The sequence below is a fragment of the Microbacterium sp. SORGH_AS_0421 genome, from assembly GCF_030818635.1.
In the GTDB taxonomy this organism is placed as follows: domain Bacteria; phylum Actinomycetota; class Actinomycetes; order Actinomycetales; family Microbacteriaceae; genus Microbacterium.
The window spans coordinates 3,369,854-3,425,524 of sequence record NZ_JAUTAO010000001.1 but is presented as its reverse complement, the minus strand read 5'-3'; the positions used below and the strand labels follow the sequence as shown (position 1 = coordinate 3,425,524).

54 protein-coding genes, 1 tRNA gene and 1 pseudogene (2 of these 56 only partly in view) are annotated in these 55,671 nt (G+C 69.1%); 30 read left to right on the top strand and 26 right to left on the bottom strand.

Annotation, left to right across the window (positions count from 1 at the left end):
- The 8 genes from paaK to QE416_RS16315 form a co-directional block, all read left to right on the top strand.
- Positions 1–279 carry the 3' portion of a phenylacetate--CoA ligase PaaK gene (gene paaK / locus QE416_RS16350; RefSeq protein ID WP_210073862.1) on the top strand. 1,032 nt of this gene lie to the left of the window's left edge, so the window shows 279 of its 1,311 coding nt (coding positions 1,033–1,311); the start codon falls outside the window, past its left edge; its stop codon occupies positions 277–279.
- Between the two features lie 204 nt (positions 280–483).
- Entirely contained in the window at positions 484–1,443 is a 960-nt protein-coding gene (gene paaA, locus QE416_RS16345; protein WP_307317778.1) for a 1,2-phenylacetyl-CoA epoxidase subunit PaaA, read from the top strand.
- The gene (gene paaB / locus QE416_RS16340) at positions 1,443–1,748 is read left to right on the top strand and encodes a 1,2-phenylacetyl-CoA epoxidase subunit PaaB (protein ID WP_307317776.1); all 306 of its coding nucleotides are present in this window, start codon (positions 1,443–1,445) and stop codon (positions 1,746–1,748) included. Before paaA ends, paaB begins: the two co-directional genes overlap by 1 nt.
- Entirely contained in the window at positions 1,745–2,578 is an 834-nt protein-coding gene (paaC, locus tag QE416_RS16335; RefSeq protein ID WP_307317774.1) for a 1,2-phenylacetyl-CoA epoxidase subunit PaaC, read from the top strand. The genes paaB and paaC overlap by 4 nt, the downstream gene beginning before the upstream one ends.
- The gene (gene paaD / locus QE416_RS16330; RefSeq protein ID WP_267787577.1) at positions 2,575–3,057 is read left to right on the top strand and encodes a 1,2-phenylacetyl-CoA epoxidase subunit PaaD; all 483 of its coding nucleotides are present in this window, start codon (positions 2,575–2,577) and stop codon (positions 3,055–3,057) included. The genes paaC and paaD overlap by 4 nt, the downstream gene beginning before the upstream one ends.
- On the top strand, positions 3,057–4,181 hold the full coding sequence (gene paaE, locus QE416_RS16325) for a 1,2-phenylacetyl-CoA epoxidase subunit PaaE (RefSeq protein ID WP_307317770.1): 1,125 nt from the start codon (positions 3,057–3,059) through the stop codon (positions 4,179–4,181). The genes paaD and paaE overlap by 1 nt, the downstream gene beginning before the upstream one ends.
- A gap of 5 nt (positions 4,182–4,186) precedes the next feature.
- Complete coding sequence (locus tag QE416_RS16320) at positions 4,187–4,957, top strand: enoyl-CoA hydratase/isomerase family protein (RefSeq protein ID WP_307317988.1); 771 nt, start codon at positions 4,187–4,189, stop codon at positions 4,955–4,957.
- 171 nt (positions 4,958–5,128) lie between these two features.
- Positions 5,129–5,848, top strand: a complete 720-nt coding sequence (locus QE416_RS16315; RefSeq protein ID WP_307317768.1) for a hypothetical protein — start codon at positions 5,129–5,131, stop codon at positions 5,846–5,848.
- A 147-nt stretch (positions 5,849–5,995) separates the two neighbouring features.
- On the opposite strand, the gene QE416_RS16310 is transcribed toward QE416_RS16315, so the two are convergent.
- Both QE416_RS16310 and QE416_RS16305 read right to left on the bottom strand, forming a co-directional pair.
- Complete coding sequence (locus tag QE416_RS16310; protein ID WP_103206273.1) at positions 5,996–6,280, bottom strand: Fe-S cluster assembly protein HesB; 285 nt, start codon at positions 6,278–6,280, stop codon at positions 5,996–5,998.
- 115 nt (positions 6,281–6,395) lie between these two features.
- A complete protein-coding gene (locus QE416_RS16305; protein WP_307317767.1) occupies positions 6,396–7,247 on the bottom strand; it encodes a LuxR C-terminal-related transcriptional regulator in 852 nt (283 codons plus the stop codon).
- A gap of 140 nt (positions 7,248–7,387) precedes the next feature.
- On the opposite strand from QE416_RS16305, the gene QE416_RS16300 reads away from it, so the two are divergent.
- Positions 7,388–7,741 carry a DUF485 domain-containing protein gene (locus QE416_RS16300; protein WP_307317765.1) on the top strand — a complete coding sequence of 118 codons (354 nt, stop codon included), beginning with the start codon at positions 7,388–7,390 and terminating at the stop codon, positions 7,739–7,741.
- Positions 7,738–9,354: a cation acetate symporter gene (locus tag QE416_RS16295; RefSeq protein ID WP_307317763.1), complete on the top strand. Its 1,617-nt coding sequence runs from the start codon at positions 7,738–7,740 to the stop codon at positions 9,352–9,354. The genes QE416_RS16300 and QE416_RS16295 overlap by 4 nt, the downstream gene beginning before the upstream one ends.
- A gap of 71 nt (positions 9,355–9,425) precedes the next feature.
- On the opposite strand, the gene QE416_RS16290 is transcribed toward QE416_RS16295, so the two are convergent.
- The gene (locus tag QE416_RS16290) at positions 9,426–9,959 is read right to left on the bottom strand and encodes a methylated-DNA--[protein]-cysteine S-methyltransferase (protein WP_307317762.1); all 534 of its coding nucleotides are present in this window, start codon (positions 9,957–9,959) and stop codon (positions 9,426–9,428) included.
- Between the two features lie 202 nt (positions 9,960–10,161).
- On the opposite strand from QE416_RS16290, the gene QE416_RS16285 reads away from it, so the two are divergent.
- A complete protein-coding gene (locus tag QE416_RS16285) occupies positions 10,162–13,866 on the top strand; it encodes an AAA family ATPase (protein ID WP_307317760.1) in 3,705 nt (1,234 codons plus the stop codon).
- A gap of 7 nt (positions 13,867–13,873) precedes the next feature.
- Positions 13,874–14,110 (top strand): hypothetical protein, encoded by a 237-nt coding sequence (locus QE416_RS16280; RefSeq protein ID WP_210073889.1) that lies wholly within the window; start codon positions 13,874–13,876, stop codon positions 14,108–14,110.
- An 82-nt stretch (positions 14,111–14,192) separates the two neighbouring features.
- Here QE416_RS16280 and mscL read toward each other — a convergent pair whose 3' ends face one another.
- Genes mscL through QE416_RS16265 form a run of 3 tightly spaced genes read right to left on the bottom strand, consistent with a single transcriptional unit; the run spans position 14,193 to position 15,530 of the window.
- The gene (gene mscL / locus QE416_RS16275; protein ID WP_210073891.1) at positions 14,193–14,612 is read right to left on the bottom strand and encodes a large conductance mechanosensitive channel protein MscL; all 420 of its coding nucleotides are present in this window, start codon (positions 14,610–14,612) and stop codon (positions 14,193–14,195) included.
- 34 nt (positions 14,613–14,646) lie between these two features.
- The gene (locus tag QE416_RS16270) at positions 14,647–14,916 is read right to left on the bottom strand and encodes an FmdB family zinc ribbon protein (protein ID WP_210073893.1); all 270 of its coding nucleotides are present in this window, start codon (positions 14,914–14,916) and stop codon (positions 14,647–14,649) included.
- A 17-nt stretch (positions 14,917–14,933) separates the two neighbouring features.
- On the bottom strand, positions 14,934–15,530 hold the full coding sequence (locus QE416_RS16265) for a 5-formyltetrahydrofolate cyclo-ligase (protein ID WP_210073895.1): 597 nt from the start codon (positions 15,528–15,530) through the stop codon (positions 14,934–14,936).
- 62 nt (positions 15,531–15,592) lie between these two features.
- On the opposite strand from QE416_RS16265, the gene galU reads away from it, so the two are divergent.
- The 5 genes from galU to QE416_RS16240 all read left to right on the top strand — a co-directional run bounded on the left by galU (position 15,593) and on the right by QE416_RS16240 (position 18,950).
- The gene (gene galU, locus QE416_RS16260; RefSeq protein WP_210073896.1) at positions 15,593–16,486 is read left to right on the top strand and encodes a UTP--glucose-1-phosphate uridylyltransferase GalU; all 894 of its coding nucleotides are present in this window, start codon (positions 15,593–15,595) and stop codon (positions 16,484–16,486) included.
- 14 nt (positions 16,487–16,500) lie between these two features.
- Positions 16,501–17,124: a GNAT family N-acetyltransferase gene (locus QE416_RS16255; RefSeq protein ID WP_210073898.1), complete on the top strand. Its 624-nt coding sequence runs from the start codon at positions 16,501–16,503 to the stop codon at positions 17,122–17,124.
- Positions 17,125–17,224: 100 nt separating this feature from the next.
- Positions 17,225–18,286, top strand: a complete 1,062-nt coding sequence (locus QE416_RS16250) for a large exoprotein (RefSeq protein ID WP_307317754.1) — start codon at positions 17,225–17,227, stop codon at positions 18,284–18,286.
- Positions 18,287–18,446: 160 nt separating this feature from the next.
- Positions 18,447–18,522: transfer RNA gene (locus QE416_RS16245), tRNA-Ala, on the top strand.
- Positions 18,523–18,677: 155 nt separating this feature from the next.
- On the top strand, positions 18,678–18,950 hold the full coding sequence (locus QE416_RS16240) for a hypothetical protein (protein ID WP_307317752.1): 273 nt from the start codon (positions 18,678–18,680) through the stop codon (positions 18,948–18,950).
- A 34-nt stretch (positions 18,951–18,984) separates the two neighbouring features.
- Here the strand turns inward: QE416_RS16240 and QE416_RS16235 are convergent, their stop codons facing one another.
- From QE416_RS16235 to QE416_RS16205, 7 genes and pseudogenes are all read right to left on the bottom strand, one after another.
- Entirely contained in the window at positions 18,985–20,508 is a 1,524-nt protein-coding gene (locus QE416_RS16235; RefSeq protein WP_307317749.1) for a hypothetical protein, read from the bottom strand.
- 44 nt (positions 20,509–20,552) lie between these two features.
- On the bottom strand, positions 20,553–21,296 hold the full coding sequence (locus tag QE416_RS16230; RefSeq protein ID WP_307317987.1) for an ABC transporter ATP-binding protein: 744 nt from the start codon (positions 21,294–21,296) through the stop codon (positions 20,553–20,555).
- Positions 21,297–21,443: 147 nt separating this feature from the next.
- Positions 21,444–22,736, bottom strand: a complete 1,293-nt coding sequence (locus tag QE416_RS16225; RefSeq protein ID WP_210073906.1) for an ABC transporter permease — start codon at positions 22,734–22,736, stop codon at positions 21,444–21,446.
- On the bottom strand, positions 22,736–23,536 hold the full coding sequence (locus QE416_RS16220) for an ABC transporter ATP-binding protein (protein ID WP_307317747.1): 801 nt from the start codon (positions 23,534–23,536) through the stop codon (positions 22,736–22,738). Before QE416_RS16220 ends, QE416_RS16225 begins: the two co-directional genes overlap by 1 nt.
- Positions 23,533–24,582: a hypothetical protein gene (locus QE416_RS16215; RefSeq protein WP_115920970.1), complete on the bottom strand. Its 1,050-nt coding sequence runs from the start codon at positions 24,580–24,582 to the stop codon at positions 23,533–23,535. Before QE416_RS16215 ends, QE416_RS16220 begins: the two co-directional genes overlap by 4 nt.
- A gap of 83 nt (positions 24,583–24,665) precedes the next feature.
- Entirely contained in the window at positions 24,666–25,421 is a 756-nt protein-coding gene (locus tag QE416_RS16210; protein ID WP_307317743.1) for an SDR family oxidoreductase, read from the bottom strand.
- 130 nt (positions 25,422–25,551) lie between these two features.
- A pseudogene (locus QE416_RS16205) lies at positions 25,552–27,052 on the bottom strand (amino acid permease).
- Between the two features lie 169 nt (positions 27,053–27,221).
- On the opposite strand from QE416_RS16205, the gene QE416_RS16200 reads away from it, so the two are divergent.
- Complete coding sequence (locus QE416_RS16200) at positions 27,222–27,569, top strand: Lsr2 family protein (RefSeq protein ID WP_144785634.1); 348 nt, start codon at positions 27,222–27,224, stop codon at positions 27,567–27,569.
- Between the two features lie 210 nt (positions 27,570–27,779).
- Positions 27,780–28,118, top strand: coding sequence for an Lsr2 family protein (locus QE416_RS16195; RefSeq protein ID WP_210073916.1), 339 nt, complete (start codon positions 27,780–27,782; stop codon positions 28,116–28,118).
- Positions 28,119–28,185: 67 nt separating this feature from the next.
- Here QE416_RS16195 and QE416_RS16190 read toward each other — a convergent pair whose 3' ends face one another.
- Positions 28,186–29,259 (bottom strand): Glu/Leu/Phe/Val dehydrogenase family protein, encoded by a 1,074-nt coding sequence (locus QE416_RS16190; RefSeq protein ID WP_307317740.1) that lies wholly within the window; start codon positions 29,257–29,259, stop codon positions 28,186–28,188.
- Positions 29,260–29,466: 207 nt separating this feature from the next.
- Here QE416_RS16190 and QE416_RS16185 point away from each other — a divergent pair, with 207 nt between their 5' ends.
- The gene (locus tag QE416_RS16185) at positions 29,467–29,943 is read left to right on the top strand and encodes a YbaK/EbsC family protein (protein WP_267787555.1); all 477 of its coding nucleotides are present in this window, start codon (positions 29,467–29,469) and stop codon (positions 29,941–29,943) included.
- 202 nt (positions 29,944–30,145) lie between these two features.
- Here the strand turns inward: QE416_RS16185 and QE416_RS16180 are convergent, their stop codons facing one another.
- The 4 genes from QE416_RS16180 to QE416_RS16165 all read right to left on the bottom strand — a co-directional run bounded on the left by QE416_RS16180 (position 30,146) and on the right by QE416_RS16165 (position 35,368).
- Positions 30,146–32,101 (bottom strand): glycogen debranching N-terminal domain-containing protein, encoded by a 1,956-nt coding sequence (locus QE416_RS16180; RefSeq protein WP_307317737.1) that lies wholly within the window; start codon positions 32,099–32,101, stop codon positions 30,146–30,148.
- Positions 32,098–32,931, bottom strand: a complete 834-nt coding sequence (locus QE416_RS16175) for a carbohydrate ABC transporter permease (protein WP_246078022.1) — start codon at positions 32,929–32,931, stop codon at positions 32,098–32,100. The genes QE416_RS16180 and QE416_RS16175 overlap by 4 nt, the downstream gene beginning before the upstream one ends.
- A gap of 77 nt (positions 32,932–33,008) precedes the next feature.
- Entirely contained in the window at positions 33,009–34,115 is a 1,107-nt protein-coding gene (locus QE416_RS16170) for a carbohydrate ABC transporter permease (protein ID WP_307317735.1), read from the bottom strand.
- A gap of 2 nt (positions 34,116–34,117) precedes the next feature.
- Positions 34,118–35,368 (bottom strand): extracellular solute-binding protein, encoded by a 1,251-nt coding sequence (locus QE416_RS16165; protein WP_103206298.1) that lies wholly within the window; start codon positions 35,366–35,368, stop codon positions 34,118–34,120.
- A 205-nt stretch (positions 35,369–35,573) separates the two neighbouring features.
- Between QE416_RS16165 and QE416_RS16160 the strand changes: the two genes are divergently transcribed.
- Positions 35,574–36,572 carry a LacI family DNA-binding transcriptional regulator gene (locus QE416_RS16160; RefSeq protein ID WP_307317732.1) on the top strand — a complete coding sequence of 333 codons (999 nt, stop codon included), beginning with the start codon at positions 35,574–35,576 and terminating at the stop codon, positions 36,570–36,572.
- A gap of 37 nt (positions 36,573–36,609) precedes the next feature.
- On the opposite strand, the gene QE416_RS16155 is transcribed toward QE416_RS16160, so the two are convergent.
- On the bottom strand, positions 36,610–37,383 hold the full coding sequence (locus tag QE416_RS16155) for an IclR family transcriptional regulator (RefSeq protein WP_307317730.1): 774 nt from the start codon (positions 37,381–37,383) through the stop codon (positions 36,610–36,612).
- 61 nt (positions 37,384–37,444) lie between these two features.
- On the opposite strand from QE416_RS16155, the gene hutH reads away from it, so the two are divergent.
- Genes hutH through hutI form a run of 3 tightly spaced genes read left to right on the top strand, consistent with a single transcriptional unit; the run spans position 37,445 to position 42,006 of the window.
- Complete coding sequence (gene hutH / locus QE416_RS16150; RefSeq protein ID WP_307317728.1) at positions 37,445–38,983, top strand: histidine ammonia-lyase; 1,539 nt, start codon at positions 37,445–37,447, stop codon at positions 38,981–38,983.
- A 39-nt stretch (positions 38,984–39,022) separates the two neighbouring features.
- The gene (locus QE416_RS16145) at positions 39,023–40,792 is read left to right on the top strand and encodes a urocanate hydratase (RefSeq protein WP_267787550.1); all 1,770 of its coding nucleotides are present in this window, start codon (positions 39,023–39,025) and stop codon (positions 40,790–40,792) included.
- On the top strand, positions 40,789–42,006 hold the full coding sequence (gene hutI / locus QE416_RS16140) for an imidazolonepropionase (RefSeq protein ID WP_307317726.1): 1,218 nt from the start codon (positions 40,789–40,791) through the stop codon (positions 42,004–42,006). The genes QE416_RS16145 and hutI overlap by 4 nt, the downstream gene beginning before the upstream one ends.
- On the opposite strand, the gene QE416_RS16135 is transcribed toward hutI, so the two are convergent.
- The 6 genes from QE416_RS16135 to QE416_RS16110 all read right to left on the bottom strand — a co-directional run bounded on the left by QE416_RS16135 (position 41,937) and on the right by QE416_RS16110 (position 47,148).
- Positions 41,937–42,461 carry a histidine phosphatase family protein gene (locus QE416_RS16135; RefSeq protein ID WP_307317723.1) on the bottom strand — a complete coding sequence of 175 codons (525 nt, stop codon included), beginning with the start codon at positions 42,459–42,461 and terminating at the stop codon, positions 41,937–41,939. The genes hutI and QE416_RS16135 overlap by 70 nt on opposite strands.
- Positions 42,458–43,462, bottom strand: a complete 1,005-nt coding sequence (locus QE416_RS16130; RefSeq protein WP_307317722.1) for an arginase family protein — start codon at positions 43,460–43,462, stop codon at positions 42,458–42,460. Before QE416_RS16130 ends, QE416_RS16135 begins: the two co-directional genes overlap by 4 nt.
- Complete coding sequence (locus QE416_RS16125; RefSeq protein ID WP_307317720.1) at positions 43,459–43,809, bottom strand: gamma-glutamylcyclotransferase family protein; 351 nt, start codon at positions 43,807–43,809, stop codon at positions 43,459–43,461. Before QE416_RS16125 ends, QE416_RS16130 begins: the two co-directional genes overlap by 4 nt.
- A 76-nt stretch (positions 43,810–43,885) precedes the next feature.
- A complete protein-coding gene (locus QE416_RS16120) occupies positions 43,886–45,160 on the bottom strand; it encodes a DUF445 domain-containing protein (protein WP_307317719.1) in 1,275 nt (424 codons plus the stop codon).
- Positions 45,160–46,320 (bottom strand): acyl-CoA dehydrogenase family protein, encoded by a 1,161-nt coding sequence (locus QE416_RS16115; protein ID WP_307317717.1) that lies wholly within the window; start codon positions 46,318–46,320, stop codon positions 45,160–45,162. Before QE416_RS16115 ends, QE416_RS16120 begins: the two co-directional genes overlap by 1 nt.
- A 75-nt stretch (positions 46,321–46,395) precedes the next feature.
- The gene (locus QE416_RS16110; RefSeq protein WP_307317714.1) at positions 46,396–47,148 is read right to left on the bottom strand and encodes an alpha/beta fold hydrolase; all 753 of its coding nucleotides are present in this window, start codon (positions 47,146–47,148) and stop codon (positions 46,396–46,398) included.
- A gap of 72 nt (positions 47,149–47,220) precedes the next feature.
- Between QE416_RS16110 and QE416_RS16105 the strand changes: the two genes are divergently transcribed.
- A complete protein-coding gene (locus tag QE416_RS16105) occupies positions 47,221–47,625 on the top strand; it encodes a pilus assembly protein CpaE (RefSeq protein ID WP_307317713.1) in 405 nt (134 codons plus the stop codon).
- 51 nt (positions 47,626–47,676) lie between these two features.
- Here the strand turns inward: QE416_RS16105 and QE416_RS16100 are convergent, their stop codons facing one another.
- Positions 47,677–48,882: an MFS transporter gene (locus QE416_RS16100; protein WP_307317710.1), complete on the bottom strand. Its 1,206-nt coding sequence runs from the start codon at positions 48,880–48,882 to the stop codon at positions 47,677–47,679.
- Positions 48,883–49,268: 386 nt separating this feature from the next.
- Between QE416_RS16100 and nrdH the strand changes: the two genes are divergently transcribed.
- The 5 genes from nrdH to QE416_RS16075 all read left to right on the top strand — a co-directional run.
- Positions 49,269–49,502, top strand: a complete 234-nt coding sequence (gene nrdH, locus QE416_RS16095) for a glutaredoxin-like protein NrdH (RefSeq protein ID WP_058625194.1) — start codon at positions 49,269–49,271, stop codon at positions 49,500–49,502.
- Between the two features lie 28 nt (positions 49,503–49,530).
- Positions 49,531–49,971 (top strand): class Ib ribonucleoside-diphosphate reductase assembly flavoprotein NrdI, encoded by a 441-nt coding sequence (gene nrdI / locus QE416_RS16090; RefSeq protein WP_150958895.1) that lies wholly within the window; start codon positions 49,531–49,533, stop codon positions 49,969–49,971.
- On the top strand, positions 49,953–52,109 hold the full coding sequence (gene nrdE, locus QE416_RS16085) for a class 1b ribonucleoside-diphosphate reductase subunit alpha (RefSeq protein ID WP_307317707.1): 2,157 nt from the start codon (positions 49,953–49,955) through the stop codon (positions 52,107–52,109). The genes nrdI and nrdE overlap by 19 nt, the downstream gene beginning before the upstream one ends.
- Positions 52,110–52,543: 434 nt before the next feature.
- Positions 52,544–53,518 carry a class 1b ribonucleoside-diphosphate reductase subunit beta gene (gene nrdF / locus QE416_RS16080; protein ID WP_074696716.1) on the top strand — a complete coding sequence of 325 codons (975 nt, stop codon included), beginning with the start codon at positions 52,544–52,546 and terminating at the stop codon, positions 53,516–53,518.
- Positions 53,519–53,547: 29 nt separating this feature from the next.
- Positions 53,548–55,671: the 5' portion of an ATP-binding protein gene (locus QE416_RS16075; RefSeq protein ID WP_307317704.1), read on the top strand. It continues 633 nt past the right edge of the window; 2,124 of the gene's 2,757 nt are visible here — the first part of the coding sequence; the start codon lies at positions 53,548–53,550; the stop codon falls past the right edge of the window.

Sequence of the window (55,671 nt, the reverse complement as noted above, 5' to 3'; positions counted from 1 at the left end):
AATCTCTTCCCGACGCAGATCGAGGAGATCGTGCTCGGCATCGAGAAGCTCACCCCGCATTTCGTGCTCGAGCTGCGCCGCGAGGGGCGGATGGATGCCATGACCGTCCGCATCGAGAGGCACCCGGCCCTGGAGCGCGAGGTGTGCGAGGCGGCGGGCGTCGTGCTGCGGCAGCGCATCAAGGTTCTCATCGGCACGAGCGTCGACGTCTGTGTCGAGGAGCCCGGTGTCCTCCCGCGCAGCGAGGGGAAGTACAAGCGGGTGTACGACCTGCGCTGAGGGCGACGACCGCCGAAGACGTGGCGCATCGTGCGGGACCGCACCCGGTCGATCTCGTGCGGGCCCGACGAACACGCGCGCCCGGTCCTAGGCTCGCGCGCGCATGGCGCCGCCGAGATCGGGGTTCGGGGTCACGCCCGTTGCGGTCCGCGACCCCCTCGGCTACAGTTTTACTGAACGGTCGGTCTGTAAAAGGAGTCGACGATGACGATGACCGCACCCCCCACGGATGCTCTGGACGGCGAGGCGATGTTCGACGCCCTCATCGAGGCCGACGGCCGGATCGAACCGAGGGACTGGATGCCGGACGGCTACCGTCGCACGCTCATCCGGCAGATCTCGCAGCACGCGCACTCCGAGATCATCGGGATGCAGCCGGAGGGGGCGTGGATCACCCGCGCCCCGAGCCTCAAGCGCAAGTCGATCCTGCTCGCGAAGGTGCAGGACGAGGCGGGGCACGGCCTCTACCTCTACTCCGCCGCGCAGACCCTCGGCATCACGCGCGACGAGATGACGCAGCAGCTCGTCGACGGCAAGGCTCGCTACTCCTCGATCTTCAACTACCCGACCCCGACCTGGGCGGACATGGGAGCGATCGGCTGGCTCGTCGACGGCGCCGCGATCTGCAACCAGGTGCCCCTGTGCCGCGCCTCGTACGGTCCGTACGGCCGCGCCATGGTGCGCATCTGCAAGGAGGAGTCGTTCCACCAGCGCCAGGGGTTCGAGATCCTGCTCACCCTCATGCAGGGCACCGACGAGCAGCGTCGGATGGCGCAGGATGCCGTCGACCGCTGGTACTGGCCGAGCCTGATGATGTTCGGGCCCCCGGACGACGATTCGCCCAACTCGGCGCAGTCGATGGCGTGGAACATCAAGCGGTTCAGCAACGACGTCCTGCGCCAGCGGTTCGTCTCGATGCTGGTGCCGCAGGCGGCGGTGCTGGGTGTGACCCTGCCCGACCCCGAGCTGCGGTTCAACGACGAGACGGGCGAGTACGACATGGGCGAGATCGACTGGACCGAGTTCCACGAGGTGCTCGCGGGCCGCGGCCCCCTCAACACGATGCGTCGCCAGCACCGACGCGATGCCCACGAAGAGGGCGCGTGGGTGCGCGAGGCGGCCGCGGTGTACGCGGCGAAGAAGAACGCGAAGGCGGCCGCCTGATGGCCACCCCCGGCGGGACCCCCGCTGAGACCTGGCCGCTCTGGGAGGTCTTCGTGCGCGCGAACCGCGGCCTCAGCCACGTGCACGTCGGCTCGCTCCACGCACCCGATGCAGAACTCGCCGTCCGCAACGCCCGCGACCTGTACACCCGTCGCGGTGAGGGGGTGTCGGTCTGGGTCGTGCCCTCGGATGCCGTGACCACCAGCGACCCCGGAGCCAAGGGCGCGTTCTTCGAGTCGCCGGCCGGGAAGAACTACCGGCACGCGGTCTACTACACCGCGTCCGAGGGGGTGCCGCACCTGTGAGCACTTCGACGGATGCCGACCCGCACGGCGACGTCGCCCTCGACGCCCGCGAGCTCTCCGCCGAGTTCGCCGGGGGAGAGGCCCGCGCCACCGACCCCGACGTGGCGGCGTACGCCCTGACCCTCGGCGACGACGCGCTGATCCTCGCGCAGAATCTCTGCGGGTGGGTCGCCCGGGCCCCCGAGCTCGAAGAAGACGTGGCCCTCGGCAACATCGCCCTCGACCTGCTCGGTCACGCGCGTTCGCTCCTGCGCTACGCGGGATCGTACGACGGTCGCAGCGAAGACGATCTCGCCTATTGGCGCGACGAGTCGGAGTTCCGCAGCGCCTGGCTGTTCGAGCTCCCCAACGGCGACTTCGCGCACACGATCGCCCGCCAGCTGCTGGCATCCACCTATCTTCTCGAGCTGTACCGAGAGCTCGCGGCATCCGCGGATCCCGTTCTCGCCGCCGTCGCGGCGAAGGCCGAGAAAGAGGTCGACTACCACCGCGACCACGCCGTGCAGTGGACGCTGCGCCTGGCCGGGGGCACCGAGGAGTCTCGGCGCCGGTTCCTCGTCGGCCTCGACGACGCGTGGCCGTACCTCGACGAGCTGTTCCGCGACCAGCCCGTGCACGACCGCCTCGACGGCGTCGCCGTGCGTCCCTCGACCCTGCGCGCTCGTGTCGACGACGTCCTCGCCGCCGTGCTGGCGGAAGAGGACGTGGCCGTGCCGACGGTTCCCGGCTCCTCCGCCGGCGGTCGTCGCGGCCTCCACCATCCCGCGTTCGGTCCGCTCCTCGCCGAGATGCAGGTGCTCGCTCGCCGCCACCCGGGAGCGACGTGGTGACCGCGACGCTCGAGCACGCCCGCGAGGTGGTCGCCGCCGTCGTCGATCCCGAAGTGCCGGTGCTGACGATCGACGACCTCGGCGTGCTCCGCGACGTGCGTCTCGACGGCGGCACCGTCACCGTCACGATCACGCCGACCTACTCGGGCTGCCCCGCGGTCGACGCGATCCGCGACGACATCGTGCTGGCCCTCACCTCGGCCGGCTTCGACCGTGCTGTCGTGCAGACGACGCTCAGCCCCGCATGGACGACCGACTGGATGAGCGACGCCGGAAAGCGCAAGCTCACCGAGTACGGCATCGCCCCGCCCACCGGGCGCGCGCCGGCCGGACCCATCCGGCTCACGCTCAGCGTCGCCTGCCCCCGTTGCGGCTCGCTCGATACGCGGGAAGTCTCGCGCTTCGGCTCCACCTCGTGCAAGGCGCTGTGGGAATGCCGAGCCTGCCTCGAACCCTTCGACCACTTCAAGGCCCTCTGATGACGATGACGGATGCCGAGACCCCGGCCGCCGCGCGCACCCGCGCACGCTTTCACACCTTGCGTGTCGCGGCCGTGCGGCCCCTCACCCCCACGGCGATCGAGGTGACCTTCGCCGTCCCCGCTGAGCTCGCCGCGGCGTTCGACTACGCACCCGGGCAGTACGTGGCGCTGCGCGCCGTCGTCGACGGAGAGGAACTGCGCCGTTCGTACTCGATCTGCCGGCCGCCGGCGCAGGGGAGCGTCAGCGTCGGTATCAAGCGCGACCCCGACGGGCGCTTCTCGACCTGGGCGCACGAGCGCCTGCGCCCCGGCGACGAGATCGAGGTCATGAGCCCGTCGGGCACTTTCGTCTCGAAGGCGTCGACCTCGATGGGGCACGTGGTCGCGATCGCCGCCGGCTCCGGAATCACCCCGATCATGGCGCTCGCGGCCAGCGTGCTCGAGCGTTCCGCCGACGCGCGCATGACGATCGTGTACGCCAACCGGTCCTCGACCGACGTCATGTTCGTCGACGAGCTCGCCGACCTCAAAGACCGCTACCCCTCGCGTCTCACGCTGCATCACGTGCTCTCGCGCGAGCAGCGCGCGGCGCCCGTGTTCTCGGGGCGCATCGACCAGGAGCGGCTGCGCTTGATCCTGTCGCGGCTGATCGATCCGGCATCCGTCGACGAGTGGTTCCTGTGCGGACCCTTCGCGCTCGTCGAACTCTGCCGCGACACGCTCGCCGAGGTCGGTGTCGCGCGCGAGCGCGTGCGATTCGAGCTGTTCACCGCGGGAGACGCAGACGCCCCCGCCCAGACCGGCGGAGCTCGCCCCGTGCGGGTCCGCGACGACGAGCCGGTGCGCTCGATCGACTTCACCCTCGACGGCCAGTCGGCCCGTGTCGACAGCCCCGTCGCGGCGAACGAGACGATCCTGGCCGCGGCCCTGCGCGTGCGCCCCGACGTGCCCTTCGCCTGCGCCGGCGGGGTGTGCGGCACCTGCCGCGCGCGGGTGATCGAGGGTGCGGTCACGATGACCGAGAACTACGCGCTCGAGCCCGATGAGATCGAGCGCGGCTACGTCCTCACCTGCCAGTCGCACCCGACCTCCGACGCCGTCCGCGTGGACTACGACGGGTGAGCGCGGTGATCGACTACGTGTTCGACGCCGGCGTGGCCGAGATCGTCCTGAACGCCCCGGCCCGTCGCAACGCTCTGGGCCTCGACGACCTGCGCGCGCTCGGCGAGGCCTACGACCGAGCCGAGGTCGACGGCGCCCGCGCCCTCCTGCTGCGCGGCGAGGGTCCGTCGTTCTGCGCCGGGCGCGACATCTCGGGGGTCGATCCCCGCACCGACGACGTCGCGGGCTACCTCGATGACACGCTGGCGCCCCTGCTGCGGCGCATGGCGGCCTTTCCCGCGCCGACGTTCGCGGCCGCCCACGGGGCCTGCCTGGGTGTGGGCCTGGGCCTGCTCATCGCCACCGACGTGGTCTACGTCGCCGACGACGCCAAGATCGGCTCGCCCTTCGCCGCCCTCGGCGCGACCCTCGACTCCGGCGGTCACGCGCTCTTCGTCGAGCGTCTCGGCGCCCACGTCACCCTCGATCTCATCTACACGGGCCGACTGATGTCGGGGCTCGAAGCCGTTCGTGCCGGACTCTTCTCTCGCGCCTTCCCGGTGGGGGAGATCCAGGATGCCGCGACCTCCGCGGCCCGCGGGGCCGCTGCCGGTCCCACGCAGGCGTTCCGCGCCAGCAAGCGCATCGTCGGCGCGATCCGCGACGAGCGCCTGGGCCTGCGGGAGGCGATGGCGCTCGAGAACCGCGCCCAGGCGGCGCTCGCCGCCACCGAGGATTACCGCGAGGGCTTCGCCGCGTTCCAGGCGAAGCGTCCGCCGGAGTTCACGGGTCGATGACGGGTTCGACGATGGGCTGAGCGCCGACGAGGCACGGTCCGGCCACGCGGTCGGCGAGCGAGGCGAGGACGACCCCGCGCGAACGGATCCGGCCGCGAAGCGCACTCCGACCAGGATTCGGCGGACGTATCAGCGTGGCCTCGGCGGAGAAGACCCTGATTGAATCGGGGCATGACGAGCATCGACGACGATGACGAACTCGCGACGCTGCGCCGCAGGGCCTACGCGCCCGGAGCCGACATCTCCTCCGACCCCGCCGCCCTGCGCCGCCTGATGGAACTGGAGCAGCGAGAAGCCGTCGTCGAAGACGCCGCTGACCGAGTGCCCGAAACCCCGCACGCCCCTGCCGAAGATGAGCGGGAGCCGCAGGCGCCTCCGAGGCGCCGGATGCCGCGACTGCGTCGATCGAGCGTCATTGTGCTCTCGGCGGCCGTACTCGTTGTCGTATGCGCCGCGACCGCGATCATCGTGGTGCAGCGCACCCAGACCGACCCGCTGCAGGCGGGGGCGACGCAGGTGGCACGTCTTGCGGCGGACCCGTCGTTCGATGTGCCGAGCGTCCTCACCCCGGGAGTGAGCAGCGGCACCACGGGGTATGCCGAGTACGAGGGCTTCCGCGTCGCCACGTACGCGTCGTTCGACACGGGCGACGATGCGGCGAAGTGCATGACGGTCTGGCAACCCGATCTGCTGGACATCTCCGGGGGCGGCTTCTCCTACGACGGCCGGTTCTTCCTGACCTCGTGCGGAGCCGGCGTCTTTCCCGCCAACACCATGCTCCATCTCAGCGAGGACTCGGCGGAGATCCGCGCGACGGATCTGCCCGCGGGCACCTCTTTGCACTTCGTCTACGACAAGACGAACGACGAGATCGTCGTTTTCCGCGGCTGAGGGTGAGCGCGGGGGAGGCCGTGAACCGCGGAAGACCCCTCGTCGAGCTGAGACCGTTTCGCAGGCGGGAGCCCCCCGCGGAGGCCGCCGCCGGACGCGACGATGCCCCGGCACGAGGCCGGGGCATCGTTCACACGATGAAGCGCCTCAGGCGGCGCTGGTGACGGCGAACTGAACCGACCCCTGCGGGTCGATCTGCGCGTCGAGCACGCGGTCGTCGAGCACGGCCGCAGCATCGCTGTCGAGGAAGACGCGCGCTCCGGCGTTCTCGACGACGGCGTCGTCCGGCTGGGGGCCGTCGACGACCGACAGCGCGAACTGCGACTCGGGGGAGCCCGCACCTTCGATGCGGACGCCGCCCTGGGCGGCATCCGGGAACTGGGCGGTGATGGTCTTCACGGCGGTCGTGGCCTCTTCGGTGAGCGTCAGCATGGTGACTCTCCTTCTCTGATCGACGACAGGAATCAGCCACGATGCCGAGAATCCCGGTCGTCCTCAAGCTCACGCGACCATTGCCAGGGTTTTCCCACCGGCCCCTCGACGGCTCTCAGGGGAGGAGCCCGGCGCGCCGCGCGCGGGTCACCGCGGCGTGGCGGGTGGACGCGTCGAGCTTCGCCATCGCCGAGGCCAGGTACGACTTCACGGTGGTCTCCCGCAGGTGCAGCGACGCGGCGATCTCGCCGTTCGTCGACCCCACCGCGGCACAGGCGAGCACGTCGATCTCTCGCCGCGAGAGGTGGATATCGGGATCGGATGCCGTCTCACCGGCGTCCCCGGTCAGGGCGGCGAGACGCGCCTCGACGTCCTCGAGTCGGCGCCGTACCTCGTCGTCGTTGACCGTCGCCGCGATGCTGCGCAGCTGGGCATAGCTCTCGCGGATCTCTTCGCGGGCGCCGGCTCCGAGACCGCCCTCGGGACCGGGGGTCGAGGCGAGGCGCCGGTCGACCTCGGCACGCACCCGCAGCTCGGTGCCGAGCTCGCCGGCCACATCGAACGCGGGGCGCGCCTCGACATCGCCGACCGGCGATTGCGCCCACGACCCGCAGTAGAGGACGCCGCGCGCAGCCCCGCTGACGAGCACGGGAACCGCGAACAGGGTCGCGATCCCCTCGCCCAGGATGGCGCGGTCGTAATCATGGGTGATGGAGCGCGACGTGCGGTAGTCGAGGGTCATGCGCGGGCGTCGTTCGACGAGCGCGCGACCGCCGAGTCCGCGCGATGCGTGCACGACGAGCCCTTCGATGCTGCGCGTGCGCGCGCCGACGATGGTGGTGACGTGGACGGCGCCGTCGTGCTCCAGGCCGCCGAAAGCGACGGGAAAATGCGTGCGACGGGCGAGCTCGGTGACGGCGTGCGACACGAGCGTCGCATCGTCTCGAAGTGTGGAGGGTGCAGTCACGCACTACCTACTTCCGGGGGTGACGGCTTCGTCGCCGCGTTTCGTAGCGTCGACCCTATCACCGGGGAAGCAGCGGCCGACCCGGACTTTTCCGCCGTTCGGCGCAGCGTTGCGCCGTACTCATGAGGCAAGGAGGCCACATGACGGACCGTCGCATCGACGAAGCCCACCAGGGCGGCGTCGACTACATCGCGGTCGAGGAGTCCGCCCCGTTCCGGGAGTTGAAGAAGCGCCAGCGCAGCTTCGTCTTCCCGCTCGCGGTGGCGTTCCTCGTCTGGTACTTCGTCTACGTTCTGCTGTCGTCGTTCGCGCCGGAGTTCATGGCGCAGCCGGTCTCGGGTGCCATCACCGTGGGGCTCGTGCTGGGCCTCGCGCAGTTCGTCACCACGTTCGCCATCACCATGGGCTACGTGGCCTACGCCAACCGGCGCCTCGACCCGCGCGCCGAGGCGCTGCGCGTCGAGCTCGAGCGCGCGGACGGGGGTCGTTCATGAACGACATCCTCGCGAGCGTCGAGGCGGCCGTGCAGACCGTCGAGAACAATCCCGTGCTGAACATCTCGATCTTCGGCGCCTTCGTGGCCGTGACGTTGTTCATCGTCATCCGGGCCAGTCGCAACAGCAAGACGGCGGCCGACTATTACGCGGCGGGCCGCTCGTTCACCGGTCCGCAGAACGGCTTCGCGATCGCCGGTGACTACCTTTCGGCGGCGTCGTTCCTCGGGATCGTCGGGGCCATCGCGATCAACGGCTACGACGGCTTCCTCTACTCGATCGGGTTCCTCGTCGCGTGGCTGGTCGCGCTTCTGCTGGTCGCCGAGCTCATGCGCAACACCGGCAAGTTCACGATGGCCGACGTGCTGTCGTTCCGCCTCAAGGAGCGGCCGGTCCGGATGGCCGCGGCCATCACCACGCTCGCGGTCTGCTTCTTCTACCTCCTCGCGCAGATGGCCGGAGCCGGTGGCCTCGTGTCGCTGTTGCTGGGCATCACGGAGCGCGTCGGCCAGTCGATCGTCGTCGCCGTGGTCGGCATCCTGATGATCGTGTACGTCCTCATCGGCGGCATGAAGGGAACCACCTGGGTGCAGATCGTCAAGGCGTTCCTGCTCATCGGCGGCGCGATCGTCATGACGGTCTGGGTGCTCGCGATCAACGGCTTCAACCTGAACACGCTGCTCGAAAGCGCCGTCGCGGCCTCTCCCAAGGGCGATGCGATCCTGGCGCCGGGCCTGCAATACGGCAAGAACCCGTGGGACTTCATCTCGCTCGCCCTCGCCCTCGTGCTGGGTACCGCGGGTCTTCCCCACGTGCTGATGCGCTTCTACACGGTGCCGACCGCCAAAGAGGCGCGTCGCTCGGTCGTGTGGGCCATCTGGCTGATCGGGCTGTTCTACAACCTCACCCTGGTGCTCGGCTACGGCGCCGGCGCGATGGTCGGAGCCGAGACGATCCTCGGCGCCCCCGGCGGCGTCAACGCCGCAGCTCCGCTGCTCGCCCTGGCCCTCGGCGGACCGCTGCTTCTCGGCTTCATCTCGGCGGTGGCGTTCGCGACAATCCTCGCGGTGGTGGCGGGTCTGACGATCACCGCTGCCGCCTCGTTCGCTCACGACATCTACGCGAACGTCGTGAAGAAGGGGAACGTGCCCCCGGACGGCGAGGTCAAGGTCGCGCGGCGCACGGTCATCGTGATCGGTGTGCTCGCGATCCTCGGTGGCATCGGCGTGCAGGGGCAGAACGTCGCGTTCCTCGTCGCCCTGGCCTTCGCCGTGGCGGCGTCGGCCAACCTGCCGACGATCCTCTTCTCGCTGTTCTGGCGCCGCTTCACCACCCGCGGTGCGGTCTGGAGCATGTACGGCGGTCTCGGTTCGGCGCTCGTGCTGATCTTCCTCTCGCCGGTGTTCTGGGGAACCCCCACGAGCGTGTTCGCCGACACGGGCGTGGCGATCTGGCCGCTGAACAACCCCGGAATCGTGTCGATCCCGCTCGGGTTCTTCCTCGGCTGGCTCGGTTCGGTCACCTCCCGGACGCCGGAAGACCCGCGTAAAGCCGCGGAGATGGACGTCCGCTCCCTCACGGGCTACGGCGCCGAGAAGGCGTCGAGCCACTGACCGACCGATGCCCGGTCTCGCTGCGGCGGGGCCGGGCATCGTCGTGCCCGGGCACCGACGTCCACTCGAGCTCAGGTCGAGGTGAGCAGTGTCTCGGCGAGCATCGCGTCGCTCTCGAGCGAGAGCAGGTACTCCTTGACCTCGGGGTGTCCGCCGTACTCGCCGATCGAGCCATCCGCCCGCACGACGCGGTGCACCGGCACGACGATCGAGAAGGGCGTCGAGGCGCAGGCCGTTCCCACCGCCCGCGCCGCCCGCGGGGCTCCGGCCATCATCGACACCTCCCCGTACGACGCCACCTCCCCGTAGGGGATCTGCAGGGTCGCTTCGAGCGCCGCACGGGTGAAGCCGCGGACGAAGCGCCAGTCGAGGGAGACGTCGAACGCCCGCCGCGCGCCGTCGAAGTACTCGTCGAGCTGCGCGACGAGCCCCCGGCCGACCGAGGCATCGGGCTCGGGCACGATCCCCAGGCGCTGCGCGATCTCTGCGCGCGCGAGGTCGATGCCGTCGTGGCACACGTGCAGCCGAACGAGGGCGTCATCGACGAAGGTCAGCAGGATCGGCCCGACGGGGCTGTCGTATTCGGTGCTGGTGACTCTGTTCATGCGCCCATCCTCGTGACCGTGCCGCGGCCGTGCTGACGGATCGAACGCGAAGGGGGAGGATGCCGCGAAGTCTCGTCCTGGGGAGGAAGAGCCGATGACGCGGCGTGTCGCTGATTCCCGCGAAACTCGGGCCCGCTGCGCACGATCCCGCACTGCCCGGCTTAGTCTGACAGGTGTGTGGCGAGCTGAGGACGGTGCCGTGATGGGCGCTGACGGAGACGAGACGGTGTCGTCCGTCGATCCCGGCGAGCTGCGATTGTCGGAACCCGGCATCGTGGTTCGCCACGTGGCCGACCCCGAACGCGATCGCATCCGCGCCGAGGCGGCGGCCCTGGGCGGGCGCTCGACCCTGTTGCGTTTCGACGATGCGCGCGACGCGGGCATCGACATCACCAAGGCCCACCCCGGTTCCCTCCCGCAGTTCATCACGGGCCGCGCGACCATGCTCTCCAATCTCTTCCGCGACGAGGTGGCTCTGCGCACCGCGCGCATGGCCGCCGAGCGCATCACGGCCAAGAACGTCGAGCTCCGCACCGCCCGCGGCCTCGAGCCCGTGCACCTCGCCGTGGGTCTTTCGGCGTGGAAGATCGGGGGAGTGGAGTGGTCCGCCCCGGTGCTCCTCCGCCCGCTGGCGATCCGCCGCCACCACGGCGACTTCGAGCTGAAGCTGCACGGCGCGTTCGTGATGAACCCCGAGCTCGCCCGCGCGTTCCGCACCCACCTCGGCATCCAGATCGACTCCGCCGCCCTCGCGGGCCTCGCCTACGACCAGGGCGTGTTCAAACCGCAGCCGGTCATCGATCACATCCGACGTCTCACTTCGCACGTGCCGACCTTCGTCGTGCACCCCCGCCTGGTGATCTCGTCGTTCGCCGACGTCGGCTCGGGCATGGCCCGCGACACCCACGACCTCGATCACACGCTGCTGAACGCGCTCGCCGGCCACCCCGACGATCGCGCGCGCATCACGGTCCGCCGCGACGACCCGCAGGTGGTCAGCCCCGACGAGCGCACCCCCGCCGCCGACACCCTCCTGCTCGATGCGGATGCCGAGCAGGAGCGGGTCCTCGCGCGCATCGCCGCCGGTCACTCGCTCGCTGTGCACACGCTCCCGGGAACCGGTGGCACGCAGACGGTCATCAACGCGATCGGTCAGCTCGTCCACGACAACAAGCGCGTGCTGGTCGTGAGTGCTCGTCGGTCGACGCTCGACGGCATCCGTCACCGTCTCGCCGGGGTCGGTCTCACCGGGCTGGCCGTCTCGCCGAACCACGTCCGCCGCGACCTCATTCGCGCGATCGGCCGCAACGAGAAGGCCGAGCAGCCCAAGGTCGCCGAGATCGACGACGCGCTCGTGCGCCTGCGTACGGTCCTGCGCGACTATCGCTCCGCCGTGACCGAGCCGCATCTGGCCCTGGGCGTCTCGGCGCTCGACATCCTCCGCGCGCTCACGTCGTTGGCATCCACCTCTCCGGCTCCCTCGACCGAGGCCCGTTTCGATCTGGCGACCCTCGAGCGTCTGGCCGGGCGACGGGATGCCGCGGCCCGGGCTCTCGCGATGGCAGCACGCCTCGGCGAGTTCCGCTTCGGCCCCGACGACTCGCCCTGGTACGGCGTCAGCTTCTCGCGCACCGAAGACGCCCGCGCGGCGCACGACCTCGCCGGCAAGCTCCACACCAGCGATGTGCCGCGCCTGCTCGAGCGCGGCTACGAGCTCATCGCGCAGACGCGCATGCGACCGTTCCAGACGGTGTCGGAGCTCGGGTCGTATCTGAAGCTTCTGCAGGGCATCCGCGAGTCCCTCGACCGCTTCAGCCCGAGTGTCTTCGAGCGCCCCCTCGGCGAGCTGATCGACGCGCACTCGCCGCGCCGCGACGCGTCCGCGATGAGCGGTCCGAACCGTCGCCGACTCAAGCGTCTGTCGAAGGAGTACGTGCGCCCGGGCGTCCACGTGCCCGACATGTACGAGGCGCTCGTGCGCATCCAGCAGCAGCGCACCGAGTGGCAACGCGTGGTCGACGCCGGCGTGACCCCCGAGGTACCTCTCGGCCTCGCCGATGTGAACGTCGCGTGGCAGCGCACCGATGCCCTGCTCGGCGAACTCGACCGGATCCTCGGCCGCCAGGGCTCGGAACGCCTGGCCACCCTCCCCGTGCAGCGTCTGGTGCGCACGCTCGCGGGCCTCGCGGCAGAATCCACCTTCTTCGACAACCTCGTCGAGCGCGCCCAGCTGCGCTCCGAGCTCGCCCGTCTGGGTCTCGAGCAGCTGCTCGTCGAGCTCTCGGTGCGCCACGTCCCCGAAGAGCGCGTCGGCGCCGAGCTCGAGTTCGCCTGGTGGCAGTCGGCCCTCGAGCACCTGCTTCGCACCGACCGTGCCCTGCTCGGGGCCAACACGAGCGTCGTCGACCGTCTCGAGCGCGACTTCCGGCTCGTCGACGAGGCGCACGCCGCCGCCGCGGGGCCGCTCCTGGCCGCGCAGCTCGCGACGCAGTGGCGTATCGGCATCGTCGACCACGCCGACGAAGCGGCCGCCCTCAAACGCGTCCTGAAAGACGGCCTGCACACGGCGCAGGAGATGTCGGATGCCGCGCCCACCCTGCTGCGCACGCTCGCGCCGGTGTGGCTCGCGTCGCCGTACGAGGTCCCCGACGTTCCGACCGACCTGGCGTTCGATGTCGTGATCATCGCGGATGCCGCGGCCCTGTGCCTCGCGGAGGCGGCCCCGGCGCTGCGCCGCGCTCGCCAGGTCGTGCTGTTCGGCGACCCCGTGGTGCAGAAGCCCACCCCCTTCCGGGTCAGTGCCTCGATCATCGGCGCGCCCGACGAGGCCGACGAAGTGCCCTTCGACGGCACCTCGGTCTTCGAGCGCATCGCGGAGCTCCTGCCCGTCGAGACCCTCACGCGCAGCTACCGCGCGGGCGGCGAGGACCTCTCGCAGCTGGTCAACGATGCCTTCTACGGCGGCGAGATCGTCTCGCTCCCGTGGGCAGGGTCGTACCTCGGTCGCGGCAGCCTCAGCGTCGACTACGTCGAGGGCGGCGTCGGCGCCCCCGACCCCGTCAGCGGCGCCGTCGAGAGCCCCGATGCCGAGGTCGCCCGCGTGGTCACCCTCGTGGTCGAGCACGCCGTCAACCGCGCCTCCGAGTCGCTCATGGTCGTCACCGCGAGCCGCAAGCATGCCGAGCGCGTGCGGGCCTCGGTCGTGGCGGCACTGGCCGGCCGGTCCGATGTCGCGGAGTTCATCTCCCGGGATGCCGCGGAGCCCTTCGCCGTCCTGACCCTCGAAGAGTCGGTGGCCGAGAGCCGGGACCGCGTGGTGTTCTCGCTCGGCTTCGGTCTCACGCGCCACGGTCGCGTCCTGAGCGACTTCGGCGACCTGTCGACACCCGACGGCGAGCGGCTGCTCACCGTCGGTATGACGCGCGCGCGGCGCTCGATGGTGATCGTGTCGTCCATTCGTCCCTCGGCGTTCGACGACGGTCGTCTCGAGCACGGTGCCGCCACCCTCATGGGCATCCTCGGCAACGTGGCGTCGCGGAGCCGCGAGATGCGGCTCGAAGACCTCGCCGACCCGCTGACCCGCGCCCTGGCGCGCGAGCTTCGACGCCTCGACGTCGAGGTCGACGTCGACTACCGCGGTCTGCTCCCCATCGTCGCCCGATACCGGGGCAAGGCCGTCGTCGCCGAGAGCGACCCCGAGACCATCGGCGAATCGCTCCGCGAGACCCTTCGCCTCCGCCCGCAGATCCTCCGTCGTCTCGGGTGGCACTACGTGCGGGTGCACGCTTTCGATCTCTACAGCGACCCTGCGGGCGTGGCCTCGCGGATCGGGGAGCTGCTCGGCATCGCGCCCGACGACGCGGCCGCTCCCGACGCGACCACCGAGTCGCTCGACCTCCCTGACTGAGAAGCCGATGAGCGAGACGCCCGAGAGCACCGGGTCGGACGCCGCGGGCGCTCCCGATCCGCGTACGGAGCGGCAGCCGGTCGTTCGCGTGCGCGGCGCGCGGCGCGCGCGTCTGCTCGCCGCCCCGGGCACGACCGCGGAGCCCGCACCCGCGGACGACCCGGCGCGTGGCACGGGCGCTCGGCCCACGGCATCCGGGCCCAACGACGAGCGCATGATGCGCGACGTCCCCCCGCACTACTGACCCGCAGGACGTACGCGAAACGGCGCCCGGTCCGGGACGTGGTCCCGGCGCGGGCGCCGTCTCGTGTGATCCGTCGGTCGGCTCAGAGCTTGTTCTGGCGCTCCAGCAGGTCGCGGATCTGCACGAGCAGTTCCTGCTCGGTCGGCAGCTTGGGCTCGTCCGAGGCGGGCTCGTTCACTCCCGCGCGAGCGGCGGCGATGGCCTTCCACCGGTTCATGGGGTAGACGAACACCAGGTACACCACGAGCGCGACGGCGAAGAAGCTGATGATCGCCGACAACAGGGTGGGCAGGGGGAAGACCACTTCCTGGCCGTAGATGCCGGTGATCGTGGGCCCGATTTCGCCGTTCTCGGCGGGCTTGTAGAACACCGAGATCAGCGGCGTGATCACTGCGGCGACGATGGCATTCACGACCGCGGTGAATGCGGCTCCGATGACCACCGCGACGGCGAGGTCGATGACATTCCCGCGGAGAATGAACTCCTTGAATCCCTTGATCATGCGCTGGTTCCTCTCAGGCCGCGCCGACTCGGGCTCAAGAAGCCGAGGGCGAGGCGGACGACGTCGATTCCGACTTCGATGATGTCGAAGAAGTGGACGAGCCGCCACCGCTTGCGCCCGAGGACGAGCTGCGCGAGTCCGTGCGGTAGAAGCCCGACCCGTTGAAGGTCACACCGATCGACCCGTACTGCTTGCGCACCTCGCCGCCGCATTCGGGGCACTCGGTGAGAGCGGCATCCGAAAACGACTGCTGGGCGTCGAAACGATGGCCGCACTGCTTGCAGGCATAGGAATAGGTGGGCATGAGCGTCCTTCGGGTGTTCAGGAGGTGTGGGCGGCGAGCGGCAGGGTGCGCGTGGGGGTGACCACGCCCGTGACGGGCTGGTCGTGCACGTCGCGCGGCACGTCGTCGATGAGCTCGGTGTCGAAGATGACCGCGTAGACGGGCGGGCACTTCTCCATCGAGCCGAGGGTCTTGTCGAAGTAGCCGCGGCCCCATCCGAGGCGCATGCCGTGATGATCGACGGCGGCCGCGGGGATGATCAGCAGGTCGACGTCGTTGACCGCGATGGGCCCCAGCACGTCGCCGACCGGCTCGGGAACACCGAACAGCCCCTCGGTGATCTCGGTGTCGGCCGTGGCGACGCTCCAGTCGAGCAGGCCGTCCTCGCGGGTGATCGGAAGAAGCACCCGGATGCCGCGATCCACGGCCGCGCGCACGAAGGCGTGGGTCCCGGGTTCGGTTGGCGTCGACAGGAAACACGAGATGCTGCGGGCTCCGAGACGCGCGACGAGGGCGTCGAGTTGCTCTGTGACGCCGGCCTCGGCCACCTCGCGGGCATGCGCGGAGATGGTCTGGCGGCGTTCGCGCAGATCGGCGCGGAGTGCGCGCTTGGCCTGCTCGATACGATCCGGCATGCGATAAGTCTAGGGGCGGGCGCGTTGCCGCCGGTGGCGCGGGACCCCGCTAGGGTATGCCCATGCCTCACAAGCCCTTCAAGGCCGTCATCCCGGCCGCCGGACTCGGTACGCGCTTCCTGCCCGCCACGAAGGCGATGCCCAAAGAGATGTTGCCCGTCGTCGACAAGCCGGCCATCCAGTACGTCGTCGAAGAGGCGACCGGTGCCGGTATCCAAGACGTGCTGATCATCATCGGCCGCAACAAGAACAACATCGCGAACCACTTCGACTCCATGCCCGAGCTCGAAGCGAAGCTGCGCGAGAAGGGCGACGACGACAAGCTGGCCAAGGTCGAGCACTCGTCCGACCTCGCCGACATCCACATGGTCCGTCAGGGTGAGCCCAAGGGCCTCGGCCACGCGGTGCTGCGCGCCCGCAGCCACGTGGGCGATCACCCCTTCGCCGTCCTTCTCGGCGATGACCTCATCGATGAGCGCGACCCGCTGCTCACCAAGATGATGGAGGAGTACGACAAGCGCGGCGGTGCCACCGTCATCGCGCTCATGGAGGTCGACCCCGCGCACATCCACCTCTACGGTGTGGCCGCTGTCGAGGCGACAGACGAAGAAGACGTCGTCAAGGTCACCCAGCTCGTCGAGAAGCCCAAGGCCGAAGACGCACCCTCGAACCTCGCGATCATCGGTCGCTACGTGCTCGGTCCCGACGTGTTCGACATCCTCGAGCGCACCGAGCCCGGCAAGGGCGGCGAGATCCAGCTGACCGATGCCCTCGAAGAGCTCGCTACCGGTGGTGGCGACGGCGGCGGTGTTTACGGCGTCGTGTTCCGCGGCCGCCGTTACGACACGGGCGACCGCGTCGATTACATCAAGGCGATCGTGCAGCTCGCGGCCGACCGCGACGACCTCGGCCCCGCCCTCCGCCCCTGGTTCAAGGAGTTCGCGCAGGGTCTCTGACCCGGCAGGATGCCATGGATCTGTCCGTCCCTCGGCGGCACGGCGACGTGTCGATCCGTCTCATCCGCAACCGCGACGCGCGAGTCCTTCAGCAGCAGCTGATCGACAACCGCTCGTGGCTGAAGCGGTGGGAGGCCACCAGTCCCGACGGCCCCGTGTCATTCGACATGCGCCTCGGCATCCGTCGTCTTCTGCAGCAGTACCGTGACGGCGTCGGCGTCCCCTTCGTGATGGCGTGGGACGACGACGTCGCCGGGCAGCTGAACGTGTGGGGTGTCTCGCGCGGGTCGCTCGCCTCGGCGACGATCGGGTACTGGGTGGCAGAGGAGTTCGCCGGTCGCAACATCACCACGATCGGCGTGGCGATGGCGACCGACGTGTGTTTCACCGAACTGAACCTGCATCGCGTCGAGATCTGCATCCGCCCCGAGAACCATGCCAGTCTGCGCGTCGTCGAGAAGCTCGGCTTCCGGTACGAGGGCCTGCGGCGCAAGTACATCCACATCGACGGCGATTGGCGTGATCACTACGCCTTCGCCCTGGTGCGCGAAGAGGTTCCGTACGGGGTGCTCGACCGGTTCGTGCGGGGACAGGTGCCGCCCGACGCGGCCCGCGTTCCGCCGGCTGACCGGATCTGAGCGACCCGGCTACGGCCTTTCTCGCTCCATCGGTGAAAGTCTCGCCACGACACGCCGGGGGATGCCGAGGTGTGATCTCTCGGTGACCTACCTTTGTGGCATGGGTGGGCAGGTTCTCAGCGGCGGCGTGATCTTCTTCGTCGCGGTCGCGCTCTGGCTCGTGTACCTGCTTCCGTCGTGGCAGAGCCGTCATCGCTTCACCTCCGCCGAACGCAACGCCGTGCGCCTCAACCAGGCCCTCCGCGTGCTCGCCGAGACGGCCGAGACGCCGCGCGAGGTCCGGCTCGAGCTGACGGCACGTACCGCTCACCAGCAGCAGAAGCTCGCCCGCCAGATCCAGGCCCAGAAGGCGCAGATCGAATTGGCCGCGGCGAAGGCACGGCTCGAGGTCGCTCGCGTCGAGAGCGCTCGCGATCGCGACGTCGTAAAGGAAAAGCGCGCCGCCGCGGTCGATCTTGCTCGTGCGGAGCGCGCCGCCGCCGTCGAGGTCGCTCGTGCCGAACGCGCCGCCGCGCTGGAGAAGACCCGCGCCGAGCGTGCCGCCGCCGTCGAGCGCGCACACGCGGAGCGTGCCGCAGCCGTGGCCCGACCCGAGGCGCGTCGCGCGCGTGCCCGTCGTCGTTTCCGTCTCGGCGTCACCACGGTGGGCTTGGTCGGTCTCGCTGCTGCCCTGGTCGGTCTCGGGCCGGTCATCGCCGGGGGAGCACCCGCGCTTCTCCTCGCCGGGGTTGCTGTGGTTCTGGCATCCCTCATCGTTCTCCGCCGTATCTCGGTGGTCGCGGCGCGCACGGCTTCGCCGGCGGTGGTTGCGACCGCGGTGAAGCGCACCGTCGCCGTCGAGGTGCAGGATGTCGCTCTCGTGCCCGAGCCGCGTCCGACCTGGACTCCGCGCGAGCTGCCGCGCCCCCTGGTGGCATCGGCCGGCTCTCGCGCAGCAGCCGTCGTCGACGAGCAGCTCGCTCGCGAGGCGCTGCGTGCCGCCGCTCGCGAAGAGGCCGCTCGCGAGCTCGCCGCCGAGCAGGCGCCCACCCCCATCGAGACGGCTCGTCCGGCCGCTGTCGCCCCCGCTCCGTCGCCGTATGCCGCGATGGGGTACGTGGACGACTCCGAGATCCAGGATCACGTGCAGCGGCTTCTGGCGCGTCGCGCGTCGGGGGAGTAACCGCATCGCTGCGACCCCTGTGGGCCCCGTGCCTGGGGCTCGCCCTCTCCGGCTCTGGCGGCAATCCGTCGGCATACGTCTCGCGGTATACGACGGATGCCAGGTGCCCACCCCGCGTCAAGGTGGGCGCGTGCGACGTGATAGTGTTGTCGTGGTTTCCGGGCCTGTGGCGCAGTTGGTAGCGCGCCTCGTTCGCATCGAGGAGGTCAGGGGTTCGAATCCCCTCAGGTCCACCATAATCAATCATCTTGAGAACAGATGAACTTGTAGGAGCCACTTTGAAGCGGCGCATCCCCGTCAGGGGCTGCGCCGCTTCGTGATTGTGTGACTGCGCAAAGAGAGCTTCTCGATTCGACGCTCAGGCTTCCTGAGGTCGCCAAGATGCTCGGCGATGAACGCCAGCATGCGCTGCTCGTTGACACGGGCGTGCGCGAGTTCGCGGCGGGGAGCCCACTCCTCGGAGGATGGACGCATCGCCACCCACACGCTCGCCCCGGGCGATAGCCCCGAGGCGACCGGCGACCGGTTCTCCATCGGGAACGGTCTCTCGCTCACCACGCTCAACGGCATCCCGGGCAGCACCGCCATCCAACCCGGCCAGGTGTTGGTGCTCGATCCTGCGGCGGTCCCGGGCTTCGTCTTCGACGACCCTTACGACGGCTGAGCCGACGCCGGGACCCGGCACGTGGCATCCGGTCTCAGGCGCCCGTGAAGGTCCGCAGCTGCGCGAGCAGCCTCGGCGCGCTCGCGTCGAAGCGCGCGCCGCCCATGAGTACGCCGCCCGCGAAGACGATGACGCCCCAGACGAGTCCGATCGCGAGGGAGACCCAGCCGGCGTCCGTCACCCCAAAGAAGATCGCCATCACGGCAGGGACGACAGCGGGCAGTGCCAGCACGGCGACGAGGGCCCAGCAGAGGAAGAACGCCAGGAACATCGTGAACGTCGAACCGGGCACCCGCTTGAAGGGCGAGTCGCCCGGGGCGGGTGTGGGTACGACGAGCAGGGCCGAACTGACGGCGCTCACGCCGAGCCCCACGAGCGTGAGTCCCATCGAGCCGCCGACGACGGCGGGAAGGAGCTGCCATTTGTCGGCGATCGCCAGTGTCACCACGTCGGCGAGCAGCACGAGCGGCACGCTCACGGTCGCGGAGCCCAGCATGCGGCCGAGGCGATCGGCACGCCCCCGGATGCCGGTCTGCAGCACCGTGGCGAAGGCGGTGCCGTCGTACGACACGTCGGTGTACGCCAGGATGCCGGCGAAGAAGCCCACCAGCAGGCCCGAGGCTGCGAAGAACGGCCCGTCGAGGTCACCGCGCGAGTAGACCAGCACGAGGACGGGAGCGAAGGGGATCAGCAGCAGCTGCCGCAGATAGCGGAAGTCGCGCGTCCACGAGGTGAGCGATCGCGCCCAGGTCGCGCCGACCGGGTTCGACGGCATGACGCCGAACGACCCGAGCGCCCCGGAACGGCGACGCGTGGTCGCGCGGGCGGGAGGACCGACGACGGATGCCGACAGGCTCCGCTGCCAGAGCCACCACAGCACCGCGAGGGTGACGACGGCGATCACGAGCTTCAGCACCCCCGTGATCCAGGCGCCCGCGGCGAGGTCTCCGGGCACGGCCCACGCGGCGGCGATCGGCGTCCACGACAGACCCGTGACGAGGGCCTGCAGCTGAACCCCCTGCTCGCTCGCCGAGACCAGAGCGCCGGTGATGCCGATGAAGATCGGGCTCGCGAAGATGACGAGGACGAAGCCGACGAGTCCGATGATCTCGCGGGTGCGGCGGCCTCCGCCGATGCCGGCGGCGAGGGCGGCCACCGCGCGCGAGGCGACGACGCAGATCACGACGCCGAGCGGCACGCACACGAGCGCGGCGACAGCCGCGACCGGGTACCGCGCCCACACGAGGAACACGGCGAGCGAACCGACCGCGGTCGTGATGCCCGGCACTCCCGTGAGCCCTCCGGCGGTGATCGCGACCATCATCTGCCGCGTCGTCATCGGGAAGGGCGCGAGCTTGGCGGGGTCGAGGGTCGTATCGAGCCCCGCGGCGAAGATCGGCCCCACCACCCACCCGAGGGTCAGCAGCGCCCCCGCGCCGGTGATCACGGACCGCGCGATGTCGAGGTCGAGCGTGCCGACGAAGAAGAGGCCGACGCCCGCGAGCAGCAGCATCCACAGCGCGCCGATCACCCCGAAGATGAAGCCGACCATCTGCATCGGGCTCCGCATCAGGGTGTTCCCCAGGACGCGGAACCGGATCCTCAGGACTGTCGCAACCACTGCGGCCCCTCCGCGTGGTGACGCCCGCCCACCAGTTCGACGAAGCGGTCCTGCAGCGTCTGTGCGCCGCGCACCTGGTCTACGGTCCCGGATGCCAGCAATCGGCCCTGCGCGATGACCGCGACGTGGTCGCACATGCGCTGCACGAGGTCCATCGAGTGGCTCGAGACGATGACCGTGCCGCCCGAGGCGGTGTAGCCGCGCAGGATGTCTTCGATGTTGGCGGCCGACACCGGGTCGACGGACTCGAAGGGCTCGTCGAGGACGAGCAGACGTGGGGCGTGCACGAGAGCGCAGGCGAGGGCGACCTTCTTGGTCATGCCCGCGGAGTAGTCGACGACGGGGGTGCCTGCGGCCTCGGTGAGGTCCATGATCTGCAGCAGGTCGGCCGTGCGGGCGCCGACCTCCTCACGCGTGAGGCCGAACATCATGCCGGTGTAGGTGACGAGCTGTTCGCCGGTGAGCCGGTCGAACAGACGCACGCCGTCGGCGAGGTTGCCGATGAGCTTCTTCGCCTCGACCGGGTGGGTCCAGACATCGACTCCGTGGATGCCGACCGTGCCGGCATCCGGCCTCAGAAGTCCGGTCGCCATCGACAGCGTGGTGGTCTTGCCCGCGCCGTTGGGACCGACCAGGCCGTAGAACGACCCGGTGGGGACGGTGAGGTCGAGACCGGCGACAGCGACCTTCTGACCGAAGTGCTTCGCCAGGCCCGCCAGCTGCATCGCCGGAAGCGAGTCGCTCGGGGTGGGCGGGGCGACCGCCTCGGGCAGAGCGGACGGCGTGGGGGCGTCACGGGGAATGTCGGTCACGTCCCGAACCTATCGGCGGGCGGCGGGGCATTCCCAGCCCCGCCGCGGAACTCTTCGTTCTCAGTACCGGATGGCGTCGATGACCTTCACCCGCACGGCGACGAGGGCGGGAAGAAGCCCCGCTATCGCTCCGACCGCGGTCGCCGCCACGAGGCCGGTGATCGCCGCGTCGACGGGGAACGGGGGAAAGTCGCTCACCATGCCCTGCCCGATGACCTCGCGCATCGCGGGGGACTGCACGACGAGGATCGAGACGATCACCCCGACCGCTCCGGCCACGACCGTCGCCACCACGCTCTCCATCATCACGGCGAAGAACACCCGGCCCGCCGTGGCGCCGAAACTGCGACGGATGCCGATCTCGCGCACGCGCTGCTTCACGGTGACCAGAGCGATGTTGACCAACCCCAGGGCGCCGAGCAGCAGCACCAGCACGGCGATGCCGGTGACGACCAGCTTCGTCACGAGGAACGGATCGTTCCCGTACGTCGCCCAGTCGTTGCGCGCGACATCGACGGACACGTTGTCGCCCAGGGCCGCCGCGAGGTCGCGTTTGACGACCGCCGTCAGCGCGTCGGAGATCTCGGGCGGCACCCACATCTCGTACTGCGTCTGAGGCGCCCCCTGCCCATACGGATCGGTGGCCGCGGCTCCCGCGCCGCGCTCGCCGGTGGCGGCGTCCTGCAACGCGGTGAGGTGATCCGCGAGCATGAACATCGTCGGCTGGGTCTCCCACGTCGACGCGGGAACCACGCCCACGACGACGGCTGTCGTGCCTCCCGCGGGGATCCCCGACGCCGCGTTCGGCACGCCCTGTCCGCCGAGCGCCACCACCGGGTTGCTCGAGAGGGGCGGATTCCCCATCCGGTCCCAGAACACGCTGTTGACGATGAGGCGCGGGGCGAGCTGCTGGGCATCGAGAGGGGTGAACCACCCGCCCTCGGCCATCTGCACCCGGTGCATCTCGCCGTAGGGCTGGTCGACCGCCTGCGTCATGACCTGCACGGCCCCGTCGGGGAACGGCACCAGCTGCGACACGTTCTGCACGCGGGTGGCGAAAGACACCTGGTACCTGTCGAGGACATCGGCCCAGGCGGCATCCACCGTCTTCGCATCGAGGGTCCCGCCGTCGGTGCGGTGGGCCGAGACGAGCAGAGTCGCGGGTCGGCCGGACGAACGCTCGCTGAGTTCCTGATTGGCCTGCTGCACGATGGCGCCGAGCGCGACCACCGTGGTGAGGGAGCACACGGCGACGGCGACCCCCACGAGCGAGAGGAGGACCCGGGTGCGGTGAACCCGGACCTCTTGCCAGGCCTCGAGCAGGGAGCCGACGAGAGCGGTCAGGGCGCGCATCAGGCGTCGCTCCGTTCGGCGTCGTCGATCCCCAGCTCAGCCAGGACGCCGGTGGGCTCCTGCTCCGGCGGCGCCGCCTCGCGGCGGTCGCGACGCGTGATCGGCTCGAGCGTCGGGTCGTCCACGGCCGTGAGGACCCCGCGATCGAGGCGGAAATGACGGCGGGCGCGGCGGGCGATCGTGGGGTCGTGCGTGATGATCACCTGGGCGGCCCCGGTGCGCTCGGCGACGTCGTCGATGAGTTCCATGACGCTCTGGCCCGTGTCGAGGTCGAGAGCGCCGGTCGGTTCGTCGGCGAGGATGAGCCGAGGGCCGCGGACGAGGGAGCGGGCGATCGCCACGCGCTGCTGCTCACCGCCCGACAGGCGGTCGGGCAGGCTGTTCATCCGATGCTCGAGACCCACGAGGGCGAGCATCTCGGCGGCGATCTTCTTCCGCCGCCAGAAGGTGCGTCCCGTGGCGTACAGCAGGGGCATGGTGACGTTCTCGAGCGCCGTACGCCCGGGCAGCAGGTTGAACTGCTGGAAGACGAAGCCGATCGCCGCGCCGCGCAGCCGGTCGCGCTGGGCCGCGGAGTAGTCCTTCACGGGGCGTTCGTCGAACGTGATCTCCCCGCTCGTGGGCTTGTCGAGCAGGCCGAGCATGTTCAGCAGGGTCGACTTCCCCGACCCCGAGCGACCGACGATGGAGACGTGGTCGCCGGGGTCGATCACGAGCTCCACACCGTTCAGGATCGTCAGGGCGGGCTGGTCCTGCGGGAGCACCGTCCGGGTGACCTCGCGAAGAGCGAGCAGGCTCACGAGGCCGCGGCCGGATCGCAGAACATGGAGCCGTCGGGGTACACGGTGCACCCCTCGTCGACCGTCGCCATCGCCCCGGGCGCGAACTCGAGGATCTCTTCGCCCTCGGCCAGGCCGTCGGTGATCTGCACCTGCGTGCCGTCGGTGAGACCGAGGGCGACCGCGCGCTCGGCGGTGGTGCCGTCGGGGCTCGACACCCACACGGTGCCGCTCTGCGCCGCACCGCGGACGGCGGTGGTCGGGACGAGGAGGACGCCCTCGGCGCGACCGCCCGCGAGGGTCATCTCGGCCGCGAGGCCCGAGAAGACGGTGACATCGCCCGGAACCGTGCAGGTCGCCGTCGTACCGGATGCGGTGGTCCCGGCGCCGCTCGTGCCCGCGCCGCCGCCGGTCGCGGGGGAGTCTCCGCCGGTGCTGCCGGCCAGGGGCGTCGTGATGCGGAGGTTGGTGCAGGTGAAGGCGGCGGGGCCGCCCGTGATGGTGACCGAGGCCTCGGTCGGCCGGTTCAGCAGACGGTACTGCTGCGCCGGCTCGAGAGTGCCGCTCACCGAGAACGTCGGCGGGGCCACGGCGCCGGCGGTGGCTCCGATCGTGACGTCCTGCCCCGCGATCACCGCGAGCGAGCTCAGTGTTCCCGCCGCGGGCGCCGTGACGTCGACGTAGCGGAAGATCGCCGGCTTCGGCTTGCCCTCGGCATCCACGCTGTCGGCGGGATCGCGCTCGATCGGCACCTTGACGTTGAAGACGATGTCGCCCTCGGCGACGCTCGCACCCTCGGCGACGAAGATCTTGTTCACGGTTCCGGCCGCCGTCGACTTCATCGGCAGGGCCGCATCGGCGGTTACCGTCGCCTTGATGACCACGTCGTTCGTGATGGTGCCGAGGGTGGCGACCGTGCGCGGCTCCACGATCGCGCCGGTGGGTTGCGCCGGCGCCGCATCGGCCGGCCGATCCGGGAAGAACGCGAGCTTGATCAGCGCCGCCGCCACGAGGGCGACCAGAAGAATGCGCAGAATCGGAAAGACCCACGTGCGTGCGATCCCCATGAAACCCCCCGGAACAGAATCGTCGTCGAACGTCCTCACCCTAGGGGGTGGGGTGTATCGCCGAGATATCGTCCGGGCGCAGTTCAGTGCGGGTCTGCGGCGTTGAGCTGTCGCACCGTCTCGGCGTAGCGCCCCTCGGCTTCGGCCCGGCGGAGGAACCCGAGACGCTCCACCTGCACCTCGGTCGCGTCGGGCTGATCGCGCAGGATCGACATGACCTCATCCGCGAATTCATCCAAATTCATGGCGAACGAGCTCTCGCGCTGCCCGGGCAGCAGGTCGGTGGCGACCGACGGCGGTTCCAGTTCGAGCACCGAGACGCTCGTCCCCTCGAGCTGCAGTCGGAGCGACTCGCTGAAGAGGTGGATCGCGGCCTTCGTCGCGTTGTAGGTGGGGGTCGCACGCAGCGGCACGAACGCCAGACCCGACGAGACGGTCATGATCGTGGCATCCGGTCGGCTCTGCAGGTGGGGGAGCAGGTGCGCGATCAGCCGCAGGGGACCGAGCACGTTGGTGACGACGGTCTCTTCGGCGGATGCCAGGACCCCGGCGCCCGCGGTCCAGTCCTCGACGCGCATGATCCCCGCCATGGCGATGACCACGTTCAGGTCGGGGTGACGACGAACGACCTCGGCGCTCGCCGCGCGGATGGACTCGGCGTCGGCGGTGTCTATGAGCACGGTGTCGAACCCGCCCGCGGCCGCGACCTCGTCGAGACGCTCCCGGCGCCGCCCGCCCACGATGACGGTATTGCCGGCGTCACGGAGTCGTTCGGCGAGGGCCAGGCCGATCCCGCTCGTGGCGCCGGGGAGGAAGACGGTGTTTCCGGTGATGTTCATGGAGGCCAGTCTCGAACCCCGCGGGCGCGATGACCAGGGCTTCGCCATCGCCGGTACCTGTAGAACGACGGATGCCACGCTCCCGAGCGTTCTGAGAACGACGGGGCGTGGCATCCGGTGACTACTGCGGTTACTCCTTCGGCGGCGAGTCCACTCGAGGCGCGGTCGGGCCGAGCGGGGCGCCCGTGCCGACGCGCGCGTGGCTCCGCGAGTAGGCGAAGTAGATCGCGAAGCCCAGGGCCAGCCAGATGAGGAAGCGCAGCCACGTCTCGACCGACAGGTTGAGCATGAGGTAGGTGCAGATGAGTGCCGAGAGGATCGGCAGCACCGGGCTCCACGGCACGCGGAAACCGCGCTTGAGGTCGGGGCGCTTCCGGCGGAGCACGATCACGCCGATCGAAACCAGGACGAACGCGGAGAGCGTTCCGATGTTGACCATCTCTTCCAGCACGCCGATGGGCGTGACGCCGGCCACGATCGCGACGATCACGGTGACGAGGATCGAGATGACCCACGGAGTGCGGAAGCGCGGGTGCACCTTCGCGAGCGCCCCGGGGAGCAGGCGGTCCCGCGACATGGCGAAGATGATGCGGGTCGCACCGATCATCAGCGTCAGCACCACGGTGGTGAGACCGGCGACGGCGCCCGCGGCGATGACGGTGGCCATCCACGTCTGACCGTGGAACGCGAAAGCGTTGGCCAGGGCCGCAGAGGGGTTCAGCTCGGAGTAGGGCACCATCCCGGTGACGACGATCGCGACGGCGCAATAGAGGATCGTGCAGATGATGAGCGAGGCGATGATGCCGATCGGCAGGTCGCGCTGGGGGCGCTTGGTCTCTTCGGCCGTCGTCGCCACCACATCGAAACCGATGTAGGCGAAGAACACCAGGGCGGCGCCGGCCAGGATGCCACCCACGCCGAAGGTGGCGGGCTGCAGCCCAGAGAGGAATTGCAGGAGCGGCTGAGTGAGCCCGGACGCCGACTCGGTCGGCACGGAGTCCGGCACGAAGGGGCTGTAGTTGGCGGGGTTGATGAACATGATGCCCGCGATGATCACGAAGAGCACGATGAAGAGCTTGACGGCCACGAGAACGAGGTTCACGCCGCAGGGATTCCTTGATGCCGAGGGTCATCAGCCCACCGAGCACCAGGACGAGCAGGATCGCCGGAAGGTCGACGACACCGCCGTACGAGATCTCCGGGGGAAGGATGATTCCCAGCTGCTGGAGGAAGGTGCCGAGGTAAGCACTCCACCCCTGGGCGACAACGCTCGCGCCGAGGAACATCTCGAGAATGAGGTCCCACCCGATGATCCAGGCGAACAGCTCACCGAGAGAGGCATACGAAAAGGTGTACGCCGATCCCGAAACGGGGACGGTCGAGGCGAACTCGGCGTAACACATGGCCGCCAGACCACAGGCAATCGCCGCGATGATGAAGCTGATCACCACGGCGGGACCGGCGACGTCATGGGCGGCTCGACCGGTCAGCGTGAAGATGCCCGCACCGATAACGACGCCGACGCCGAAGACGGTCAGGTCGACGGCGCTGAGGGATTTTTTGAGGCGGAACTCGGGCTCATCGGTGTCGGCGATGGATTGTTCCACCGACTTGGTACGGAAAAGACTCACACGACGCATCCTCTGTCTCGAGTGGGTCCTGGGAGCGAACACCACCCGTGGAGGATAGTCCCCCGACGGCGGTCGTGCCTATCTCGCGGCGCGCTGGACACCCGGTGCTTTTACCGGAGAGGACTTATGCGGGAAATTCATTGAATGCGGGTGTAAGGTTTTTCGTATTATGGCTATGAAGCACATCACGCACCTCGTCGACGACCTCGACGGCTCCGTTCTCGAAGACGGGCAGGGAAAGCAGATCACCTTCTCCGTCGAAGGTCGCGCTTACGAGATCGACCTCTCCGACCGCAATGCCGACAAGTTCTACTCGGCGATCGCTCCGTTCGTGGATGCCGCTCGCTCGGTGTCCCGTGGCAATTCGGCCGCGCGTCGGCCCCGGGCCGCTCGCCGTTCGAATGACGTCGATCTCGGAGCCGTCCGGGAATGGGCGCGCGCGAACGGCCACACGGTCAGCGACCGCGGCCGCGTACCCGCCACCATTCTCGACGCGTACGCCGAGGCGAATTCCTGATCTTCGGTCCCGATCCTCTCGGCCGGATGTGAGAGCACCGGCCGAGAGGATTCCTACGTTCGCCAGACCGTCTCGACCAAAGCCGCCGAACCCGCAGGGAATCGCGGAACGGCCGGTCGGCGGTCGGGGCCGGTGAAAGCAGGCGAGCTGACGGGTGAAATTTGAAAGCGCGGCCCGGAATGCGCCTCGTCGGCGGCATATGGTCGCGGCATGGCGAAAAAGCACATCACGCAGACGATCGATGATCTCGACGGATCGGTCATCGAAGACGGAACCACTCTGACCTTCTCTCTGGAGGGGCGTTCCTACGAGATCGATCTGTCTCCCCAGAATGCCGAGATACTGCGCGACGCGTTTCGGCCGTTCATTTCCGCCGCACGACCGATCGGGTCGTCTCCGGCCACCCCTCGACGCACTCCCCGGGGACGCGCCATTCCCACCCGCGATTTGATCGACGTGCGATCGTGGGCGCAGAAGAATGGTTTCCCCATCAATGATCGGGGACGCATCTCCGCTACCGTTCTCGCGGCCTACGACGCCGCTCACTGACGTTCTCTAACAAAAGAACCGGATGCCGCGCGAGCGGCATCCGGTTCTTCTTCTTTCCCGCCGCGATCTAGACGAGCGCGGTGCGACCTGCGCCCGCGGCGAGTCGCTCGGCGGCGAGCCCCTCCGCAGCGGCGAGCGGGGTCACGCCCCGGCTCGCGGCTTCGTCGAACACGCGACGGACGGTGTCGCCGATCCCGGCGACGCGACCCATGATCTCGTCGAGAGTGCCGCGCTGCTTGGCCACCAGGTCGAGATAGATGACCCCTCCGGCGTTGACCACGAAGTCGGGGGCGTAGAGGATGCCGCGGGCCGCGAGCCGGTCGGCACCGGAGCGGTCGGCCAGCGGGTTGTTCGCGGGGCCGCACACGGCGCGGGCGTCGAGGGCGTCGATCACCTCGTCGGTGAGGACGCCGCCGATGCCCGCGGGGACGAAGACGTCGGCGGGGATGAGGTGCGCCTCGCTCGGCTCGACCCACGACGCGCCCAGCTCGGCGGCGAGGGCGCGCTTGGCGGGGTTCACGTCGGTGACGGTGAGGACGGCGTTCTCGGCGGCGAGGCGCTCGGCGAGGCGTCCGCCGACCTGCCCGAGGCCGGCGATCGTGATGCGGCGATCGGCGACGTCACGCGTGCCGACGGCGCGTTCGAGGGTCGCGATGAGAGAGGCGTAGACGCCGAGGCTCGTCGGGCCCGCGGGCTCGCCCGAGCCGCCCACGGTGTCGGGCAGGCCGACGACGTGCGGGGTGCGCTCGCTCACGACGAGCATGTCCTCGGTCGTCGAGCCCACGTCTTCGGCGGTGCGGTACAGGCCACCGAGACTGTCGACGGCGTCACCGAGGTCGAGGAAGGCGGCTCGCCGCCGGTCGGGGTCGAGCACCGTGCCCTCGGGAAGACCGATCACGGACTTGCCGCCTCCCGCGTCGAGACCGGCAGCGGCGTTCTTGAGCGTCATCGCCGCCGAGAGGCGGAGAGCGTCGCCGAGCGCGTCGGTCCACGAGGGGTACGTCCACAGGCGCGCACCGCCGAGTGCGGGACCGAGCACGGAGGAGTGCAGAGCCACGGCGACGAGCAGACCGCTGCGTCGCCCCGTGATCACCTCCACGCGTTCGTGCGTGAATTCGGGCAGGGGCAGAGCGTTGGTCATCGCGTTCCTTGTCGTCGGCCGCCTTGTGGGCAGCGCTTCTCGGAGGCCGCGGCGTTGCGGCATCCGGCATCCATTCTGACGGGTGAGGCGGTCGGATGCGAGTGCAGCGACGGGGAGCCCGGACGGCGCCACACCATACGACCTCGAGCGGATCGTGTGACGGCGGGCGGGGGAGGGGGACACGCAGACGGACCTAGGCTGGGCGGCATGTCCGACGCCCTCCCCACCCGCAGTCGTCTTGTCGCCGCGTCCCTGCAGGCCGCGGAAATCGACGGTCAGATCGTCGTACTCCCCGATGCCGCATCCACCGCGGCCCTCGCGGCCGCCGCCCTGGGGGTGGACGTCGGGGCCATCGCGAACAGCCTTGTGTTCTGGAGTGACGACGAACCCCTGCTCGTCATGACCAGCGGTGCGCACCGCGTCGACACGGGGGCTCTGGCCCAGCGGCTCGGGCGCGGCGGCATCCGTCGTGCCAGTCCCGCACAGGTGCTGGCCGCCACCGGGCAGCCCATCGGGGGAGTCGCGCCGACCGGGCACCCGCATCCACTGACCACGATCGTCGACGAGGATCTCGCCGCTTTTCCCGAGATCTGGGCCGCGGGCGGCACCCCGCACACCGTGTTCCCGTTGACGTTCGCCGAGCTCGTGCGGCTGACCGGCGGTACGGTCACGCGGGTGGCGTGAGGTCGCGCGGCGGTCGGCTGTGGCCCCGGGGCCATGGGGGATGCCCCGGGGCCATTTCTGGTGCCCCGGCGCGGGGGAGGGCCGGGCGGGGGAGGCCGCGGTGTGGACCCAAAGCCACGGGGGTGGCCCGGGGCCACTTCCGGCGCCCCACCGTGGAGGGGGCGCCGGGCGGTGGCGCTCGGGCCACCACCGCCCGGCGGGCTCACTCCCCGGGGGCGGGCGCGAGCGCGGTCAGGCACACCACCGCGGCGGCTGCCGACCACGCCTGGGGCCGGCACGCGGCCGGGTAGGGCGTCGGCACGGACGAGTGTGACCGCGGATCGCCGGCGTGCAGCTCGGGAACGCGGTACCCGAAGCCCTCGGCGGCATCCAGCAGCCCCTCCACCACCGCCCGCGCCGACTCGACGAGTCCCGCGCGCAGCATGCCGTGCGCCGCGATCGCGGTGTCGTGCACCCAGACACTGCCCCCGTGGTAGGACAGGGGCCAATACCCCGCGGCGTCCGTCGACAATGTGCGGATGCCGAAACCGCTCGACATGGTCTCACCGAGCAGCAGCGAGGCGACGTGCACCTCTTCGTCGGAGGAGAGGATGCCGGTGCCGAGAAGATGCCCGATGTTGCTGGTGAGGGAGTCGACGGGGCGCTTGTCGCGGTCGAGCGCGATCGCCGGGTACCGCCCCTCGGGCGTCTCGACCCAGTACGTCGAGGCGAAACGCGTCTTGAGATCGGCAGCCCAGACGCGCCAGAACGAGATGTCGTCGGCATCGGTGGTGTCTCCGAAACGCTCGAGCAGGTCGGCGCCGGCGAGAGCGGCCTCATAGGCGTAGGCCTGCACCTCGCAGAGGGCGATCGGTCCCTCGGCGAGGCTGCCGTCGCGCCATTGGACCGAGTCGCCGGAGTCTTTCCACCCCTGATTCGACAGGCCCGTGCCGAGCCGGTCGATGTAGTCGAGGAAGCCGTCGCCGTCGCTGTCGCCGTAGTCGCGGATCCAGCCGAGCGCCCGGCGGAGCGAGGGCAGCAGCTCGCGCACCTCGCCGTCGGGCATGCCGGCACGGTGGGCATCGGCCAGCAGACAGATCCACAGCGGAGTGGAGTCGACGCTGCCGTAGTACTTCGGGGGCAGCACGATCCCCTCACCCGGCATCTCGAGCGCGGAAGCACGCAGTTCGTGCAGGATCTTGCCGGGCTCCTGCGCCGTCTGCGCGTCGTCATCGGTCCCCTGCAGGCGCGCGAGCACGCGGAGGGTGGATGCCGCGATCTCACGGTCCACCGGCAGGGTGAGGCGCGCGGCCCAGATGGAGTCGCGTCCGAACAGGGTGAAGAACCACGGCGCCCCGGCGGCGAAGAATTCATCGAGCGGGTGGTCGGGAAGCGCCAGACGCAGAGCGTCCAGATCGTCGAGGGCCGTCCGCAGCCACCGGGACAGGCGCGCGTCGGGAGCTCCGGCGGCGACGCCCGCGGCATCCCACCGGGCGGGCGCGGTGGCGGAGTCCACAACGAGGGTGTCATCGCGCAGCCTGAGCGACCAGCCGATCTCGACCTCGCCGAACGCGGGCACCTCGACGCTCCAGACGGCGACCACGCCGTCGACGCCGGATGCCACCCGGGCCCCGGGAGCGATCAGTTCGAGCCCCAGAGCGCCGGCGTTGACGCGCGCGCCACCACCGTCGACCGTCACGTCGGTGCTGCGAGCGAGCGCGTGACCGGACTTCACCTCGTGCAACTGCGCGAACTCGGGCTCGACCCGCAGATGCAATGCGGCGCGAACGGGCCGGTCGAGACGCGAGCGCAGGGTCCACGACTCGCTGACGACGCCGTCGGCAACCCGCCGATCGCGCAGAAGCCGCACCTTGGGGTCGGGGGTCGTGTCGTCGATCCCGCGCAGGAGCCCGCCGAAGACCACGCGCGACGCTCCGTCGGGAGCGGCCGAGATCCACTCGATCGTGGAATCGTCGCACGACACGGTCAGTGCCCGGACGTGTCGCACGTCGCCGTGGTAGACCCCGTGCACGGCAGCGGAGCCGATGTCGCCCGTGGTGTCGGACCAGACCTGGGTCGGGGCGCGCAGCACGATCAGGGCGTCGTTCAGCAGCGGTTGCAGAGCAGCCGGGGCGACGGCGGTTGCGGCGGGCGGGGTGATCGTGGGGGCGGTGGTCATTCTTTGACGGCTCCTTCGCTGGCGTTCATGATGCGGCGCTGGAAGATGAAGAACACCACGGCGACGGGAATCGTCATGATGGCCGCGGCCGCGAGTTTGAGGGGGAATTGGCTGCCCTGGCTGAGCTGCCCGCTGGCCAGAGAGGCCACGCCCTTGGTCAGGGTGGTCAGCTCGGGGGACTGGGTGGAGATGACGAAGTGGCTCAGCTCGTTCCACGATCCCTGGAACGACAGGATGACGATCGTGATGAGCGCGGGTCGAGCCATCGGAAGGACGACCGACCAGAAGATGCGAAAGGTCCCCGCCCCGTCGATGCGCGCTTGCTCCTCGACGGACGGTGGGATCGACTCGAAGAAGTTCTTCATGATGAAGACGCCCGCGGCATCAACGAGCAGCGGGAGAATCATGCCGGCGTAGGAGTCGTAGATGCCGAGCTGGTTGATCACGAGGAACTTCGGGATGAGCAGCACGACGGTAGGAACAGCCATGACCGCGATGAGTCCGGCGAAGACGAGACCGCGCCCCCGAAACTGCAGCCGCGCGAGCGCGTATCCGGCGAGCGAATTGAAGAACACGCGCCCCGCGGTGACGAAGACGGTGACCACGACGGAATTGCCGAACCATACAGGGAAGTCGGAGTTGAGGAACAACCGTTCGTACGCCGCCCACGTGAAAGGCTGCGGCGCGAGCGAGATCGGGTCGGCCGCCGCCGAGGCATCCGTCTTGAACGACGTCGCCACCTGTACGAGGAAGGGGTAGATGTAGATGACGGCGAGCACGACCAGAAGGGCGTAGAGGCCGATCTGCCAGCCGAGGGCTTTGCGCGACATGCGGTGCTTCGTCGGCTTCTCGGGTCCGCCGAGGCGCTGTTCGGCGAGGACCGTGGTCTGTGGGGATGCGGTCGCGGTCATCGTCGGGCTGCTTTCGTGTGCACGTCGTATTGGCGGAGGCGCCGCTTCGACACGGGACGATCGCGCAGCACGAACTGCTGCAGGATCGTCAGCGCCACGATGATCACGAACAGCACGAAAGCGATCGCCGCGCCCTGGCCCCACTGCTGCGACAGGAACGCCGAGGAGTAGCTGAGGTAGGCGGGGGTGAGTGTCGTCTTGCCCGGGCCGCCCTGGGTGCCCGTGTAGATCTGGTCGAACACCTGCCAGGTGCCGATGAGGCCGAGGGTCAGCACCGTGAACAGCACGGGCTTGAGCTGCGGAAGGGTGACGCGCCAGAACCGCTGCCAGCCGTTCGCGCCGTCCATCATGGCGGCCTCCTGCACATCGGCACCGATGTTCTGCAGGCCCGCGATGAACAACAGCATGAACGTGCCCGAGGTGGTGAAGACCGCCATGAGGATGAACGCCGACATCGCGACAGACGGACCGGCGAGCCAGTCCCACCACGAGACGCCGAGCAGCGTATTGCCGGTCAGAAACGCGGGGCCGCTGGTCACCCCCACGGCGCCGAGCAGGTTGTGCACGACGCCCGAGGGATCGCTGAACCAGTTCGGTCCATTGATGCCGAGCCACGACAGTACTTCGTTGACGGCTCCGGATGCCGAGAAGAGGAAGAGCCACAGCACGGTGATGGCCACCGAGCTCGTGACCGAGGGGAAGTAGAAGGCCGTGCGGAAGAGCCCCCGGCCGCGGAGGATCGCGCGGTTGACCAGCACCGCGAGAAACAGTGACAGCGCCGTCTGAAGGGGGACGACCAGCAGCACGTACCAGGCGTTGTTGCGCAGCGCCGTGCCGAAGTCGCGCTCGGCGAGACCGCCGCCTGTGGTGACGGCGGCGTAGTTGTCGAGACCGACGAAGCCGACGTTGGGCGAGAAGGGGCTGCCGCGCCCGGTCCAGTCAGAGAAGCTCACCCACAGCGCCATGAGCACGGGGACGAGCAGGAACACGCCCAGGATGATCAGCACGGGGGCGGTGAACAGCCAGCCGGCGGCGGCCTCGCCGCGCCGGATTCCCGGGGAGGAGGATCCGGCGCGACGCGGCGCTGAGGTGAGAGCACTCATGGCTACTTCGTGATGGCCTCGAGGTTGGATTGCGCCGTCTGCAGCAGCGCCTGCGGGTCACCCGTCTTCAGCGACTCCAGCTGGGCGTTGAAGTCGGTGATGACGTCGGCGGCGCCGGCCATGTTCGGCGGGAACTGCGCGTTCTCGGCACCGGAGAGGAACGCCGTGAGGTCGGGGTTCGCCGCGCTCCACGCGTCGGCGGCCGACTGGATCGAGGGCATCGGGCCGAAGGCTTTCGAGAACGCCAGCTGCTGGTCGGTGGAGGTCAAGTACTCGACGAGCGAGCGCGCTTGATCCTGGTTGCCGCTGTCGGCGGCCATGCCCCAGCAGTTGGTGAACTGCAGCGTTCCCTTGCCACCGGGACCCGCGGGCAGTTCGGCGACCTGATACTTCACGCCCGGGTAATCGGCCGACATGGCGCCGGTGATCCAGTTGCCTTCGATGACCATCGCGGCCTTCTGGGTGCCGAACGCCTCGCCGCCCCACCCGGCGCCCACGTCGGACGCGAACGCGAACGTGCCGTCATTCAGGTGCGTCTTGACGTAATTCAGCGCCTCGACGTTCGCGGAGCTGTCCGCCGTGGCCTTGCCGTCGGTGACGAGTCCGCCGCCGGCCTCGGCCATGAAGGCTCCGATGCGCTGGTACTCGGCGCCGAACGCCAGGCCCACGCGGCCGTCGGTGGTGAGCTTCTGGGCGACGGATGCCAACTGGTCCCAGGTCGTGGGGACATCGGCATCCGTCAGCCCTGCCGCCGACCAGAGGTCGGTGTTGATGATGAGGGCCAGGGTCGAGAAATCCTTGGGTGCGCAGTAGAACTTCCCGTCGACGGTGAAGTTGTCGACGAGCGATGGATAGAAATCGTCCTTGTTCGCCAGGTCGTCGCCGTAGGCGGCGATCGAGCCGTTTGCGGCGTAGCCGGCGAGGGCCTCGGGGGCGAGGTAGAAGAGGTCGGGCGGAGACCCGGCCGCGAAGCCCTGAGAGAGTTGCTGGGGGAGGTCGTTGGCGGTCTGGACCTCGGCCTGCACGCCCGACTGCTCGCTCCAGGCGGCGACGGCGTCGGTGACGGCCTTCGTCTCGGCGTCGCCCGACGAGCCGATGAGGAGCCTGAGCGTGCCGCCGCCGGAGGCCTGACCTTCGCCGGGGGTGTCGTTGAAGCCCGACCCGCAGGCCGTCAGGGCCAGGGCGCCGGTGGTCAGCAGTGCGCCGGCTCCGAGCCAGGTTCGCGCCCGGCGGTTGGGGGTGTGCCGTGTCATTGTCTCTCTCCTTCGATGAGGCATGCGACCCCTCCGCAGGTGCTCGGAGGGCCATCTTTTGAACGTTCAAATGACGGTTTGACAACGGTAAAGAACGGCGGGCCTGGCTGTCAAGAGGGTGCCCGGCGTCCTAGGCTGACGATCTGGCCGGACTCGTGGCGGCCCGGTCGGATCTCTCCGGAGCGGACTGAGGGGGAGGGCAGACATGGCGAAGGCGCCCACCGTCGACGACGTCGCGCGTGTCGCGGGGGTCTCCCGGCAGACCGTCTCGAACGTCGTCAACACGCCGGATATCGTCCGCGAAGCGACGCGCCTGAGGGTCGAGGCGGCGATCGCCGAGCTCGGCTATCGGCCGCACGCCGCCGCCCGTCGGCTTCGCACGCGACGCAGCTCGACCATCGGCATCCATCTCGATCCCTACGCCGGTGGTATCTCAGGCGTCGTCCTGGACCGCTTCGTGCACGCCCTCACCGAACGTGCGGGAGAACGTGACATGCGCGTCTTGCTCTACGCCGCGCGCACGCCCGAAGAAGAGATCGCCCGCCTCGGCGACCTTCTCGAGGGGGGAGAGGTGGATGCCGTGGTGGTGACCGGAACCTTCCACGGCGACCCCCGCACCGGCTGGCTCGTGGACCGCGGGCTGCCGTTCGTCTCGTTCGGTCGCCCGTGGGGCGAGAACGACGTCGAGGCGCCCGCGCATCTGTGGGTCGATGTCGACGGGGCCGCGGGAACTCGCGCGGCGACGATACACCTGCAGGAGCGGGGCGTAGCGCGCATCGCGTTCCTCGGGTGGCCCTCCGGCTCGGGCACGGGTGACGATCGTGAGCGCGGCTGGCGCGAGAGGTCAGCTTCGGGGCCGCGATGGGTCGTCGAAGAGAACGTCGCCGCCGCGCGCGACGTGGTCACAGCGGGCCTGGCGGCCGACCCCGGCGTGCGCGGCATCGTCTGCGCGAGTGATTCGCTCGCGATCGGCGCGCATCTCGCCGTGACCTTGGCTGGTCGCCCCGATGTCGCCGTGATCGGTTTCGACAACACCCCCGCCGTCGAAGCGCTCGGGCTCTCGAGCGTGGAGCAGTTGCCCGAGAGGGTGGCATCCGGCGCCCTCGATCTGCTCATGGGCGAGAACGGCACGGTCGTCGCGCCGCGCGCCGCGACGGCCGGGGCCGCCCACGTGCTCGTGGAGCCGCGGCTGGTGGTGCGCTGAGGCGCCACGGTCCTGCCCGGTACTGAGCGGCGCGCGACTAGGCGGGGTGGCCGATACGTCGGGCGAGTTCGGCGGCAGTCGCGGATGCCGAGGACGCCAGTGCTTTCGCATCACGCTCGGCCCCGTCGGCGGGCCACGTGATCGCCACGGCCGCGGCGGGCCACCCGGCGTGATCGAGCACCGCGGCGGCGACGGAGCGGAATCCGGGGGTGATCTCGCCGTCCTCGCTCGCGTGACCCGCTGCCCGAACCTCGCGGAGCAGCTCGCGCAGGTCACGCGGCGTGGCGGGGCCCGCGTCGTGGCGCAGCGTGAGGGCGGTGGCATCCGGGAACAGTGCCCGAACCTGCTCGCGGGGGAGCGCGGCGAGCATGGCCCGGCCCGTCGCGGTGAGGTGCGCGGGGAGGCGGACGCCCACATCGGTCACGAGCGCGGGGCGGCGCGGGGCGCGTTCCTCGACGATGTAGAGCACGTCTCGCCCGGCCAGCACGGCGAGGTGCGCCGATTCGCCGACGCGGTCCGACAGCCCCGCGAGCAGCGGCCGACCGAGGCGGGCGAGCGGCTGTTGCCGGGCGTAACCGCCGCCGAGCTCGAAAGCCGCCGTCCCCAGGCCCCAGCGCCGGTCGCCCGGAAGGTGCACGACGTAGCCGTGCTGCTCGAGAGTCGCGAGCAGGTGGTAGGTGCTGGAACGGGGGATCCCGAGCGCGGTCGCCATCGACTGCGCGGCCATCGGCCCCGGTTGCCGCGCGAGCAGCGAGAGGATCCGCAACGTCTGGTCGGCGGCGGGGACTTGAGGGCGGGGTTTGTCTGGCATGACAGACACAGGATGCCAGATCCCCCGCATTCCGTATCGCCCGAGGCGATGGAATCGGCGTATGAACGCACGCGTCACCGTCGGAGCCAGCCCCCTCACCCCGCGCGAGGTCGTCGACGTCGCCCGCCACGATGCCCGGGTCGACGTGGACGCCGACGCTCTGCAGCGGGTGGCCGACACACGGGCGCTCATCGAGGGGCTCGCCGACGACCCGCAGCCGCACTACGGCATCTCGACGGGCTTCGGCGCCCTCGCGACGACCTTCATCGCCGAGGACCGCCGGGCGCAGCTGCAGGCGAGCCTCATCCGCTCGCACGCCGCCGGAACCGGCGCCGAGGTCGAGCGCGAGGTAATCCGCGCCCTCATGCTGCTGCGCTTGCAGACCCTCGCCACCGGGCGCACCGGCGTCCGCCCCGTCGTCGTCGAGACCTACGCCGCCCTGCTGAATGCGGGGATCACCCCCGTCGTGCGCGAGTACGGCTCGCTCGGCTGCTCGGGCGATCTGGCTCCGCTGTCGCACGTCGCCCTGGCGGTCATGGGTGAGGGCGAGGTGCGCGACGCGTCGGGGGAGCTTCGGGCAGCCGCCGACGCGCTCGCTGCGGCGCACATCGCCCCCGTCGCCCTGCGCGAGAAAGAGGGCCTCGCCCTCATCAACGGCACCGACGGCATGCTCGGCATGCTGCTGCTGGCGCTGCACGACCTCGAGATGCTGCTGACCACGGCCGATGTCTCGGCGGCGATCTCGATCGAATCGCAGCTCGGAACGGATGCCGTGTTCGCCGCCGACCTCATGGCGCTGCGTCCGCAGTTCGGTCAGGCCCACTCGGCGGCGAACCTCCGCGCGTTCCTCGCCGACTCGCCGATCGTCGCGAGCCACCGCGGCCCCGAGTGCACGCGCGTTCAGGACGCGTACTCGCTGCGCTGCACTCCCCAGGTGCACGGCGCCGCCCGCGACACGATGACGCACGCCGCCCTGGTCGCCGATCGCGAGTTGGCATCGGCCGTCGACAATCCCGTCGTCACGCTCGACGGACGCGTCGAGTCCAACGGCAACTTCCACGGCGCGCCCGTCGCCTACGTGCTCGACTTCCTCGCCATCGCGGTGGCCGACGTGGCGTCGATGTCGGAGCGCCGCACCGATCGCGCCCTCGACGTCTCGCGCAGCAACGGGCTTCCCCCCTTCCTCGCCGATGAGGTCGGGGTCGACTCGGGCTTGATGATCGCGCAATACGCCGCCGCGGGCATCGTGTCGGAGCTCAAACGTCTCGCCGCCCCCGCGTCGGTCGACTCGATCCCCTCGAGCGCCATGCAGGAAGACCACGTCTCGATGGGCTGGGCCGGCGCCCGCAAGCTCCGCCGGGCGATCGACGGACTCGCTCGGGTGCTCGCGATCGAAGTGCTCACCGGATGCCGTGCCCTCGACCTGCGCGCCCCGCTCCAGCCCGCGCCGGTCACCGGGGCCGTTCGCGACCTCGTCCGCGAGCGCGTGCAGGGCCCCGGTCCCGACCGGTTCGTCTCGCCCGAGATCGAGGCCGTGACCGAGCTCGTCGCCTCGGGAGCGGTGGCTCGCACCGCTCTCGACGTCGTCCTTCGCGCGTAGAGCGCGATTGTTCCCGCCCTGATCGAAGGAGATCCCGCCATGACCGACACGACAGCATCGCCCTCGACGGCCTCCGGCGCCCACGCCTCGGAGCGAGACGCGTCGGCCGTCGTCTCGACCCCCGACGCCGCGACCGCGCCGCGGGCCGGGGCCTCGGCATCCGGCTCCCGCCCTCCGATCCGCGCGCCGCGCGGCGCCCAGCGCACCGCGAAGAGCTGGGGCGCCGAGGCGGCCAAGCGCATGCTCATGAACAACCTCGATCCCGAGGTCGCCGAGCGGCCCGACGACCTCGTCGTCTACGGCGGCACCGGAAAGGCTGCGCGGTCGTGGGCGGCATACGACGCGATCGTGCGCACCCTCGACGAGATCGAGCCCGACGAGACCCTGCTGGTGCAATCGGGCAAGCCCGTCGGCGTCTTCCGCACGCACGAGTGGGCACCGCGCGTGCTCATCGCCAACTCGAACCTCGTGGGTGACTGGGCGACGTGGCCCGAGTTCCGCCGCCTCGAGGAACTCGGGCTGACGATGTACGGACAGATGACCGCGGGCTCGTGGATCTACATCGGCACCCAGGGGATTCTGCAGGGCACGTACGAGACCTTCGCGGCGGTGGCTCGCTCCCTCGGTCGCGAGTCGCTCGCGGGGACCGTGACCCTTACCGCCGGATGCGGCGGGATGGGCGGGGCACAGCCTCTGGCGGTGACGATGAACGGCGGGGCGGTGCTCATCGTCGACGTCGACCGCGCGCGGCTCGACCGACGCGTCGCCCACGGCTACCTCGACGAGGTCGCTCTCGATCTCGACTCCGCGATCGAGCGGGTGACCGCGGCGCGTGAGGCGGGTGAAGCGCTGTCGGTCGGCGTCGAAGGGAACGCGGCCGAGGTCTTCCCGGAGGTGCGGGCCCGCGGCATCCGGATCGACATCGTCACCGACCAGACGAGCGCGCACGACCCCCTGTCGTACCTGCCCGTCGGGACGCCGGTCGACCGGTGGCAGGCCGACGCCGCGCGCGACCCCGAGGATTTCACCCGCCGCTCGCGCGAGAGCATGGCGGCGCACGTGAAGGCGATGGTGGAGTTCCAGGATGCGGGAGCCGCGGTCTTCGACTACGGCAACTCGATCCGCCGCGAGGCCGAGCTCGGCGGGTACGATCGGGCCTTCGCCTTTCCGGGGTTCGTGCCGGCGTACATCCGTCCGCTCTTCGCCGAGGGCAAGGGGCCCTTCCGGTGGGTCGCGCTGTCCGGGGATCCCGAGGACATCGCCAAGACCGACCGCGCGGTGGCCGAGCTCTTCCCCGAAGATGCCGCCCTGCACCGCTGGCTCGAGAAGGCCGGCGAGCAGGTGCACTTCGAGGGGCTGCCGGCGCGGATCTGCTGGCTCGGCTACCAGGAGCGCCACCTCGCGGGGCTGAAGTTCAATGAGATGGTGGCCTCCGGCGAGCTCTCGGGGCCCATCGTGATCGGTCGCGATCACCTCGACGCGGGCTCCGTCGCCTCGCCCTACCGCGAGACCGAGGCAATGGCCGACGGTTCGGATGCGATCGCCGACTGGCCGCTGCTGAACGCCCTGCTCAACACGGCGAGCGGTGCCTCATGGGTGTCGCTGCATCACGGAGGGGGCGTCGGGATCGGCCGGAGCATCCACGCGGGGCAGGTGTGCGTCGCGGACGGCACGGAGCTGGCGGCCGAGAAGCTCGCGCGCGTGCTCGTGAACGACCCCGGAACGGGCGTCATGCGACACGTGGATGCCGGATACGACCGCGCCCGCGAGGTGGCGGCCGACCGCGGGCTCACGGTGCCGATGCCATGAGCGCTCCGGCACCGGGTGGTATCAGCCCCGCGGGCGACCTCTTGCTGACGAACATCGGGGAGCTGACGACGAACGTCGCCGTCGACGGTGATCCGTGCGGGACGGTGCGGGATGCGGCCGTGCTCGTCCGCGGCGGGCACGTGGTGTGGGCGGGTCCTTCGGACCGGGTTCCGGACGCCGGCGCAGGGGTCGACGTCGTCGACGCCGGGGGGCGCGCGGTGATCCCGGGCTTCGTCGACAGCCACACGCACCTCGTCTTCGGCGGCGACCGCGCGGCGGAGTTTGCCGCACGCATGGCGGGGGAGCCGTACGCGGCGGGCGGCATCCGCACGACGGTGGCGGCAACCCGAGCGGCATCCGAAGACGAACTTCGCCAGCGGCTCCGGGCGTTCGTCGGAGAGTGCCGGTCCCAGGGGACGACGACGCTCGAGATCAAGACCGGGTACGGCCTCGACGTTGCGACCGAGACGCGTCTTGCGCGGCTGGCCGCGGAGGTGACGGACGAGGTCACCTTCCTCGGCGCACACGTCGTCGCACCGGAGTTCGCGGGGCGGGCTGACGACTACGTCGATCTCGTCGTGGGACCGATGCTCGACGCCGTCGCGCCGCACGCGCGGTGGGTCGACGTCTTCTGCGAGGCCGGGGCCTTCACGCCCGCACAGAGTCGGCGTGTGCTCGAGGCAGGGAGGGCGAAGGGGCTCGGGATCCGGGTGCACGGGAACCAGCTCGGCTACGGCGCGGGGGCGGCACTGGCCGTCGCGATGGGTGCGGCCGCGGTCGATCACTGCACCTTCCTGACGGACGACGACGTCATCGCGCTCGCCGGCTCTGAAACCGTCGCGACCCTGTTGCCGGGCGTGGAGTTCTCGACCCGGCAGCCCTACCCCGATGCGCGTCGTCTGCTCGCAGCCGGCGTGACGCTCGCCCTCGCGAGCGATTGCAACCCGGGGTCGAGCTTCACCAGCTCGATGCCCCTCATGATCGCCCTCGCCGTCCGCGAGATGGGGATGACACCGGCCGAGGCCGTGTGGGCAGCCACGGCCGGCGGGGCGCGCGCGTTGCGTCGCACCGACGTCGGCGTGATCGAGCCCGGCGCCAAGGCGGATCTCGTGCTGCTCGACGCGCCGTCGCGGGTGCACCTGGCCTACCGGCCGGGGGTACCGCTCGTGCGGCGGGTGTGGAAGGACGGGCTGATCGCCGAGCCTATGGAGTGACGAGCTCGAACTCGTCGGGGAGGGGTGGCGTCGACGTCGTCCCAGGTGCCCTCGTGCCAGGTGAAGATCGCCACGGCGCACGTGACCATGCGCTCGTCGCGATCGGCCAGGCGTGAGACGAGCGCGCTCATCCCGGGGTCGTGCGCCACGACCATGACCTCGTCGACTCCGGCGGCGCGCGCCGCGGCCAGCACCTGTGCGGGATCGGCGAGGTAGAGCTCCGCCTGCTCGGTGATCTCGGCGTCGAAGACGCGGGCGAACGCCTCGGCCGTCTGCCGAGCGCGCAGCGCGGTGCTGGAGAGGATGGCCTCGGGTCGGACGCCCTTGCGCGCGATCGTCCGGGCCATCGCCGGGGCGTCGCGCAGGCCGCGGTGGTTCAGGGGGCGGTCGTGGTCGGCGAGGCCTTCATCGGCCCAGTCCGATTTCGCGTGTCGCGCGAGGACGAGTTGGATCATCGTCTTTCCGCCAATCCTGCCAAGAGCTCGAGTACGCACAGTGCGGCGAGTCGCACGGTGCGGGAATCGGGGGCGTCCGCCGTGGCATCCACTTCGACGACGTCGGCGCTGATGACGCCAGGGTCTCGAGCGAGCGCGCGGACGAGGGCCCGCAGCTCCCAGGCGGCGAGACCGCCGGGAACGCTCGCGGGGCAGCCGGGGGCGACCGAGCGGTCGCACACATCGACGTCGATGTCGAGGTGGATGCCGGGGGACGAGGCGACGACCCCCGGGAACGCGAACCGGCCGGCGGCTGGTCCGTCGGGGGGAGAGGCGGCCGACTCGCTGCCGACGACGGTGAGGGGTCCGTCGCCCGGCCGATCGATCGGCCGGCCCGCCGCGACTCTCAGCGCCTCGGCGACGACCTCGGCGATGCCGCGTCGGCGCACCTCGTCGAGCGTGATGACGGTGATGCCGGCGTCGAGAGCGCGCTGGGCGTAGGCAGCCGAGTTGGCGAAGTCGGCGATGCCGATCTGCACGATGCGCCGGGGGTCGAGGCCGTCGGCGATCAGCCGTCGCACGGGGGAGCCGTTGGATTCCCCGTCGCGGAGGTCGAAGTGCGCGTCGAGGGTGATCAGGCCGCCCGCTCCGCGCCCCTGGGCTACCGCGTAGGTGGCGGAGTTGTCGCCACCGAGAGCGACGACGAGCCGGGCCGCGGACAGCTCCGCCACGGTGGCGCGCACGCGCGCTTCTCCCTCGCGGCCGTCGGGGTCGTGCACGTCACCGGCGTCGGCGATGCGGAGCGCGGCGTTCAGGTCGACGGGCGGCGGTCCGAGCAGAGTCGGCGAGAAGCGGCGGAGCGCCTCGCGGACGGCGGCGGGGGTCGCCGCTGCTCCGGTGGGAGAGAGCGACGTGCGCCAGGCGGGAACGCCGAGCAGGACGGCATCCGGGATCGTCGTGCCGTGGGGTGCGGGCCAGTCCCCGGCACGGGGCCACAGAGGATCGACGGACAGGGCGCTCATGCGGCCAGGTACACCCAGGCGCGGACACCGCTGACGAGAACGACAGAGGCGCGGCGGTAGAGAGACACCTCGTACTCGTCGGCGGCGTCGAGTTCTTCCGGCGTCAGGAGCAGCACACGACCGAAGACGCGATCTCGCGCGTCGTCGGTGCGACGGAGGATCGGATGACGGTCGTGACACGAGAGCTGGGCGACGTGGTCGTCGGCGATGTCGGTCCACTCGAGCCGGTACCCGGCCAGGGCGTCCTCGGCACCCTCGACACGGTGGCCGAAGGTGTCGAGCTGCACGTCGGGCAGCTGGAGCGTCCCATACGTGAAGAGGGACTCCATGTCCGAACCGTCGCTCACGCGCACCAGGCTACTCACGCACCGAGGGCGCCGGGCGGCGCGAGCGTGATGATTCGGCCAGCGATTGCGCGAATCGTCATGATCCCCACACCAGATGCGCGACGGTGAAGATCACCAGGCCTGCGAGAGCGCCGACGATCGTGCCGTTCAAGCGGATGTACTGCAGGTCGCGGCCGACCATGAGCTCGATCTTCTCGGTGGTCTCTTCGGCATCCCACCGCTCCACGGTGTCGGTGATGATCGAGGCGATGTCGTGCCGATAACGACCGACGACGAAGACCGCCGCGTCGGTGACCCATCCGTCGACGCGCTTCTGCAGCGCAGCGTCGCGTTGCAGTCGTCCGCCGACCTCGGCCAGGGCGGCGGCGGCGCGGCGACGCAGAGCGCTCTCGGGGTCGGCGAGCGACCGAAACAGGCCGGCCTTGGCGGTGTTCCAGGCATCGGCGGCGAGCTGCCGTACGCGCGGGCTGTCGAACACCGCGGCCTTGGCCTCTTCGAGGCGCACCATCGTCGCGGGATCGTGCTGCAGGCTATCGGCGAGGCGGCCGAGGTAGCCGTCTATCGCCCCGCGTGCCTGGTGGCTCGGGTCGGCCCGCACGGCGTCGACGAACTGCACGGCCTCCCGATAGACGGTGTCGTCGACGAGGCGCGCCGCCATACTCGGGACCCACGACGGAAGCCGCCGCGAGACGAGCCCCTGGAACGTGTCGCGGTTGTTGCCGAGCCATACCGCGATGTTGTCGAGGGCGAGGTCGACGGCGCCGTGGTGGGCGCCCGAGCCGACGACGCGTTCGAGCCAGCCGCCGAGGGAGGGACCCCAGTCGGGCGAGAGCAGGTGCTCGCGGGCGAGGTCTTCGATCAAGCCCTGCACGTCGTCGTCGCTGAGCGCGGTGAGGACGCTCGAGGCGAGCGTCGCCCCCTCGGCCGCGACACGATCGGCGTGGGCGGGAACGGCCAGCCAGGCTCCGGCGCGAGCCGACAGGGGCGTCGATTCGAGCTTGGTCCGTACGACGTCGCCCTCGAGGAAGTTCGTCTCGACGAACTCGCCCAACTGCCGCCCGATCTCGTCTTTGCGTCGGGGGATGATCGCCGTGTGGGGGATCGGCAGCCCGAGCGGGTGGCGGAAGAGTGCGGTGACCGCGAACCAGTCGGCGAGGGCGCCGACCATGCCGCCCTCGGCCGCGGCCCGGACGTACTGCAACCACTCCACCTCGCGCTGCAGCGAGAACGAGACGGCGAAGACGATGGCCATCGCGAGGAGCGCGCCGAGTGCCACGCCCTTCATCACGCGGAGGGCGCGGCGGCGCTCCTGATCGGCCGGGCTCAGCGCGCGGGTGGGCGTGCGCGCCATCACGCGGTCACCGGCCCGAGCCAGGCGGCCGCGGCGGTCGAATGCGCGGACTCGGAGTCGGAGGGGTGGAACATGCCGGCGAGCACGTCGCGGTACAGCCGGCTCAGTTCGTTGTGCGAGAAGTACGCCGAGCCGCCGCCGACGAGGATCGCGTCGTCGACGACCTCTTTCGCCATGGCGACCGCGCGGTACTTCACGCCGGAGAGCAGGGTGAACCACCGACCACCGTGGTCGACCAGGGTGTCCACGTCGGAGGCCAGCGAGGCGAGCTGCGGCGGAAGCGCGTCGTAAGCGAGCGCCATGTCGGCCACGCGCCACCGGATGTCGGGGTCGTTGGCGTAGGTCGTGCCCGTCTTCTTCGACCGCCGCGAGGTCGCGGCTGCAACGGCCAGGTCGAGCGCGCGTCGCGCGATGCCGGTGTACACCGAGGCCAAGAGGATCTCGAAGACGGCGAAGATGCCGAACACGAGCGGATCGGGCTGAGGGCCCGGGTCGATGCGACGCACGATGCGGTCGGCGGGAGCGTGGGCCCCGCGCAGTTCGGTCGTGCGGCTCTGCGTGCCGCGCATGCCCAGGGTGTCCCAGTCGTCGTGGGCGACGACGTCGTCGCTGCGGTCCAGGAACGCGAACACCATCTTCGGTCCGTCGGCCGAGGTCTCGTCGAGCCCGTGCACGCCCAAGTGGTCCCACACGGGGGAGAGCGAGGTGAAGATCTTGGTCCCCGTGAACGTGTAGCCGCCGTCACCGTCGGGGCGGGCCACGGTGTCGCTGCCGAAGAGCACGAGATCGTTGCCGGCCTCGCTGATGCCGAAGGCGAAGACCTCTCCTGCCGCAGCGCCCCGCTGCACGTGCTCGAGATCGTTCATGCCGCGGTCGCTCAAGACCTTCGCGACCCCCGTCCACACCAGATGCATGTTGACGGCCAGGGCGGTCGCCGGGGCCGCGCCCGCGAGACGCTGCTGCAGGAGCGACGCCTCGGCGAGGCTCAGCCCCGCGCCACCGAGGTCGGATGGCACCAGGATGCCGAGGTACCCGGCCGCTCGGAGCTCGTCGAGGTCGTCGTGCGGGAAGGTGTTCTCGCGGTCGTGCACGACGGCGCGCTCACGGATGCGCGCGAGCAGGTCGTCGGGCAGGTACCGAGCCGGGTCGAACGAGGTCATGGCATCCATTCTGCTCGGCACCGCCGACATTGCGTGCGGGGGTGGCATCGCGCCGCACATCGCGTATGCGCGGCGTCAGCGGAGGGCGTGCAGGACCGCCGCGACGGCGGCCTCGGGGCGATCGCGATGCGGGGAGTGCCCGGCGCCTTCGATCACGCTCATCGTCACGACCGGGTTCCGGAGCACCTCGGCCGCGAGCTCGCCCGTGAAGATCGAGTGCACGGCCGGGTCGGCGCCCACCACGTGCGTCGGCACCGTGAGAGAGGCCGCGGCGGAGCGCACGTCCCACACGGCGTTCTGCAGACTCGTCTGCTCGACCGCCCAGCGGCTCGCGCGCTGTGTCGCCCGCGCCTTCAACTCGACGTCGATCGGATGCCATTCGGGATGCATCGCACGCACGGCCTCGATGCTCGGGTCGGCGAACGACTGCTCCTGACTCACGCGTACGACCTCGCGGTCGTCCTCCGACAGGGCGATGGCCGGGTCGATGAGCACGAGCCGGCGGGTCCAAGCGGGACGCTGAGCCGCAGCGAGCGTCGACGACGCACCGCCGAGCGAGTGACCGACGACCGCGTCCCACGCACCGCCGCTTGAGGGCGTCGTGCCGATCAGATCCGCCGCGTACGACGACAGGCGGTAGTCGAGGGTGCGCGGGGCGTCACCGTGGCCGCGGAGGTCCACCGCGACCGCGTGCCACCCGGCGTCGGCCAGCGCCACACCGTAGCGCCACATGAGCGCGCCGTCGGAACCGAGTCCGTGGGCGAGCAGCGCTTGCGGTCCGTTCGGGTCGCCCCACGACAGTCGGGGGAGGGTCACGGGTGTCGACATGGCATCCATCTTGCTCCGTCCACGCGCACGACAGGCGACCGGTCGTCACAGAACGCCCCCAGAATGGATGCCATGATCTCGACCGAGTTGGCCCAGGCCCTGCGCGAGGCGGGATTGGTGTGGCATCCGCTCTCCGGTGACCGCTTCCAGCTCGACGAGCCGGAGTTCGAGGCCGACATCTTCACCGTGAGCGACATGACGGTGGAGCCGCGCGATTACCCCACCGGTCGGATCCTCGCTTTCAACGGCACGACGGAGTGGGCGCTCGACTCCGTCGCCACCGAAGACGCGTTGTGGCTGCCCTCCGAGTCGCAACTGCGCGAGATGCTGCGCTCGACCTTCCGCTCTCTGCGACGTCTCTCCGACACCTACGAGGTCGAGATCTCGGTCGGCGGCTCGACCCTGGTATTCGACCACCCGACACCGGCGGACGCGTACGCGCTCGCCGTGCTCGAGCTCTTGCGGCGCACGCACTGACCCACGGCTCGGGCGGTTCGGGCGCGGGATGCCGATCGCCCCGGCATCGGCTCAGGTGATGGTGTGCACCGGCTCGGTGTCGGGGATGGGGCTCGCGTCGCGGTGCCGCAGATCCGGGAAGCCGCGCACGAACACCGCGGCGACCACGAAGCCGACCAGGGCGAAGCCTGCGGCGGCGATGTACGCACCGGTGGGGCCGACGCCGTCGACGAGGAAGCCGGCCACCGCGGAGCCCGCGGCGGCACCGATGAGCTGGCCGGTGCCGATCCAGCCGTAGGCCTCGGCGGTCTCGCTGAAGCGGACGCTGGCAGAGGTCATCGCGAACATCACCGCGAGGGCCGGCGCGATACCGGCGCCGGCGACGAGGAGGGTGGCGCCGATCCACCACGCGTTGAGCGAGAAGATCGTGAGCGAGAGACCGAGGGCCACGATCGCGAAGCGGCGCGCCATGGCCCAGGGGCCGATGGGGATGTGACCGAACGACAGTCCGCCGGCGAGGCTGCCGACGGCGAAGACGGCGAGGATGAGGCCGGCCTCGAGGCCGCCGTGGTCGAAGGTGGCCACGACGCCCGCTTCGACGGCCGAGCAGGCGCCGATGAGGAGGAAGCCGGTCGCGGTGGCGAGGATGACCGGCGGCTTGGCGAGCACGCGGCCGAGGCCGCGGCGGCTGCGCGGGATGCGCACTCGGCCGACCTCGGGACTGAGGATGAACCACGCCCCGCCCCCGAGAAGGATGATCACGACGAGGAGCAGACCCGGGACGGTGCCGACCTGCGTCGCGACCAGGGTGATGAGCACGGGCGCGAGAACCCAGATGATCTCTTGCAGCGACGCGTCGAGCGAGTACAGCGGGGTGAGCCGCTGGGAGTTGACCATCTTGGGATAGATGGTGCGGACGGCCGACTGCACCGGAGGGGTCGACAAGCCGGCGATGAGGCCGAGCACCATGTAGAGGGGCAGCGGCATCTCGATGAGGGCGAGGGTTGCGATCGCGGTCGCGCACACGAGAAGCGTCACGGTGAGGACGCGCCGCATACCCCAGATGCCCATCCAGCGACTGGTGACCGGGCCCGCGATGGCCTGGCCGATGCTCGTGGCGGCCAGCACCAGCCCCGCCGCTCCGTAGGAACCCGTGACGTGTTCGATGTGGAGGAGCACCGCGAGGCTGGTCATGCCGTTGGGGAAACGCGCCGTCAACTGTGCGGCGATGATGCGCCCCACGCCAGGGGTTTTGAGGAGTTCGCGGTAGCCGGCCACCGGATAACGCTACAGCCGACCTCCGACATGCGCCGAGGCGTCCTCGTAGCGTCTCGCCGCGACACGCCGCGACACGCCCTCGGGCGAATTCGCTCGCCTGTGCAATGTCGGACCCCCCGTCTACCGTCCGACCTGTGGACAGACATCGACCGGTCCCGCCAAATCCGCGGAATCGCGCCCGTCGACAACGTTCCGGAAGGGGGGCGATCTGTGGATGAAATCGTGGACAACCTGTGTTGTACATGGGGAGAGACGGTGGAAAATCACATCGCTGTAACTACTACCCCTTGTGGTGCCTTCCGATGTCCGTCCCCATATGTAGTATTGAGGTCCCGGCTGGCCCTGCCCGGCCGGACACAGATTTTCCAGGGGAGAGAGAGAACGACATGGCGATCACGGTCTACACCAAGCCGTCCTGCGTCCAGTGCACCGCGACCTACCGTGCGCTCGACTCGAAGGGCATCGAGTACAACGTGCTCGACCTGTCCGAAGACCCGTCGGCGCTCGAGCAGGTCAAGTCGCTCGGGTACCTTCAGGCACCCGTCGTCGTCACCGACGAGGACCACTGGTCGGGCTTCCGTCCCGACAAGATCGACGAGCTCGCTTCGCGCCTCGCCTGATCCGGCGACAGGCTCTCAGACCTCCGTCATGAGCACTGTCTTGTCGGCGACCGAAGCTCCGCTGCTGGTCTACTTCTCGAGCGTGTCGGGCAACACCGCACGTTTCATCGAGAAGCTCGGCAAGCGGGCCGTGCGCATTCCGCTCCGGCCGACCGATCCGCCCCTTCACGTCGACGAACCCTTCGTGCTGGTCACCCCCACTTACGGTGGGGGTGCCGGTCGGGGCGTCGAGAAGGGCGCGGTCCCCAAGCAGGTCATCCGATTCCTCAACGAGGAGCGGAACCGACGCAACATCCGCGGTGTCATCGCCGCGGGAAACACGAATTTCGGCGACGCGTTCTGCCTCGCCGGCGACATCATCGCGCGCAAATGCGGGGTGCCGCACCTGTACCGGCTGGAAGTTTTCGGCACCCCCGACGATGTCGAGCGGGTCAACGAGGGATTGGAACGATGGTGGAAGTTGAGCTGACCGACGTGGACTTCAAGACCGAAGCGCGGTTCGAGGGGCTGGATTACCACGCCCTCAACGCGATGCTGAATCTGTACGACGCGGACGGCAAGATCCAGTTCGACGCCGACAAGCGTGCCGCACGCGAGTACTTCCTGCAGCACGTGAACCAGAACACGGTGTTCTTCCACTCGCTCAAGGAACGTCTCGACTACCTCGTCGAGAAGGAGTACTACGAGCCGACCGTGCTCGAGAAGTACTCGATGGACTTCATCCAGGAGCTCAACGACCGTGCCTACGGCGCGAAGTTCCGCTTCGAGACCTTCCTCGGCGCGTTCAAGTACTACACGAGCTACACGCTCAAGACCTTCGACGGAAAGCGCTACCTCGAGCGCTTCGAGGACCGCGTCGTCATGACCGCCCTCGCCCTCGCCGACGGCGACCCCCGTCTCGCCGTCCAGCTGGTCGACGAGATCATCTCGGGCCGCTTCCAGCCGGCCACGCCCACCTTCCTCAACGCGGGCAAGGCGCAGCGCGGCGAGCTCGTGTCGTGCTTCCTGCTCCGCATCGAAGACAACATGGAGTCGATCGCCCGCGGCATCAACTCCGCTCTGCAGCTGTCGAAGCGCGGCGGCGGCGTGGCCCTGCTGCTGTCGAACATCCGCGAGGCGGGGGCTCCGATCAAGCAGATCGAGAACCAGTCTTCCGGCATCATCCCCGTCATGAAGCTGCTCGAAGACAGCTTCAGCTACGCCAACCAGCTCGGCGCGCGTCAGGGTGCCGGCGCGGTGTACCTCAACGCCCACCACCCCGACATCCTGCGCTTCCTCGACACCAAGCGCGAGAACGCCGACGAGAAGATCCGCATCAAGACGCTGTCGCTGGGTGTCGTCATCCCCGACATCACGTTCGAGCTCGCCAAGAACGGCGAGGACATGTACCTCTTCTCGCCGTACGACGTCGAGAAGGTCTACGGCAAGCCGTTCGGCGACATCTCGGTCACCGAGAAGTACCGCGAGATGGTCGATGACCCGCGCATCAAGAAGACGAAGATCAACGCGCGCGAGTTCTTCCAGACCCTCGCCGAGATCCAGTTCGAGTCGGGCTACCCGTACATCATGTTCGAGGACACGGTGAACAAGGCCAACCCGATCGCCGGTCGCATCAACATGTCGAACCTGTGCTCGGAGATCCTCCAGGTCAACACGCCGACCACGTACAACGAGGACCTCTCGTACGACACCATCGGCAAGGACATCTCCTGCAACCTCGGCTCGATGAACATCGCTCTCGCGATGGACGGCGGCGACCTCGGCCTCACGGTCGAGACCGCGATCCGCGCCCTCACCGCCGTCAGCGTGCAGAGCCACATCGCCTCGGTCCGCTCGATCGAAGACGGCAACGACCGCTCGCACGCCATCGGCCTCGGCCAGATGAACCTGCACGGCTACCTCGCTCGTGAGCACGTCTACTACGGCTCCGAAGAGGGCATCGACTTCACGAACATCTACTTCTACACGGTGCTGTTCCACGCGCTGCGCGCGTCGAACCGCCTCGCGATCGAGCGCGGCACCGCGTTCGACGGCTTCGAGAACTCCACCTACGCGTCGGGCGAGTTCTTCGACAAATACACCGACCAGGTGTGGGAGCCGCAGACGGCCAAGGCGAAGGAACTCTTCGCCGGGGTTCAGATCCCCACGCAGGACGACTGGCGCGAGCTGAAGGCCTCGATCCAGGCGCACGGTATCTACAACCAGAACCTGCAGGCCGTGCCCCCGACCGGCTCGATCTCGTACATCAACAACTCGACGAGCTCGATCCACCCGATCGCCTCGAAGATCGAGATCCGCAAGGAAGGCAAGCTCGGTCGCGTCTACTACCCGGCTCCGTTCATGACGAACGAGAACCTGGAGTACTACCAGGACGCCTACGAGATCGGCTACGAGAAGGTCATCGACACGTACGCCGCCGCGACGCAGCACGTCGACCAGGGCCTGTCGCTGACGCTGTTCTTCAAGGACACCGTCACCACCCGCGACATCAACAAGGCCCAGATCTACGCGTGGCGCAAGGGCATCAAGACCATCTACTACATCCGTCTGCGTCAGCTGGCGCTCGAGGGCACCGACATGACCGAGTGCGTCTCGTGCATGCTCTAAAAGCTTGAGGCCGGGGCGTTGGCGCGCCCCGGCCTCAATACAACAACCCGCAGGGTTGCCGACGTTGGTACGTCCGGACAGCCTATACGAGTTCGCACTGAGGCAGAACGTCTCAGGCTCGCTGCGGGGTTCCACGGAGACGTGGAGAAGGGACAGTAATGACTGTCAACCGCAGCGCCCGCACGGGGCGTTTCGTATCCAATGCTACGGCCGCACGTTGGCCGCAGTACACCACCACTGAGCGCGTCGGCGCGGGGACCTCGAACACGCGGTCCGTGTTCCGAGACGCTTCGTCGGGGCACTTCGTCACCGCTCGTGACGCGGCGAACAACCCGGCTGGCACCATCAACCAGCGCGTCTAATTACCTTTGGGGGTGGCACGACAGTGCCGCCCCCAAAGCCACACCGATCGAGTCGAAAGAGACCAGGAAATCATGGCTGAGAAGCTGCAGCTCCTGAACCACGTGCAGGCCATCAACTGGAACCGCATCCAGGACGACAAGGACCTCGAGGTCTGGAACCGTCTCGTGAACAACTTCTGGCTGCCCGAGAAGGTGCCGCTGTCGAACGACATCCAGTCGTGGAACACGCTCACCCCCGAGGAGCAGACGCTGACGATGCGCGTGTTCACGGGGCTCACGCTCCTCGACACGATCCAGGGCACGGTCGGCGCCGTCTCGCTCATCCCCGACGCGATCACCCCGCACGAGGAAGCCGTCTACACGAACATCGCGTTCATGGAGTCGGTGCACGCGAAGAGCTACTCGTCGATCTTCTCGACGCTGTGCTCGACGAAGGAGATCGACGAGGCCTTTCGCTGGTCGACCGAGAACGAGTTCCTTCAGAAGAAGGCGCGCATCGTCATGGACTACTACCGTGGCGATGACCCGCTCAAGCGCAAGGTCGCCTCGACCCTGCTCGAGTCGTTCCTGTTCTACTCGGGCTTCTACCTGCCGATGCACTGGTCGAGCCGCGCGAAGCTCACCAACACGGCCGACCTGATCCGCCTCATCATCCGCGACGAGGCCGTTCACGGGTACTACATCGGCTACAAGTTCCAGCGCGGTCTCGAGACGGTCGACCAGGCCCGTCGCGACGACATCAAGGACTACACGTTCTCGCTGATGTACGAGCTCTACGACAACGAGGTGGGCTACACGCAGAGCCTGTACGACTCGGTCGGACTGAGCGAAGACGTGAAGAAGTTCCTTCACTACAACGCGAACAAGGCGCTCATGAACCTCGGCTACGAGGCGATGTTCCCCGCGTCGGTCACGAACGTGAACCCCGCGATCCTCTCGGCCCTGTCGCCGAACGCTGACGAGAACCACGACTTCTTCAGTGGCTCGGGTTCGTCGTACGTCATCGGCAAGGCCGAGGCGACCGAGGACGACGACTGGGACTTCTGAGTTCACCGGACTGAGGCGGAGACTAGGGAATGCCGGTTGTCGATTTTGAGGAAACAGCCCTTTGGAAGAGAACTTTGGGGCTGGAAGGTGACGGCGTTCCGAGCCAGGTGAGCACCCTGCGGGCGGCATATTTGCAGTTTCGGGAGCATGTCGAGCCTGTCGCGCAGGAGATTTCGCTAAGTGTTCCCGGTTACACCGATCACGGGATTTCTCACTGCGATAGTCTGTGGCGAACGGCTTCCCTTCTCCTCGGTGAAGATTTTCCCCTGAATCCGGCCGAGGCATTCGTGCTGGGAGGGTCGTTCTTAGTTCATGATCTCGGCATGGGTGCTTCAGCGTATCCGGGTGGTCTTCTTGAATTGGTAGAATCCGTCGAGTTCTCAGATATTGCAGCGGCAGCCTTCGCTGATGAGTACGACACAATCGTTGCGGCTGCGAAGAAGGACCTTTCCGCGAACCCGACTTGGAACGGGCTCTCCGACCGTCGGGCCAAGGACCTATTGACGGCACTACTCCGACGCCGCCACGCCGCCCAGGCGGTTGAAGTGGTCTCGAACAGCTGGGAGCTTTCGAACGGCCAATCGATGTATCTGCTTGCGGACACAACTCTGCGGCTATCCTATGGTGACTGCATCGGACAAGTGGGTCGCAGTCATTGGCTGGACGTTGCTGAGTTGCAAAGCGAACTCCCTCCGCAATTGGGCGCAATCCCGGGATTTCCGGCGGACTGGACAGTGGATCCCGTCAAAATTGCCTGCATCCTCCGTTTGGCCGATGCTATCAACGTGGACGCTAGTCGAGCACATCCTCTGCATACTCCTCATCGACTGCCGCAAGCGGAGTCTCTGACACACTGGTTGGCACAGGAAAAGCTGCTCAGTGCGGACATAAGAAACCATCGAGTTTATTTCACCTCGACTGGCGCGTTTAACATTGAACTCGCTGACGCATGGTGGCTCACCTACGACACTGTTCGTATGATCGACTCGGAACTGCGGCGTGTGGATAATCTATGCGGCGACCTGGACATTCCTCGGTTTCGAGCCCATGCGGCGGCGGGGGCGGAATCACCGCAGAGATTCGCGCGCTTTGTTCGGCCCGTAGGGTGGGAGCCAATTGATGCCCGCCCCTTTATCGGAGACCAGAATCTCGTAATGAAGCGCCTCGGAGGCGCTTCTCTCTACGGGAAATATCGGCAAGCCGAGGTGTCATTACGTGAAATTCTCGCGAATGCGATGGATGCGACACGAGCTCTGGATTCCGCGTTTGGTGGAGATGCCGTCAAGCCCATCCTAGTTACTCTTGAACGCGGCGATGAATTTGATAAGCTGACGGTGCGTGATTATGGGATTGGCATTTTGTCAAACCAGATGGCAAGCACCCTGTGTAATTTTGGCACAAGTGGCTGGCGAAGCGAGGCGGCGCAGGAGGCCATACCGGGCTTGGTTAGTAGCGGGTTTCGTCCAACCGGGAAATTCGGCATCGGATTCTTTGCGGCATTTATGGCGTCCGATCGCGTTCGGGTGATCTCAAGACATGTTGAGGAATCGAAAAAAGAGACCTCAGTTCTCGACTTCCCAGACGCACTCAACGAACGCCCGCTCCTCCGGCCCGCAAGTAGGCAGGAGCAGCTATTGGAGCCTGGGACTTCTGTTGAACTAGTCCTGAAGGTTCGCGTCGATGAGGAGGAGGGGTTATTCGACGTCGAAGGCGGCGAGGATTTCCCTACCACGAGACAGTTCGTGCGCTACCTAAGGCGACTGGCTCTCACCTCGAATGTCGATATCGACGCACACGTTGTCGGTCATGGACCTCGTGAGCGCGTGGTTACGGCAGGCCAGTGGGGGACTGCAGACGGCACATGGCTCATGGATGCCATGAACGCAAGCCTCGATCTCGACGAGCCGTCCTATCTAAGGTTCCGGGAAGAGTTTGCCAACAGTTTGACGCCTCTCTATGATGACGATGGAGAACTTAAGGCGCGGTTGTCTCTATCAGCTCCGCCCCCAAGCATTCAATCAGCTATCGGGTTCTCCGCCCAACGAACGTATATTGGTGGCGTCGATGCAAGGGAAGACTCGGAGCCGTTCTCGGGAGTTGTGGAGGGGAGCCCTGCCAGCGCAGCCCGACAGGACGCGCGCCTAGAGGTTAGC

Bases quoted from the DNA above. Each gene is read 5' to 3' on its own strand.
- paaA (WP_307317778.1), top strand. From the start codon at position 484: ATGACGATGACCGCACCCCCCACGGATGCTCTGGACGGCGAGGCGATG.
- paaB (WP_307317776.1), top strand. From the start codon at position 1,443: ATGGCCACCCCCGGCGGGACCCCCGCTGAGACCTGGCCGCTCTGGGAG.
- paaE (WP_307317770.1), top strand. From the start codon at position 3,057: ATGACGATGACGGATGCCGAGACCCCGGCCGCCGCGCGCACCCGCGCA.
- QE416_RS16315 (WP_307317768.1), top strand. From the start codon at position 5,129: ATGACGAGCATCGACGACGATGACGAACTCGCGACGCTGCGCCGCAGG.
- QE416_RS16310 (WP_103206273.1), bottom strand. From the start codon at position 6,280: ATGCTGACGCTCACCGAAGAGGCCACGACCGCCGTGAAGACCATCACC.
- QE416_RS16300 (WP_307317765.1), top strand. From the start codon at position 7,388: ATGACGGACCGTCGCATCGACGAAGCCCACCAGGGCGGCGTCGACTAC.
- QE416_RS16295 (WP_307317763.1), top strand. From the start codon at position 7,738: ATGAACGACATCCTCGCGAGCGTCGAGGCGGCCGTGCAGACCGTCGAG.
- QE416_RS16290 (WP_307317762.1), bottom strand. From the start codon at position 9,959: ATGAACAGAGTCACCAGCACCGAATACGACAGCCCCGTCGGGCCGATC.
- QE416_RS16285 (WP_307317760.1), top strand. From the start codon at position 10,162: ATGGGCGCTGACGGAGACGAGACGGTGTCGTCCGTCGATCCCGGCGAG.
- QE416_RS16280 (WP_210073889.1), top strand. From the start codon at position 13,874: ATGAGCGAGACGCCCGAGAGCACCGGGTCGGACGCCGCGGGCGCTCCC.
- mscL (WP_210073891.1), bottom strand. From the start codon at position 14,612: ATGATCAAGGGATTCAAGGAGTTCATTCTCCGCGGGAATGTCATCGAC.
- QE416_RS16270 (WP_210073893.1), bottom strand. From the start codon at position 14,916: ATGCCCACCTATTCCTATGCCTGCAAGCAGTGCGGCCATCGTTTCGAC.
- QE416_RS16265 (WP_210073895.1), bottom strand. From the start codon at position 15,530: ATGCCGGATCGTATCGAGCAGGCCAAGCGCGCACTCCGCGCCGATCTG.
- galU (WP_210073896.1), top strand. From the start codon at position 15,593: ATGCCTCACAAGCCCTTCAAGGCCGTCATCCCGGCCGCCGGACTCGGT.
- QE416_RS16255 (WP_210073898.1), top strand. From the start codon at position 16,501: ATGGATCTGTCCGTCCCTCGGCGGCACGGCGACGTGTCGATCCGTCTC.
- QE416_RS16250 (WP_307317754.1), top strand. From the start codon at position 17,225: ATGGGTGGGCAGGTTCTCAGCGGCGGCGTGATCTTCTTCGTCGCGGTC.
- QE416_RS16240 (WP_307317752.1), top strand. From the start codon at position 18,678: ATGAACGCCAGCATGCGCTGCTCGTTGACACGGGCGTGCGCGAGTTCG.
- QE416_RS16235 (WP_307317749.1), bottom strand. From the start codon at position 20,508: ATGCAGATGGTCGGCTTCATCTTCGGGGTGATCGGCGCGCTGTGGATG.
- QE416_RS16230 (WP_307317987.1), bottom strand. From the start codon at position 21,296: ATGCAGCTGGCGGGCCTGGCGAAGCACTTCGGTCAGAAGGTCGCTGTC.
- QE416_RS16225 (WP_210073906.1), bottom strand. From the start codon at position 22,736: ATGCGCGCCCTGACCGCTCTCGTCGGCTCCCTGCTCGAGGCCTGGCAA.
- QE416_RS16215 (WP_115920970.1), bottom strand. From the start codon at position 24,582: ATGGGGATCGCACGCACGTGGGTCTTTCCGATTCTGCGCATTCTTCTG.
- QE416_RS16210 (WP_307317743.1), bottom strand. From the start codon at position 25,421: ATGAACATCACCGGAAACACCGTCTTCCTCCCCGGCGCCACGAGCGGG.
- QE416_RS16200 (WP_144785634.1), top strand. From the start codon at position 27,222: ATGGCTATGAAGCACATCACGCACCTCGTCGACGACCTCGACGGCTCC.
- QE416_RS16195 (WP_210073916.1), top strand. From the start codon at position 27,780: ATGGCGAAAAAGCACATCACGCAGACGATCGATGATCTCGACGGATCG.
- QE416_RS16190 (WP_307317740.1), bottom strand. From the start codon at position 29,259: ATGACCAACGCTCTGCCCCTGCCCGAATTCACGCACGAACGCGTGGAG.
- QE416_RS16185 (WP_267787555.1), top strand. From the start codon at position 29,467: ATGTCCGACGCCCTCCCCACCCGCAGTCGTCTTGTCGCCGCGTCCCTG.
- QE416_RS16180 (WP_307317737.1), bottom strand. From the start codon at position 32,101: ATGACCACCGCCCCCACGATCACCCCGCCCGCCGCAACCGCCGTCGCC.
- QE416_RS16175 (WP_246078022.1), bottom strand. From the start codon at position 32,931: ATGTCGCGCAAAGCCCTCGGCTGGCAGATCGGCCTCTACGCCCTTCTG.
- QE416_RS16170 (WP_307317735.1), bottom strand. From the start codon at position 34,115: ATGAGTGCTCTCACCTCAGCGCCGCGTCGCGCCGGATCCTCCTCCCCG.
- QE416_RS16165 (WP_103206298.1), bottom strand. From the start codon at position 35,368: ATGACACGGCACACCCCCAACCGCCGGGCGCGAACCTGGCTCGGAGCC.
- QE416_RS16160 (WP_307317732.1), top strand. From the start codon at position 35,574: ATGGCGAAGGCGCCCACCGTCGACGACGTCGCGCGTGTCGCGGGGGTC.
- QE416_RS16155 (WP_307317730.1), bottom strand. From the start codon at position 37,383: ATGCCAGACAAACCCCGCCCTCAAGTCCCCGCCGCCGACCAGACGTTG.
- hutH (WP_307317728.1), top strand. From the start codon at position 37,445: ATGAACGCACGCGTCACCGTCGGAGCCAGCCCCCTCACCCCGCGCGAG.
- QE416_RS16145 (WP_267787550.1), top strand. From the start codon at position 39,023: ATGACCGACACGACAGCATCGCCCTCGACGGCCTCCGGCGCCCACGCC.
- hutI (WP_307317726.1), top strand. From the start codon at position 40,789: ATGAGCGCTCCGGCACCGGGTGGTATCAGCCCCGCGGGCGACCTCTTG.
- QE416_RS16135 (WP_307317723.1), bottom strand. From the start codon at position 42,461: ATGATCCAACTCGTCCTCGCGCGACACGCGAAATCGGACTGGGCCGAT.
- QE416_RS16130 (WP_307317722.1), bottom strand. From the start codon at position 43,462: ATGAGCGCCCTGTCCGTCGATCCTCTGTGGCCCCGTGCCGGGGACTGG.
- QE416_RS16120 (WP_307317719.1), bottom strand. From the start codon at position 45,160: ATGGCGCGCACGCCCACCCGCGCGCTGAGCCCGGCCGATCAGGAGCGC.
- QE416_RS16115 (WP_307317717.1), bottom strand. From the start codon at position 46,320: ATGACCTCGTTCGACCCGGCTCGGTACCTGCCCGACGACCTGCTCGCG.
- QE416_RS16110 (WP_307317714.1), bottom strand. From the start codon at position 47,148: ATGTCGACACCCGTGACCCTCCCCCGACTGTCGTGGGGCGACCCGAAC.
- QE416_RS16105 (WP_307317713.1), top strand. From the start codon at position 47,221: ATGATCTCGACCGAGTTGGCCCAGGCCCTGCGCGAGGCGGGATTGGTG.
- nrdH (WP_058625194.1), top strand. From the start codon at position 49,269: ATGGCGATCACGGTCTACACCAAGCCGTCCTGCGTCCAGTGCACCGCG.
- nrdI (WP_150958895.1), top strand. From the start codon at position 49,531: ATGAGCACTGTCTTGTCGGCGACCGAAGCTCCGCTGCTGGTCTACTTC.
- nrdE (WP_307317707.1), top strand. From the start codon at position 49,953: ATGGTGGAAGTTGAGCTGACCGACGTGGACTTCAAGACCGAAGCGCGG.
- nrdF (WP_074696716.1), top strand. From the start codon at position 52,544: ATGGCTGAGAAGCTGCAGCTCCTGAACCACGTGCAGGCCATCAACTGG.